The sequence below is a fragment of the Pseudomonas juntendi genome (genome assembly GCF_021560075.1).
GTDB classification, from domain to species: domain Bacteria; phylum Pseudomonadota; class Gammaproteobacteria; order Pseudomonadales; family Pseudomonadaceae; genus Aquipseudomonas; species Aquipseudomonas juntendi.
Map to the genome: position 1 here is coordinate 1,362,882 of NZ_CP091088.1, position 57,671 is coordinate 1,420,552.

Annotated in this window: 48 protein-coding genes and 2 pseudogenes (2 of these 50 cut by a window edge); 23 read left to right on the forward strand and 27 right to left on the reverse strand. The window is 57.8% G+C overall.

The features are described from left to right. Window positions 1-316: the final stretch of a glycosyltransferase family 4 protein gene (locus L1P09_RS06195; RefSeq protein ID WP_009685983.1), read on the forward strand. Its footprint begins 1,298 nt before the window's first position; only the last 316 of its 1,614 coding nucleotides appear in the window; the start codon falls outside the window, past its left edge; it ends in the stop codon at window positions 314-316. Window positions 317-388: 72 nt separating this feature from the next. Here L1P09_RS06195 and L1P09_RS06200 read toward each other — a convergent pair whose 3' ends face one another. The 6 genes from L1P09_RS06200 to rfbB form a co-directional block, all read right to left on the reverse strand. Beyond that, entirely contained in the window at window positions 389-1,333 is a 945-nt protein-coding gene (locus L1P09_RS06200; protein WP_070085802.1) for an NAD-dependent epimerase/dehydratase family protein, read from the reverse strand. A 63-nt stretch (window positions 1,334-1,396) separates the two neighbouring features. Beyond that, on the reverse strand, window positions 1,397-2,509 hold the full coding sequence (locus L1P09_RS06205; protein ID WP_070085801.1) for an acyltransferase family protein: 1,113 nt from the start codon (window positions 2,507-2,509) through the stop codon (window positions 1,397-1,399). Between the two features lie 93 nt (window positions 2,510-2,602). Further along, entirely contained in the window at window positions 2,603-3,151 is a 549-nt protein-coding gene (gene rfbC / locus L1P09_RS06210) for a dTDP-4-dehydrorhamnose 3,5-epimerase (RefSeq protein ID WP_009685980.1), read from the reverse strand. After that, window positions 3,151-4,032 carry a glucose-1-phosphate thymidylyltransferase RfbA gene (gene rfbA, locus L1P09_RS06215; protein WP_009685979.1) on the reverse strand — a complete coding sequence of 294 codons (882 nt, stop codon included), beginning with the start codon at window positions 4,030-4,032 and terminating at the stop codon, window positions 3,151-3,153. Before rfbA ends, rfbC begins: the two co-directional genes overlap by 1 nt. Window positions 4,033-4,043: 11 nt before the next feature. Continuing rightward, window positions 4,044-4,946, reverse strand: a complete 903-nt coding sequence (gene rfbD, locus L1P09_RS06220; RefSeq protein ID WP_235768598.1) for a dTDP-4-dehydrorhamnose reductase — start codon at window positions 4,944-4,946, stop codon at window positions 4,044-4,046. Next, window positions 4,943-6,043 (reverse strand): dTDP-glucose 4,6-dehydratase, encoded by a 1,101-nt coding sequence (gene rfbB / locus L1P09_RS06225; protein WP_070085799.1) that lies wholly within the window; start codon window positions 6,041-6,043, stop codon window positions 4,943-4,945. Before rfbB ends, rfbD begins: the two co-directional genes overlap by 4 nt. Before the next feature lie 370 nt (window positions 6,044-6,413). On the opposite strand from rfbB, the gene L1P09_RS06230 reads away from it, so the two are divergent. Further along, the gene (locus tag L1P09_RS06230) at window positions 6,414-7,718 is read left to right on the forward strand and encodes an alginate O-acetyltransferase AlgX-related protein (protein WP_083281531.1); all 1,305 of its coding nucleotides are present in this window, start codon (window positions 6,414-6,416) and stop codon (window positions 7,716-7,718) included. Between the two features lie 98 nt (window positions 7,719-7,816). Here the strand turns inward: L1P09_RS06230 and L1P09_RS06235 are convergent, their stop codons facing one another. From L1P09_RS06235 to L1P09_RS06270, 8 genes and pseudogenes are all read right to left on the reverse strand, one after another. Further along, window positions 7,817-9,094, reverse strand: a complete 1,278-nt coding sequence (locus L1P09_RS06235) for a glycosyltransferase family protein (protein WP_139137852.1) — start codon at window positions 9,092-9,094, stop codon at window positions 7,817-7,819. 495 nt (window positions 9,095-9,589) lie between these two features. Beyond that, window positions 9,590-11,908, reverse strand: coding sequence for a rhamnan synthesis F family protein (locus L1P09_RS06240; protein WP_070085797.1), 2,319 nt, complete (start codon window positions 11,906-11,908; stop codon window positions 9,590-9,592). A 17-nt stretch (window positions 11,909-11,925) separates the two neighbouring features. Then, window positions 11,926-12,975 (reverse strand): HAD family hydrolase, encoded by a 1,050-nt coding sequence (locus L1P09_RS06245; RefSeq protein WP_070095236.1) that lies wholly within the window; start codon window positions 12,973-12,975, stop codon window positions 11,926-11,928. 86 nt (window positions 12,976-13,061) lie between these two features. Further along, entirely contained in the window at window positions 13,062-14,228 is a 1,167-nt protein-coding gene (locus tag L1P09_RS06250; RefSeq protein WP_070085795.1) for a nucleotide sugar dehydrogenase, read from the reverse strand. A 20-nt stretch (window positions 14,229-14,248) separates the two neighbouring features. After that, a pseudogene (locus L1P09_RS06255) lies at window positions 14,249-16,655 on the reverse strand (glycosyltransferase family 2 protein). Then, on the reverse strand, window positions 16,652-19,123 hold the full coding sequence (locus L1P09_RS06260; protein ID WP_070085792.1) for a glycosyltransferase family 2 protein: 2,472 nt from the start codon (window positions 19,121-19,123) through the stop codon (window positions 16,652-16,654). The pseudogene L1P09_RS06255 and the gene L1P09_RS06260 overlap by 4 nt, the downstream one beginning before the upstream one ends. 144 nt (window positions 19,124-19,267) lie before the next feature. Then, window positions 19,268-20,707: a DUF4214 domain-containing protein gene (locus L1P09_RS06265; RefSeq protein ID WP_070085791.1), complete on the reverse strand. Its 1,440-nt coding sequence runs from the start codon at window positions 20,705-20,707 to the stop codon at window positions 19,268-19,270. Window positions 20,708-20,724: 17 nt separating this feature from the next. Then, window positions 20,725-21,606, reverse strand: coding sequence for a hypothetical protein (locus L1P09_RS06270; protein WP_070085790.1), 882 nt, complete (start codon window positions 21,604-21,606; stop codon window positions 20,725-20,727). Between the two features lie 532 nt (window positions 21,607-22,138). Here L1P09_RS06270 and L1P09_RS06275 point away from each other — a divergent pair. The 10 genes from L1P09_RS06275 to L1P09_RS06320 all read left to right on the forward strand — a co-directional run bounded on the left by L1P09_RS06275 (window position 22,139) and on the right by L1P09_RS06320 (window position 35,431). Beyond that, window positions 22,139-23,956: a type I secretion system permease/ATPase gene (locus L1P09_RS06275; protein WP_235768600.1), complete on the forward strand. Its 1,818-nt coding sequence runs from the start codon at window positions 22,139-22,141 to the stop codon at window positions 23,954-23,956. A 12-nt stretch (window positions 23,957-23,968) separates the two neighbouring features. Beyond that, a complete protein-coding gene (locus L1P09_RS06280) occupies window positions 23,969-25,294 on the forward strand; it encodes an HlyD family type I secretion periplasmic adaptor subunit (protein WP_070085788.1) in 1,326 nt (441 codons plus the stop codon). 26 nt (window positions 25,295-25,320) lie between these two features. Next, window positions 25,321-26,706: a TolC family outer membrane protein gene (locus tag L1P09_RS06285; RefSeq protein ID WP_446839585.1), complete on the forward strand. Its 1,386-nt coding sequence runs from the start codon at window positions 25,321-25,323 to the stop codon at window positions 26,704-26,706. 325 nt (window positions 26,707-27,031) lie between these two features. Further along, on the forward strand, window positions 27,032-28,063 hold the full coding sequence (gene gmd, locus L1P09_RS06290; RefSeq protein WP_009685964.1) for a GDP-mannose 4,6-dehydratase: 1,032 nt from the start codon (window positions 27,032-27,034) through the stop codon (window positions 28,061-28,063). Next, window positions 28,063-28,959, forward strand: a complete 897-nt coding sequence (locus tag L1P09_RS06295) for a GDP-mannose 4,6-dehydratase (RefSeq protein WP_125920289.1) — start codon at window positions 28,063-28,065, stop codon at window positions 28,957-28,959. The genes gmd and L1P09_RS06295 overlap by 1 nt, the downstream gene beginning before the upstream one ends. Next, window positions 28,956-30,098, forward strand: a complete 1,143-nt coding sequence (locus tag L1P09_RS06300) for a glycosyltransferase family 4 protein (RefSeq protein WP_125855022.1) — start codon at window positions 28,956-28,958, stop codon at window positions 30,096-30,098. The genes L1P09_RS06295 and L1P09_RS06300 overlap by 4 nt, the downstream gene beginning before the upstream one ends. Beyond that, window positions 30,095-31,204, forward strand: a complete 1,110-nt coding sequence (locus L1P09_RS06305; protein ID WP_280070106.1) for a glycosyltransferase family 4 protein — start codon at window positions 30,095-30,097, stop codon at window positions 31,202-31,204. Before L1P09_RS06300 ends, L1P09_RS06305 begins: the two co-directional genes overlap by 4 nt. Window positions 31,205-31,346: 142 nt before the next feature. Further along, window positions 31,347-32,318, forward strand: a complete 972-nt coding sequence (locus L1P09_RS06310; RefSeq protein ID WP_235768604.1) for a UDP-glucose 4-epimerase family protein — start codon at window positions 31,347-31,349, stop codon at window positions 32,316-32,318. Further along, a complete protein-coding gene (locus L1P09_RS06315; protein ID WP_235768606.1) occupies window positions 32,315-33,319 on the forward strand; it encodes an MraY family glycosyltransferase in 1,005 nt (334 codons plus the stop codon). The genes L1P09_RS06310 and L1P09_RS06315 overlap by 4 nt, the downstream gene beginning before the upstream one ends. A gap of 105 nt (window positions 33,320-33,424) precedes the next feature. Beyond that, the gene (locus tag L1P09_RS06320; protein ID WP_009685956.1) at window positions 33,425-35,431 is read left to right on the forward strand and encodes a polysaccharide biosynthesis protein; all 2,007 of its coding nucleotides are present in this window, start codon (window positions 33,425-33,427) and stop codon (window positions 35,429-35,431) included. Window positions 35,432-35,706: 275 nt separating this feature from the next. On the opposite strand, the gene kdsA is transcribed toward L1P09_RS06320, so the two are convergent. Further along, window positions 35,707-36,549, reverse strand: a complete 843-nt coding sequence (gene kdsA, locus L1P09_RS06325) for a 3-deoxy-8-phosphooctulonate synthase (protein WP_009685954.1) — start codon at window positions 36,547-36,549, stop codon at window positions 35,707-35,709. Between the two features lie 303 nt (window positions 36,550-36,852). Continuing rightward, a complete protein-coding gene (locus L1P09_RS06330; RefSeq protein WP_009685953.1) occupies window positions 36,853-37,128 on the reverse strand; it encodes a DUF3077 domain-containing protein in 276 nt (91 codons plus the stop codon). A 737-nt stretch (window positions 37,129-37,865) separates the two neighbouring features. Here L1P09_RS06330 and L1P09_RS06335 point away from each other — a divergent pair. After that, window positions 37,866-38,201 (forward strand): ComEA family DNA-binding protein, encoded by a 336-nt coding sequence (locus L1P09_RS06335; RefSeq protein ID WP_029885250.1) that lies wholly within the window; start codon window positions 37,866-37,868, stop codon window positions 38,199-38,201. A gap of 252 nt (window positions 38,202-38,453) precedes the next feature. Here L1P09_RS06335 and L1P09_RS06340 read toward each other — a convergent pair whose 3' ends face one another. Further along, window positions 38,454-38,621, reverse strand: coding sequence for a DUF2897 family protein (locus L1P09_RS06340; protein WP_009685950.1), 168 nt, complete (start codon window positions 38,619-38,621; stop codon window positions 38,454-38,456). 182 nt (window positions 38,622-38,803) lie between these two features. Here L1P09_RS06340 and pyrF point away from each other — a divergent pair, with 182 nt between their 5' ends. Together pyrF and L1P09_RS06350 are read left to right on the forward strand one after the other, a co-directional pair. After that, window positions 38,804-39,505: an orotidine-5'-phosphate decarboxylase gene (gene pyrF, locus L1P09_RS06345; protein ID WP_009685949.1), complete on the forward strand. Its 702-nt coding sequence runs from the start codon at window positions 38,804-38,806 to the stop codon at window positions 39,503-39,505. Between the two features lie 116 nt (window positions 39,506-39,621). Next, a complete protein-coding gene (locus L1P09_RS06350) occupies window positions 39,622-40,818 on the forward strand; it encodes an O-antigen ligase family protein (protein WP_235768607.1) in 1,197 nt (398 codons plus the stop codon). Here L1P09_RS06350 and L1P09_RS06355 read toward each other — a convergent pair. Both L1P09_RS06355 and L1P09_RS06360 read right to left on the reverse strand, forming a co-directional pair. Further along, the gene (locus tag L1P09_RS06355; RefSeq protein ID WP_029887676.1) at window positions 40,815-41,705 is read right to left on the reverse strand and encodes a glycosyltransferase family 2 protein; all 891 of its coding nucleotides are present in this window, start codon (window positions 41,703-41,705) and stop codon (window positions 40,815-40,817) included. The genes L1P09_RS06350 and L1P09_RS06355 overlap by 4 nt on opposite strands. Before the next feature lie 314 nt (window positions 41,706-42,019). Beyond that, the gene (locus L1P09_RS06360) at window positions 42,020-43,021 is read right to left on the reverse strand and encodes an NADP-dependent oxidoreductase (RefSeq protein WP_009685946.1); all 1,002 of its coding nucleotides are present in this window, start codon (window positions 43,019-43,021) and stop codon (window positions 42,020-42,022) included. Between the two features lie 177 nt (window positions 43,022-43,198). Here L1P09_RS06360 and L1P09_RS06365 point away from each other — a divergent pair, with 177 nt between their 5' ends. The 3 genes and pseudogenes from L1P09_RS06365 to L1P09_RS26305 all read left to right on the forward strand — a co-directional run bounded on the left by L1P09_RS06365 (window position 43,199) and on the right by L1P09_RS26305 (window position 46,041). Beyond that, window positions 43,199-43,960: an SDR family oxidoreductase gene (locus tag L1P09_RS06365; RefSeq protein WP_009685945.1), complete on the forward strand. Its 762-nt coding sequence runs from the start codon at window positions 43,199-43,201 to the stop codon at window positions 43,958-43,960. A gap of 692 nt (window positions 43,961-44,652) precedes the next feature. Beyond that, a pseudogene (locus L1P09_RS26300) lies at window positions 44,653-45,132 on the forward strand (methyl-accepting chemotaxis protein); the annotation flags it as partial. Window positions 45,133-45,336: 204 nt separating this feature from the next. Beyond that, complete coding sequence (locus L1P09_RS26305) at window positions 45,337-46,041, forward strand: methyl-accepting chemotaxis protein (protein WP_390898618.1); 705 nt, start codon at window positions 45,337-45,339, stop codon at window positions 46,039-46,041. Between the two features lie 394 nt (window positions 46,042-46,435). Here the strand turns inward: L1P09_RS26305 and L1P09_RS06375 are convergent, their stop codons facing one another. After that, window positions 46,436-47,626 (reverse strand): benzoate/H(+) symporter BenE family transporter, encoded by a 1,191-nt coding sequence (locus tag L1P09_RS06375; protein ID WP_054906305.1) that lies wholly within the window; start codon window positions 47,624-47,626, stop codon window positions 46,436-46,438. Window positions 47,627-47,770: 144 nt separating this feature from the next. On the opposite strand from L1P09_RS06375, the gene L1P09_RS06380 reads away from it, so the two are divergent. Next, a complete protein-coding gene (locus tag L1P09_RS06380) occupies window positions 47,771-48,373 on the forward strand; it encodes a glutathione S-transferase family protein (protein WP_235768609.1) in 603 nt (200 codons plus the stop codon). 454 nt (window positions 48,374-48,827) lie between these two features. Here the strand turns inward: L1P09_RS06380 and L1P09_RS06385 are convergent, their stop codons facing one another. From L1P09_RS06385 to L1P09_RS06405, 5 genes are all read right to left on the reverse strand, one after another. Next, window positions 48,828-49,199, reverse strand: a complete 372-nt coding sequence (locus L1P09_RS06385) for a glutaredoxin family protein (protein WP_125920443.1) — start codon at window positions 49,197-49,199, stop codon at window positions 48,828-48,830. A 59-nt stretch (window positions 49,200-49,258) separates the two neighbouring features. Beyond that, window positions 49,259-49,804: a GTP cyclohydrolase I FolE gene (gene folE / locus L1P09_RS06390; protein ID WP_054911867.1), complete on the reverse strand. Its 546-nt coding sequence runs from the start codon at window positions 49,802-49,804 to the stop codon at window positions 49,259-49,261. A gap of 69 nt (window positions 49,805-49,873) precedes the next feature. Further along, complete coding sequence (locus L1P09_RS06395; protein WP_009683235.1) at window positions 49,874-50,434, reverse strand: Smr/MutS family protein; 561 nt, start codon at window positions 50,432-50,434, stop codon at window positions 49,874-49,876. Window positions 50,435-50,500: 66 nt separating this feature from the next. Then, a complete protein-coding gene (locus L1P09_RS06400) occupies window positions 50,501-50,821 on the reverse strand; it encodes a hypothetical protein (protein WP_009683236.1) in 321 nt (106 codons plus the stop codon). Window positions 50,822-50,906: 85 nt separating this feature from the next. Then, window positions 50,907-51,497, reverse strand: a complete 591-nt coding sequence (locus tag L1P09_RS06405) for a cysteine hydrolase family protein (RefSeq protein WP_009683237.1) — start codon at window positions 51,495-51,497, stop codon at window positions 50,907-50,909. A gap of 179 nt (window positions 51,498-51,676) precedes the next feature. Between L1P09_RS06405 and prmB the strand changes: the two genes are divergently transcribed. Next, window positions 51,677-52,585, forward strand: coding sequence for a 50S ribosomal protein L3 N(5)-glutamine methyltransferase (gene prmB, locus L1P09_RS06410; RefSeq protein WP_235768611.1), 909 nt, complete (start codon window positions 51,677-51,679; stop codon window positions 52,583-52,585). A gap of 107 nt (window positions 52,586-52,692) precedes the next feature. Here prmB and L1P09_RS06415 read toward each other — a convergent pair whose 3' ends face one another. Together L1P09_RS06415 and L1P09_RS06420 are read right to left on the reverse strand one after the other, a co-directional pair. Next, window positions 52,693-53,475: a hypothetical protein gene (locus L1P09_RS06415; protein WP_009683239.1), complete on the reverse strand. Its 783-nt coding sequence runs from the start codon at window positions 53,473-53,475 to the stop codon at window positions 52,693-52,695. Window positions 53,476-53,539: 64 nt separating this feature from the next. Further along, window positions 53,540-54,502: an alpha/beta hydrolase gene (locus tag L1P09_RS06420; RefSeq protein ID WP_235768613.1), complete on the reverse strand. Its 963-nt coding sequence runs from the start codon at window positions 54,500-54,502 to the stop codon at window positions 53,540-53,542. A 210-nt stretch (window positions 54,503-54,712) separates the two neighbouring features. Here L1P09_RS06420 and aroC point away from each other — a divergent pair, with 210 nt between their 5' ends. From aroC to L1P09_RS06435, 3 genes are all read left to right on the forward strand, one after another. Further along, complete coding sequence (gene aroC / locus L1P09_RS06425; RefSeq protein WP_054890589.1) at window positions 54,713-55,804, forward strand: chorismate synthase; 1,092 nt, start codon at window positions 54,713-54,715, stop codon at window positions 55,802-55,804. A gap of 465 nt (window positions 55,805-56,269) precedes the next feature. Beyond that, entirely contained in the window at window positions 56,270-57,424 is a 1,155-nt protein-coding gene (locus L1P09_RS06430) for an MFS transporter (RefSeq protein ID WP_198748749.1), read from the forward strand. After that, window positions 57,424-57,671, forward strand: the start of a protein-coding gene (locus L1P09_RS06435) for an oxidase (protein ID WP_235768615.1). 289 nt of this gene lie beyond the right edge of the window; the window shows 248 of its 537 coding nt (coding positions 1-248); it begins with the start codon at window positions 57,424-57,426; the stop codon falls past the right edge of the window. The genes L1P09_RS06430 and L1P09_RS06435 overlap by 1 nt, the downstream gene beginning before the upstream one ends.

The window sequence follows — 57,671 nt, forward strand, 5'->3', positions numbered from 1 at the left end:
GTTGTGCCCGGTGCCGGCCAACCGGCCCCAGCCAGCGAGCCAGCCATGCTGCGTTCCGGCAAACTGGATCGCGCCGGAACAGGCAGATGTGCTCTGGGTGGCAGGGCCCACCGCTCATGATCCGGATGCAGCCATGCAGCTAATCGAAGCCTACCGGGCACAGGGCAAGCAGGTGGTGGTGGATGAACGGCACCTGCTCGTGGCCCGCAATACCGAATCAGCCCTGCTGGCGCGGGGTGGAGCAGAGGTTGCATTGGGTCTGGAATACCTGCTGGCTTATGTCAAAGAGCCTGAAGCCGACATTGTTATCCAGTGACTGTGCAAGGCTGACCCGCGTTGCGCGGAACATGGCGACGGGCCTGTTCCGCGCAATTCAACGCACCCTGGTTCAAGGCGTCAGCAGTTGGGCAAGGCCCTCGCTGATGGGGGTTGGTTCAGGCAATTCAAACATGCTCAACAGCCGCTGGTTGTTGGCCCTGGAATGGCGGATATCGCCGGGCCGCGCAGCCTGGTAGTTGACCGCTGGCGTCTTGCCGAGTACCTGCGACAGAGCCGCCAATACCTGATTGAGTGAAGTTGCCTGGTTCAAGCCTACGTTGACTGCACCCGTTACGGCGCCGGGACGTTCCAGACCCTGCATCAGCAGCTTTATGAGGTCGCTGACAAAAACGAAATCACGGGTTTGCTCGCCATCACCAAACACCGAAACAGGCAGGCTTTTTTGCGACCTTTCGGCAAAAATACTGATCACGCCGGAGTAGGGCGAGGATGGATCCTGACGCGGGCCGTAAATATTGAAGAAGCGGAAAACCACCGGCTCCACGCCGTGTTGGCGCTGGTAGAAATCCAGATAATATTCGCTCGCCAGCTTGTCAGATGCATACGGGGTCAATGGCGCTTTGGGCGTATCTTCGGCAATGGACGCCCCTTCGCCGTTGTTGCCATAAACCGCTGCGCTGGACGCGAACAGTACACGCTTCACACCTGCCAAACGCATAGCCTCGCACACATTCAAGGTGCCGATGAAATTGCTCTGGTGGGTGCGCACAGGGTCATCCACCGATGCCTGCACCGAAGCCACCGCTGCCAGATGTACCACCGCTTGGCAGCCGCTTACTGCCTGCGCTACCAAGCCGGCATCGGCCACATCGCCCTCTATGAGTTGCAATCGCGGGTTGGCCAGTTGCAAGTTGCTGCGCTTGCCTGTGGACAGGTTATCAAGCACGCGCACTGTGCGGCCGCTGGCAAGCAAAGCATCGGCGAGATGTGAGCCAATGAAGCCCGCACCGCCAGTGATAAGGATGGGGGCGTCGGGCGAAAAGTTTTTTGGCATACGATTATCCAGGCTGCAAATAAGAAAGATGCTGTGACAGTGAGTTCAGGTGCGCGCGGCCAATCATGCCTGCATCTGCTTGCCGGGCCTACTTACGCCAGCCAGCCAGCGTGCGCGCAAGTAACGCTGAACCGGGCGCTCGAACCATCGGTGGCAGGCAAGGCTCAGGGGTACCAATACCGCGAAGAACAACAGCATGACCCAAGGTTGGTAAAAGATTTCGCGAACAAAGCCCAAGCTATCGAGCACCAGGGCAAACACTAGCTGCAGCGGAAAATGCAGCAAGTATGAGGCGTAACTGATGTCTCCGACCCATGCGGTCGAGCGCAGCAGGGCTGGCCGGTGCATGCCGGCTGCCGCCAGCATTGCCAAGGTGGCGGGGAAGCACAGGCACATGACGAAATAAACATTAACGCTAGGCGCTAGGTGTAGTTGGTAAACCCAGGCCGCTACGGCGATGCCGGTGGTGATAGCCAGCGCCATCCCACTGCCAGCCAGGCGGCGCAGGTGCACCAGCAGTGCATAGGCGAGGCCGCCGATGTAAAAGCACAGCAACCCGCTGCCGATCTTGTAGCTGCCCGGGTATAGCAGCAGACCAACGCAAGCGACCGCGGCCGCTAACAGCCAGCGCCAACGGCCAGCCAGACAGATCACAAAGAACGAAGCGTAGAGCAACACTTCGACCGATACCGACCAGATAGGCGCGTTGTACGACCAGCCCTTTTCGAACCCCCAAGCTGGGGCCAGCAGCAGGTTGAGCAGGGCATGGTAGCTGTCGTTGTACTGATACACGAAGGCGTTCGAGTTATAGGTCGTGTAAATCCACTGAAGGCCAGCTACCAGTGCGAAGGACAGCAAGTGAAGAGGGTACAGCCGACTGAAGCGATCAACCGCAAACCTGCCGAGGGGAATTTGGCGCGCGGCAATCGCATTTGAGAACAACCAGAAGAAGACGAACCCCGAGATCGAGAAAAACAGCTGAACGGCAAGCCCACCGTATTGGTAGAGTGGTGTCAGCGCCGTAAATAAGGGCTGGCGCGCCGGGTCAAAGCCGGCAGGGCTGTCACCTACATAGAAAAAATGCTGCCAGTGCCAGAAAACCACGCTGAGGGCAGCGATACCGCGCAGCGTATCCAAGGTGTACAGCCGGTCGGCTGGGGCAGCAGGAGCAGTCATTGACACTTCACTGGCGGGCAAAAGGGAAATGCTGTCACCCGCCGATGTGAAGTGTCAATGCACGTTAAGCAATACAAGAAATTGCCTAACGCTTCAGTCGAATACCTCAGCCAGGCTCAGCGCCACACCCTGCTGATCTTTGCCAGACAATTGCGGCTGGCCATCAAATCGCCAATCGATGGCGATTTGCGGATCGTCCCAAGCAATGCACCGTTCGCTCTTTGCAGAGTAGAAGTCGGTGGTTTTGTAGACAAACTCCGCCGTCTCGCTCAGGGTAACGAAACCGTGTGCGAAACCTGCCGGGATCCATAGCTGTTGCTTATTTTCCGCCGACAGCACAGCCCCAACCCATTTGCCGAAGGTTGGCGATGAACGCCGAATGTCCACGGCCACGTCAAACACTTCACCCTGGATTACGCGCACCAGCTTGCCCTGGGCGTGCGGTGCCAGCTGATAGTGCAGGCCACGCAGCACGCCTTTAACCGAGCGCGAATGGTTGTCTTGTACAAAGTCGGGCTGCAGCCCGGTGACTTCGGTGAAAACACGGGCGTTGTAGCTTTCGTAGAAAAAGCCGCGGTCGTCGCCGAATACCTTGGGGGTAAACAGGACTACTTCTGGGATATCGAGCGCAATGGCTTGCATCAGAATACCTTCTCTTTCAGCAAGTTTTGCAGATACTTGCCGTAACCGTTTTTCAGCATGGGTTGAGCCAGCCGCTCGAGTTGCTCGGCGTCGATCCAGCCAGCGCGGTAGCAAATTTCTTCAGGGCAGGCCACTTTCAAGCCCTGACGGCGCTCCATCGTGGCGATGTATTGGCTTGCTTCGAGCAGGCTGTCGTGCGTACCGGTGTCGAGCCATGCGTAGCCGCGGCCCATGATTTCAACCTGCAACTGCTGCTGTTGCAGGTAGAGATTGTTGAGGTCGGTGATTTCCAGCTCGCCGCGCGCGGAGGGCTTCAGGTCGCGGGCCAGGTCGACGACTTGGTTGTCATAGAAATACAGGCCAGTGACGGCATAGCTCGACTTTGGAACAGCCGGTTTTTCTTCCAGAGACAACACACGGCCGCTGTCGTCGAACTCAGCCACGCCGTAGCGCTCTGGGTCGTGCACGTGATAGGCGAATACCGACGCACCGGAATCCCGCTTGTCGGCATTCAGCAGCAGCGCCTGGAAGTCATGGCCGTAGAATATATTGTCACCCAGTACCAGCGCAGATGGGTCATTACCAATAAAGTCAGCGCCTATGGTAAACGCCTGCGCCAACCCGTCCGGGCTCGGTTGTACCGCGTAAGACAGGTTCAGGCCCCATTGGCTGCCATTGCCCAGCAACTGTTCGAAGCGTGGGGTGTCTTGCGGGGTAGAAATGACCAGGATGTCCCGGATCCCGGCTAGCAGCAGCGTGCTGAGCGGGTAATAGATCATCGGTTTGTCATAGACCGGCAGCAGCTGCTTCGAAACCGAAAGTGTGGCCGGATGCAAGCGTGTACCCGAACCGCCAGCCAGAATAATTCCTTTACGAGCCATGAGAGTCCCTATTACTGGATTTCGTCCAGCATACGTTGCACGCCTTGCTCCCAAAGCGGCATTTTGAAATTGAACGTTTTTTCCAGCTTAGCCAGCGCCAGGCGCGAGTTGCGCGGACGCGGCGCAGGTACTGGATAAGCTTCGGTGCTGATCGGGGCAACCTTATCAGCCGTCACTTTGAGCGCCATGCCGTTGCGCTGTGCGTGCGCCAAGACGAACTGAGCAAAACCATGCCAGCTGGTTTCACCGGCTGCCGCCAAGTGGTAAACCCCTGCCAGGTGACGGTTGTCTTGCCCGTTGAAGATTTGCCGTAGGATGTGAGCGGTAACGTCGGCAATTAGTTCAGCGCCCGTCGGAGCACCAAACTGGTCTGCCACCACGCTCAAACCTTCACGTTCAGCAGCCAGGCGCAGCATGGTCTTGGCAAAATTATGCCCGCGCGCAGCATACACCCAGCTTGTGCGCAGCACCAAGGCCTTGGCGCCGCTGGCAAGGATGCCACGCTCGCCATCAAGTTTGGTACGGCCATAGACCGAGAGAGGGCCGGTAGCTGCGGTTTCCTCCCAGGGCTGGTCACCGCTGCCGTCAAATACATAATCGGTGGAATAGTGAACCAACCAGGCACCCAGCGCTGCTGCTTCGCGTGCCAACACCGCGGGGGCTTGCGCATTGATCATGGCGGCTAATGCCTGGTCGCTTTCTGCTTTATCTACTGCTGTATAGGCAGCAGCGTTGACGATTATGTCGGGCGCCAGTTGACGAACAGTGGCGGCCAAACCATCCGCTTGGGACAAATCGCCACACAAGCCTTCAGCCCCTTGGCGGTCCAGCGCGATGACCTCGCCTAGCGGCGCCAGAGCGCGCTGCAGCTCCCAGCCTACTTGACCGTTTTTCCCTAGCAGCAGGATTTTCACGCTTTATTCGCCCCGTATTGCTGTGCCACCCAGTCACGGTAGCTGCCGTCCATGACGCCTTTGACCCATTCCTGATTGGCCAGGTACCAAGCGACTGTCTTGCGAATGCCGGTTTCGAAGGTTTCCGCAGGTTTCCAGCCGAGCTCACGCTCGATCTTGCGGGCATCGATTGCATAACGGCGGTCATGGCCTGGGCGGTCGGTGACATAGGTGATGAGTTCGGCATACTGCTCGACAGCCTTGCCGGTTTTCTGGTTGATCACTTGGCGCGAGGCCGCTGGTGCAAGCTCGTCGAGCAAGCTGCAAAGGGTATGGACGATGTCGATATTGGCTTTTTCGTTCCAGCCGCCAATGTTGTATGTCTCGCCAAACGCACCGGCTTCCAGTACACGACGGATGCCCGAGCAGTGGTCCTCGACATATAGCCAGTCGCGAATTTGCTGGCCGTCGCCATAGACCGGCAGCGCCTTGCCTGCCAGGGCATTGACGATCATCAGCGGTATCAGTTTTTCCGGGAAATGGAACGGTCCATAGTTGTTGGAACAGTTGGTAGTGAGTACCGGCATGCCGTAGGTATGGAAATATGAACGTACCAGGTGGTCGCTGGCTGCCTTGCTGGCCGAGTACGGACTGTTTGGCGCGTAAGGGGTGGCCTCGGTAAAGGCCGGGTCGTTTGGCCCGAGTGTGCCGTACACTTCGTCCGTAGAAACGTGAAGGAAGCGGAATGCCTCCTTCTCCGCGCCTTCCAGGCTGTTCCAGTGGGCCCTGGCGGCTTCCAGCAAGCGGAAGGTGCCCATCACGTTGGTCTCGACAAACGCTTCAGGGCCAGTGATCGAGCGATCAACGTGCGATTCGGCGGCGAAATGAACCACGGCGCGTGGGCGATGCTCGGCGAAAAGCTGGGCCAGCAGTGCTGCATCGCAGATATTGCCTTGGACGAATTGGTGCTGTTCGTTACCTGCCAGCGATTGCAGGTTCGCCAGGTTGCCTGCGTAGGTCAGGGCGTCCAGGTTGAGCACGGGCTCCTGGTTGTGCGCACACCATTGCAGAACGAAATTTGAGCCGATGAAGCCGGCTCCGCCTGTTACTAGAATCATAATTGAGCCTTACGTTAAATTTCGTAGCTTTATGACACTGATGGCGAATTGCGTTGATTTGGCCTCCAACATGGTCGAAATCAACTCTGTCACCAGTTCTCCTAATAATACATCACTGCTTGGGGTGATAGCTATAGAGTAAAGCCAGTCATGGAGCGACGCGTGGTCTATTTTCGTGAACCTGTTGATCTAGAGTGCTGCCTGGATTAGGGTTGTTGATACTTTGTAGGTAGGGGGGGCGTCAGGCGGAACAGTCTGAATTTAGTAAGGCTGGATTTGGCTTGATGGGTTTTTCTTTTTCGGGGTGCTTTATTTTTAAAAAAGAGCATGAGATAATGAATGAAAGTTGAATTCTCAATGTGATTAGATTATGCATAAACAATTTAAAGTTATTGTTCGCAGTCTGGATGCTGCTAAAAAAATAAGATGCTCTTTGGATTTGCCAAAGCCGGGAATGATTACGGAGTCATCAAAATCATATTTGGCCATGGCTGGCTGGATTTACATTCCGGGCGAGAAGGATGTAAGTGTGGTTGTTAGTCACATGCCCGAATTAAGTATGCCACTTAATAGAGAGCGATCAGATGTAAAGGCAGTGATTCCTGCTGCTCCAGTTTTGACTGGATTTAAATATCCCGTTGACTTTTCAACAGATTTCAAAGTGGGCGTGACAGTTGCTGGTAAAACCGAATGGCTCTTTCAAGTTAGAGTTGAAGAAGCTAAGGTGCTTGTTGGGTCCAATGGGCACTTATTTTTGGATAATGATTTAAACAAAAGTGTTCAGCAGTTCACTGGGAAACTTTTAATACCGGATTCGGAGCTTCAGAAGTGGGATAAGTACTTCTCTAGGCTTAATGCTTGGTCCGTTGATAATGCTAGACAATATACCTTTGTGGTTGCTCCAGCGAAAGAATATATTTACTCAGATAGCTACCCACACAAAAAAGGGATTGTCACTCCATTAGAGCAGTTTTACAGCCGGTTTTTGAATGTTGCTAAAATAACTGATCTAACTGAAAGCCTCTGTAGAGATCGTGAGTTTGCATACTACAAAACCGATAGTCATTGGAACGATTATGGCGCATCACTGGCTGCATCTTCATTTTGCCGTAGCGCAGGATTCAAAAGTGTAGATCCAGGTGTTGAATATTCGATACTTCCGATTGACGGGGATTTGGGCTCAAAATTAATGCCTGTGCAATTGGAGAATTCTTTAGTAATCCGGGATAGAGAAAAATTAATCAAATTCAGAGTTTATGAAAATAGGATAAAAGTCAGAGGTGGGATTGTAATATATGAGAATCCTAGTGCTCCAAATCAGATAACGCTCATGATATTCGGGGATTCTTTCTCCGTTTCTTTTGGTGACTTTCTATCGCACTCATTTTCAAAAATTGTTCGGATCTTTTCCGGTGCCGATGTAGATTGGGCTGCTGTAGAGTTTGAAAAGCCGGACTATATTTTAGTGGAAATGACATCTCGGTTTTTGATCCGATCACCTTCCCTTGATTTTAGTATATACGATGAGATTCTGAGAAAATATAGCGCGTTGGGAGAGGCTGAGTTGGAAGAGCAACGATCATTCGTAGATTCGGAACATTCGAAGAGTTTTGAGTATTATGTTCACGCCTCTCGAAAAGCCCTTGAAAAGGCGAAAAAAATACTCAAAAAATGATTTCGTTCAAGGCCCGCGTTTGAGTTTCTGCGGGCCTTATAGGCCGACGGTTTCGGTTAGGAGCGGAGTAATGAGTGGCTATTGAAACTCAGCGTTTCTCAAGATGTAGCCTCCAAAGATCCACCTGAAACTACTACATTATCAAGAAACGTTACTTTTACTTTGTCGCCTGGATTGATCATGCCGCTTAAATTAACAAAAAAACCACCTTGCCCTTTTGATATACCTCCACTTTTTAGATCAGGCCGGCCGATGACTGAGTGTGCAATTAGGCGTTCAATTCCATTGATGTAGACTTTTAGAGAGGTGCTATTGCCAAAATAGTCTACAGCCCAACCTGTGATCTTATTAGAAAACAATCCGTCAATATGGCCGCGATATTGATGTTTTAGGCTAGGCGTAGAAGTGGTCGAATCGCCTACCAATCTAATCAAAGACTTATCCTTGTCTGGGAATGCAATCGATGATGTCGGACTCAAAAAAGTAGCTAGTAAATCCCTCTCTTTTTCAGAGAAAAAGCTTAACGCGCCGAGTTTGTCTAACTTTAAGTGGCCGGCGGATAAAGCATCAGTTGTTATTGCATCTTGAGAGTGAAGTTTTCGGATTTCCTCAAGATATAGCTTGATGTTCAGATCTGTATGTGCAGAGGTTTTTGCATTGAGAACATCATCTATCGTGTCATCTTTGCCAATAAATCCTCGCGCAACCAGCTTTCTGAGGTTTGCGTTTATTCGTTGGGTGGGTGAGAAGTTATTTAAGTGCAATACAAAAACGGCGCGATGCTGGAGCCCATCATAAACATGCTCAAGCGCCTGTATATTATGGTTGATATAGCCATCGAGCTTTGTATTAGAGCTGAAGATGGGCTTTCCCCAGGTTAATCCCGTTTCAAGTTTTTCGCCGGAATCACCAATAGAGAAGATGTTTTTAGAACCCGGAGCGTTGCTAAGCCATATGCCAGGGATACTAACATCCAATTGACTCAGGTACTCAATAATTGACGTCGAGTAACCTTCTTCGCTCATTAAGTATAGGCGTTCATCACTGTCTAAAAACGTAAAATGTCTACTGGAGTGCTGCAGCGCCTGGTATAAAGGGGTGAACTTTTCAGGGCTATGAATGTCGTTGTGGAAAGTATCAAAGCTGAACACATTTTCAGGAATCGGCAATTTCTTGTATTTGTCAAGAAGTTCAGCGTTAGTGGAGTTATTATCAAATACGTAAATATTTTGAGCGCCCACGATTTTAGCATGATGATCAAAAAAGTCTGGAAACATCTCCCAGTCATCTTTAATTTTCAGAACTATCTTAAGTGGTGAATAGTTTGATCGAATTAATGAACAAATCTCTTGTTGTTCAGTTTTCCACTGCATCACTTTAGATCTCTCCCTAGCGCTTGTGGGGCTCACAATTGTTCAAGCGCATGCCTGATTCAAGTAGGCTGCCCTGCGCTATGTCGTTTAAATATGATAGGTTAAAAGAAAGAAGTTACGCATTATCATACTTTGTGTAACACCTGCAGTTGCGTATGTCTGTAAGGCTATTGGCACGTGTGTTCCTAGATAAGGCTACCGACTTAAGATCTATTACTGATGATTTTAAATATCTACCAATATCTCTAGGGTTATAGCTGATTGAAAGAAAAAAATCAAGTTGAATGCTTGCGTGATATCAGCGATCAAGTAACCAAGAGGTTAGATACTGGGGTTCAACAAAAGAATGTGCAGCACCCATGACTATCATCAGCTCTAGGTCGTGAATGTAAATCGTTGAATTTTTGCTCAAGAATGCGGATTGTTCATAATATGTCACCTCTGCGACCCAGTACTGCATTGCGGTTCACAGGCGAGAGGTGACTGGCGCGCGCTCGCCTAGATGAACGGTAGCCTACCGACACAATTTATCAATTTGCCCCATTTAAGAACGTGCGCTTCATCAACAGACGCATTCGATTCGTTAAAGGCTGGAAATCCCAAAGCTTTCCATTTGTCGAGAGGGTGAAGAATATGAATGGAGCTGATGCCTCTATCTCCTGGAATTTGGCAATCTGCGACTACGTTATCGCCAATATGTACATGATTTTTCGCCCCTTCGCGGGCGAGATCCTCTTTGACCAAGTCCCACATGGTGCCATTATCTTTCCGCTTCTGCTCTGCACTGGACACTAGCAATCGATAAGGCGCACTTACCCCAACCTTTCTCAATAATAAGCCAATCTGCTCCCGGGTGTAGTAAGTGTCGGAAATAACCCACAATATATGTCCATGACTTCCAAGGGTATTGAATAGATCAACCATTTCGTCTTTGGCTGTAATCATGTTTAAATCAAGTTCAAATTCACGATTCATCAGTCTCTCGGCCTCATTGGTCGAAATATGTAGACGTGAAGCTAGGCTGGCATAGATGTCACTTATTGATACATCACCTTTGAAATTCATTTTCTTACGAACTTGTAGCTCGGCATCATTGCGCACTGCTATGAACTCATTTGCGCATTTAACAATACCTAGCTGGACCAACTCTTTGCCAAGTAAATACTTCGCATAATCAGGGGTTGTGTATGTGCGTCTAACTAGAGTGTCGAATACATCAAAACTTATGTGACTAAATGTTTTCAGGTCGTTTGTCAGACTATCTAAAGTGCGAGAGTAGCTTGATGTTATGTAACTTTGATCAGTTGTAAGTTTTCCGCTTGTTGGATGGTAGAAAAACTGCTGATAACCATTTTTTTCACAAACCGGTCCAATTACCCGCTCCAGAGCGTGTAGCATTGAGCCGTCATTGGGGAGCGGTTCATTTGGAAAGTCATCATAAGTATAGGTTTTGTTCAAAATGTCAACGAGTGCTTTGGGTCTTGCCCAGAACATCCCGCCTGCAGGGTAACTTAAGAAGTCATCGAAATGTCCGAAGCCTAGAGCGGTTTGCAAATTCCGCATGTGGGGCTTATTCATGGTTACATGGTTCACCCACGAAGGCATCATCCAAAACGTAGTCGGATAATAGACCCCGAACTGCGGGTTGTCAGAAAATGCATTCAGAACCCTTTTAACTACAGAGCAGTCGTTGAGCAAATATTCGGACAAATAGTCAGCCCATTGTGTTTGCTCGCGGCCAGAATACAATGATTTTTTAGAGTGCAAGTGGCAGAGTAAATCATACGTAAGCAACTCTTGAGCGAATTCGACGAGAAGCGGACCAAAATTTCTGCCGCGATTAGGTACAGATTTTATAGTGACCTTCCTAACTGCTTGAATGTTTGAGAAAGTCTGATAGGCCCGATCTCTAAAGCTCTCGTTGGCGATAGTTATTAAAAGATCCACCTCTGTTGGGAAAGTGTATAAAGCTTCCGCGAAACGCTCGATATAGTCATCGTAATAAATATGCAGGCAGATGGCGATCTTTTGCTTTGAGGCTTTTGGGGTTAACTCGCTCGCTGGTTTAATTTCAAATTTTGGTGTCCATTTTGGCATAACGCTGGAGTATGCCCGGCCTTCTGTTTGGCCTGAAATAATATAATGGAATAGTGGGCTTATTTGTGCGTGGAATACATCTATATTACAGCGATGATAAATTTCATTGTCGAAATTTTCAGACGGGTTTACAGGAGAAAATCTTGATTTATGAAGGTAGTCTTTGAAGGCGTCTAGCTCTGACGCAAATGCTGGGTTATAGGTTTTCTTGTACCATTCAAAATCAAACAATTGTAAAGATTTGGCTTTGGCAAGTATGGATAAAATGTCGCGGTTAGACAGATTGTCTTTGGTAGTGGACGCTTTTTCGCCATTTTTCGCACGTGCTGTCTGCCCATACTTCATCGTAAAATGCTTCAATGGGTTAATGTCGTTCTCTTCGATCTCCGGATGAAGAAGGCGATATTCAGACAATGAGAAGTCAGCACGCGTAAATCTATGCTCACGGTAGCCATACATGATGAAATGTAGGAAAGGGTGGATGATTAGGTCTTTAAGGTCTGAATTGTGCTTTAAGTAGAAAACTGTGTCAAAGCATGGGTGGGGATTGAAACCGCTAGTCCACCCTTCAGTGAGATAGTGCTCAATAAAGTTTTTCGGATATATCCCTTTCGCGGCTGTCTGTGACTTGTAATACTTGTTGTCGAATGCCCCGCTGGATTCAACTAAGGAAATCATCTCTTTTCGGTTTTGTTTCAATAGTATGCTGTTAGTATTCATGGTCGGCACAGTTACTTTCAGTGGAGGCCAAATAATTGGGTTGGACTTATAACGCCATTGCCGGAGAAGTCGTCATCAATACTGAATAAATGAAAGGCTTCCTTTGGGATAGCGCTAGGAGGGGTGGCATACGCGCAGAAAAGGCATTCAATTTCATCAATGCTGTAACTGATATTGAGTTTTAATCCTTCGCGGACCGCATCGATTGCTCCTGAAAATATAGTCTGGAGATCTTGATACTGTCGTTGCGGTGTTGCTAGTCGGCCGTGGAAAAACTGCAACTCACCATTCTCTTGAAGCCTAATATCTACCAGTTGGCCTTCTGGAGCGGTCATTATGCTTTCGAGCAATAGTGATCGTTCTAGCATCAGGTAGCCGTCGGACCACTTGGCGTTCTCTTTAAATACCCCATTCATTGTAGCTGTATGTTTTCCAATGCTATGGCTTCCAGACTCTGTAGTAATAAAGTACAGGCCATCTGTGCTTTGGCCGAACATTCGAGTCAGAATTTTTTGAATTGTTCCAGCGTAACCAAGATCAAGCATTAGAGATTTCGGGCTGCTTGAAGTAAGGCCTTCACGGTCGAAATATGTGAGTAACGCATCACGTGTGGGGGCTACGTATGCATGCATGCGTTTATTATGAGGTTTTAACCATTCGGTAAGTTTATCAAGATCTGCGGGTAGAACTACCTTAAATTCTAATAGTTCTTGGGGGAGCAGTGAAAACGCCTCGTGAAGTTGCAAGCCAAATCTCTTCATTAGCAAATCGAGGACGGTGCCGTCAAATTTACTCGCGAATGAAAGTTCGTAAATGTCTGGGTTGCCGAGTTGGCTGCGAAAGAGAACGGTCCTCGAAACCTTAAGGTAAATAGGATTTGCTTTAAAGGAGAGTAAACCGTTTTCTTGAAGGTGCTTAAGCGCAGCGAAGAGAATCCACCCCTCTCTTGCAAGACAGATTGGTCGGTGGGTTTCTGAGTGCTCGGCAATTTTCCTAATGTAATGGTTTAGTATTGGGCCTAAAAAGCCGTATCCGAATTCATATAGTGCTTTGTAGGAGTTACTCATGGTGTTGGCAAGTCTCGGAGGTTAAGCAGTATTTCAAAATGGTAAGAGAGGTAATTGAACACTAGGACTGATTGGTCTTTGCTGCGTTAGTCTTCTCCGAACAGGTCTCGCGTATAAACTTTATCAATGACATCGGATAACTCCGGAGATACGCGATTGGCTACAATTAAATCGCATTTTTTCTTGAAAGTTTCAAGATCTTTAATAACGCTTGAGTTGAAGAACGTACTCTCTTCAAGGGCGGGTTCGTACACGATTACGCTGATGCCCTTGGCTTTTACCCGCTTCATAATTCCTTGAATGGAGGAGGAGCGGAAATTGTCAGAGCCGGACTTCATAATTAATCTGTAAATCCCTACAGTATTAGGAGCTCGCTGCGTAATAGCCTCGGCGATAAAGTCCTTTCGAGTTGTGTTGGATTCAACTATTGCTCGAATCAAGTTGTTGGGTACGCTCGAGTAATTCGCAAGCAGTTGCTTAGTGTCTTTCGGCAGACAATAGCCACCGTATCCAAATGACGGGTTGTGGTAATGATTTCCAATTCTTGGATCTAAGCCCACGCCTTCAATAATTTGTCGGGAGTCGAGTTGATGGTGTATCGCATAACTATCCAGCTCATTGAAATAGGCTATTCGCATTGCCAAATAAGTATTTGAGAAAAGCTTTATAGCTTCTGCTTCTGTGGAGTCGGTTAACAAAATGGGTGCATCATCCACTTGCGCGCCAGCAAGCATCAAGTTCGCGAAAAAACTTCCGAATGGCGAGCGGTCCCCTACGATAATTCTCGACGGGAAGAGGTTATCTTGAAGGGCCTTGCCTTCTCGTAAGAACTCCGGGGAGAAAAAAATGTCCTGGAAAGAAAACTTTTCCCGCATAGCCTTGGTGAAGCCAACCGGTACAGTTGACTTGATTATAACTTTCGCACTAGGGCGCAGGGTTATCGTATCGCTTATTACAGACTCAACAGATTCAGTGTTAAAGTGATTCGTTTTGGGGTCATAATTTGTGGGCGTGGCAATTATAACTATATCAACACCTTCGTAGGCAAGATGCTTATCAGTTGTAGCGTTTAGGTCTAGATTCTTTTCTCGCAAGAAACCCTCGATTTCTTGATCAGAAATCGGAGATTTTCTATCGTTGATAAGGTCGACTTTTTCTTGAATCACGTCTAGTGCTGTTACGCTATTGTGTTGCGCTAACAAAATTGCATTAGATAATCCGACGTAACCCGTCCCTACAACTAAAATTTTCATATTCTATCCTTGTATGTTTGTTAAGGTGCGGTGGGGTTGTAAGTTGAGCTTGTGGTCCTTGGATTTGTATGTCGTGGAGGAATAGATAGTCCTCCATAAGGCCCGCTGAGATAGTCCAGACTTATCGCCGGATGGTAATAAGAGTCGCCATGCTCAGTCGCGCTCCATTTTTGAGTGAACTCCTCCTGCTCTCGGATGGCTCTAGCGCGCTTTTCTGAGATTTCGTCTTTGCCGCGGCTCGCAGACTCTGCATGGATAAGTTTTGCAGAGGCACACCAAATGATTTTCAAATGTTGTAACCTGATTTTTAAGCAGAGGTCTACGTCGTTAAACGCTACTGGAAACGCAAATTCATCAAGCCCGCCAACTTCAAAAAATGTTTTTTTGCGCAGGAGCAAACACGCTGCAGTAACTGCGCTTTGCTGGCGAGTAATCTGATTACTAGCAAGGTATCCGGCATCATGTTCATGTAAATTGTTGCCTGCATGCGCCGCTAGCCCGTTAACCCCTACGACGACGCCTCCATGTTGAACCATTCTATTAGGCCAGAGTAATTTAGCCCCCACGGCGCCGACACCTGGGCGGACCAAATGTGCGACCATTTCTTTCAACCACAAAGGATCAATAATCTCAATGTCGTTGTTTACAAGCCCTATAAGTTCACCTGTAGCGCAACGAGCGGCTCGATTATTGATTGTTGAGTAGTTGAATGGATATGGATGATCAAGAACGGTTACGCCGCGGCTTTTCAGCTCTGATAAATACTTTAATGTCTGAGGGTCGCTGGACTGGTTATCAACAACTATAATTTCGAGATCAGGATATTCTGTGTCATTTAAAAGTCCTTCGACACATTTGTGTAGGAGCTTGTATTGATCTCGTGTGGGCACAATAAGGCTCACGCTCGGTAGTGTTTCAGGTAATGGCCAATGAGCTCTGAGCAGGGCAGGATATTCTGTAACACGGCTTACCGAAGAGCCTGGCGACAACGCTTCACATAACCATTCCACAGCGCGGAGGCGTTGATTTGAAGGTTTAGCTTGCTCCGGGCTAATTGGTGCTTGGCTGCTCCGGTGATAGAGAACACGTGGCATGTGTGATACAACTGCTTGACTTTGTTGGGTAGCTAGTGCGATAGCAGAAAACAAGTCATACCAATTTACTGAACTGTCTTTGCTACGAGCCGCCAACAGCGCCAATCCATGCTCGAGTATATCTGCACCTAAAATCGAGCCACTGGAAAAGATGTCTGCACCAATGAATACGTCCAAATCCCAAATTGGCTTGAGCCACGGCTGGCTGCGCTCCCCCTGCGGGCCGTCGCGATCGCAGTCGGCGAATGCCCATGCGCTCCCATCGTCGAGCAAGGCACTCAGGTGCGCCAGCGCCAGAGGCGCCAAGCGATCGCCCGCCACCATTGGCAGGATGCGATCGCAGCCGCCTTCAAGCAGTTGAGTGAGCGCTGGCAATAGGTTGCGTGGGGGGGGCGATAGCAACTGCATGCGTGCCAGCGTCCCAGGCACCTAGGCTGTTCAGGCTCAATTGTTCCAGTGCCGTATCGCCGTCGCTCAGCAGCAGCACTCCCAACTTGCCTTGTAGCGGCGGTAAGGGCAGGGAGTCTAGGCGCTGGAACACCTCGAACCATTGTGGGTAGTGATGCCAGCCTGCACTTTTTGGCAGGCGCATGGTTTGGTCCTTGGCAACCTCAGTCAGCAGGGCGACCGTTGCGGCGTCGTGCGCCGGATCCAATTTATGGAGCAGCCCTTCAAGGCCCTCCGGCCAGCAGCACAAGCGAATGGGGCTACCTGCCAGTGGCTGGCCAAGATCATTGATGATTTCCAGCACATGCACCTTGCCATCGGCCAACTCCCAAGGCAGATCGATAGCAAAGCCGTGGTCACTGGTGGCGCGGTACGCCAAGGCCTGGTTGTGCTCTTTACATACCGCCCGGCCAACCACTTGATCGCCTTCCCGTACCGTAACCTCCACATGTCGATCAGGTGCCTTTGGATCCCAGCACCAACCACCGACACGCAAGCCGCCTGTATGCCAAACCTGGGACGCAATCGAGGCACTGTCGTCACTGGGTGCTGCGGGGAGCGACAGTTGACCTTCCAATTCGAATGACTGGTTGGCGATGCGTGCGGTGATCAAGCATGCCTCGTCAAGCCAGCGCTGGCGCAATTGCACGGCAAACCCATGGTACTGGTCGCCCATTGGCGCGTTAGGCTCATATTGGTCGGCACGTGCCAGAGCAACGCTGGCTCCATCGATGAACACCTCGATGACAGGCCGGTTTTCCGGTTGTGTGTTGTCCATCGCCCAGCCGTGCAGTACGTCCCCCTGAAGGCCAAGTATGGCCCCGCTGAAGGCGGGTAGGGCGACCGGCTGAGCCGTTTGCTGTTGATCCACAAGGTGTTCGGTCATTGGAGCAGGCTCAGGGTGAAAGGCAAGGCGGTCAGGGCTGCGGCCCCTGTGTCGCTTGCCAACAAATTGGAGGGTGCGAACAGCGGTATACCCAGCTGGGCTGCCAAGCGAGGGGCCGCCCAGTCGCTGCCAGGATTTTCAGCCAGGCTGAGCACAGCATCACATCCGGCGGCTTGGGCTCGCTCGGCCAAGGTGAAGCCATTCAAGTCGGGCAGCACATGAACGGAACCGGTGGCTTGCAGTTGTTTCAGCAGGGGGCCATCGCTTGGCGCAACCAAACGGATGGACAATTCCGCGCGTTTAATATGCCTTGCAACGTCCAGCCAATGCTGTGCAATGCTGGCATCGCGCAGGCTGTCACCAATGACGAGTGATTGAGGCATATGCACAGCCAACCCGCTGGTGACCGCAGTCGCCTCTGTTACTAAGTTGGAATCTGGCAGCGCATCGCTGTAAACAGGTTGTAGCGCTGGCCATGGCAACTGAACGCTGGCCGCTTCGCGAGCAAAACGCCGCCAGTCATAATCACCCCGCGAATCGAGCAGGCGGTCGTCGTTGCACAGAATGCGGTACGGAATGTCCAGCATTGCCGGTAGATCACATAAGCCAATCGGGCAGCGGGCAAGGTTCTGGAACAACATTGCCTGCAATGGCAGGCTGCGCAGGCATTCGACCAAGTGAGTGAAATCGCCCGGCAGTTCGTACTCCAGATTCAGAGGCAAGGGGCACAATGGGGCGGTCAGCACTACCCAAGTTCGATGACTGCTGTGGTGATAAGCCAAGCTGAAAACAGCATCGTCATTTGAGCCATCGTGGATGTAGAGCGTCTTGTCCTCACCCATCTGCCAACTGAGATTTCGCTCGCTCGCCGGTTTACGTAGCAAGTGCTCAAGGCGCGCTTGCTGTAAAGCCTGGCGTGCAGGTTTGATAGGGTCGCGCAGGCAGAATGCTTGATAGCTGCTGGATGCGTCGGGGTAGCGTTGGCGCAAGGTTGCGTTGTTCAACGCCACTCGCATTACCTTCTCGGCACCGAACGAAATACCACCCCGGTGTGCCACAAACACGTTAGGCGCCCCCATATGCCGCCAGCCGTGGCTGCGGGCGCGCAGGCACCAGTCGGTTTCTTCACCGTAGCCCCGTGCCAGATGTACTTCGTCCAGGTAGCCTACCTGGTCGAGTGCGGCCCGCTTGATATAGAGGCAAAAGCCGCAGCCCGTCTCGATTTCAACGGGTGGGCTGGCCACCTGCCGGGCGAGTTCATCCAGTTCGGCCTGGGCCTTGGCGCTGGGCATTTCGTGGCAGATCTGGCTACGGGGGAAGCTCATCAGCTCGCCGTTATTGGTGAACGGCGTTACCGACGCAATGCGTTCGTCGCTATAAGCAACTGCCCGCAACCGATCCAGCCAGGCGCCGTGCACGCGGGTATCAGCGTTGAGCCACACTACGTCCTTGTTCGGGCTGAGGGCCATGGCGCGGTTCATGGTACGGATAAAACCGAGATTGACCGCGTTGTTGATCAACGTGATCTTGCCCTTGGCAGCAAGCACCTTGAGTGCCTTGGCCAGGGCAGGGACCGGCGTCTTGTCTTCGATAACCACCAAGCGGTGCGGGGTGCGGTTCAATTTGCGGGCGTCCAGCGCGCTGTTGATGCACTCCAGTGTTTCCTCAAGGCCGTTATAGACCGGAATCAGCACATCCACTGGGTTGTTTTCGCCGCCACCTACGCTAGCAGGCGGAACGAAGACCGGCATGGCGTAAACCGGGCTGCCTAGCAGGGGCATGCCGTTGGTAAATTGTATGTGCACTGCAGGGGTGGGGTTCGGTACGCTCACCCGCAAACCACCATGGGTCGCTGGGAGCCCCGCTGCACCAAGCAGCGGGTGGGCGGCGCTGGCAGTCGCGTTAATGCGAGCGCCATTGGCTTCAATCTGCAGCGCTGCGGGCGCTTGCAGATTCTGCAAGTCGATCGCCCAGCCCTGAATTTCCTTCTGTTCAGGCAGATAACGCACAACACCGATAGTGCCCGGAGCGTCGCTTTGCGCCGCCAGCAGCTTGACTACCAACCCAAGCTCTTTACCTGTCTGGATATCGGGCAAGTGGGCCATGATTGTGCGTCGCAACTCTGCAGGCGTTTCTGACCGGCTACGAGCCTCCCAAAGGGTCAGCCGCAGCGCCAGATCGTTGGGCTGAAGTTTCCAGGCATTTGTAAGGTAGCGCGTGGCCATCTCGAAGTGGCCTTGCGCCAGTAGGCTGCGCCCCACCAACGCGTGAACGTCGGCCCGCTCGGGCAATGCTCTGGCGGCATTGGCAAAATATAAAAAAGCCAGCTCGGGCGTCTGCGGCAAGGCCGCGATGCCTTTCCATACGAGTGCTTCGGCCCGATACTCGGGAACCTGCAACGCACGTTCGAGTGCAGTTGCCGCCGCGTCATGCTCGTTGGCCTGACGGTGGCGGTGGAAGATGCCCATGAGCGTCTCTCGCCCATGGTCGAGTTGTCTGGACATAAGCTTGGCTTGGCTACAGATAATAAAAAGAGGGGCGACCCGAAAGTCGCCCCTTTGGCATATGCCCGGCCCTGAGGCCGGACATATGCAGCGCTACAGCAGGGCTAGTTACACTTGGCCGTGCAGTACAACGACGTTGTCGATGTTAGCAACAGCTTCGTTCGAACCAACGATGCCGATGGCGACGTCTGCGTGGGAAGCACCTTGCTCGATCTGAGCGGTCCAGTAGTCCTTCTCACCAGCTTCCGAAGCGCGACCCAAGGCCGACTCGTACAGCGACTCGACGAAGTCGTTGTTGGCTTTGGCGCTAGCTTCGTTGGAAGTGATGATGTCCGAAACCACGTCGGAGCGGCTTGCGCCGTTGAACAGCGAGGATACCCAGAAGTCCAGGTCCTGCTGCTCAGCATCGCGGCCGAGAACGTTGGAGTACAGCTCGCGGATGAAGTCACCGTTCGACTGGTCGAGAGTCTGAGCTTCGCTCGAGACGGCGATGGCAGCGGCTACATCAGCCAGCGAGCCGCCGTTGGCCAGCAGGTCGGTCCAGGTGCTCGCACCCGAATCGTCAGCAGCACGGCCCAGCAGAGCTTGGTACAGCTCGTTCACGTCAGCAGCGTTTTTCGCGCCGGCGTATTCGGACGAGTTCAGGAACTCGTTGGCGATGTCGGACAGCGAGGTGCCGTTGTTGACTTGAGCAACGAACGACTTAGCACCGGTCAGGTCAGCATCGCGGTCCAGGATGCCTTGGAACAGGCGCAGGGCAGAAGCTTCTGCTTCGCTGTGAGCCAGGGCTACGGTTTCAACTTCTTCGCCATTCACGAAGCTCAGGAACTCAGCGTTGCTGATGGCAGCAGTCTGGTTACCGGTCAGGTTCACGGTGAAGTTGTTGCCGACAGCGAAGGCGTAGTCATCGCGCGAACCATCCAACTGAACAACGTCGTAGCCTTCGCCAGCGTTGACGATGTCAGCGTGGTTGCTGCCGCTCAGGATGATGGTGTCATCGCCGGTACCGGTGGTGACGTTGTTGTTGCCAGCGCCAGCGATAACGGTGTTATTGCCGTTGCCAGTAACGATGGTGTCGTTGCCGTTGCCAGCGTCGATCAGGGTGTTCTGGTCGCCTTTAACGGTGATTACGTCGTCACCGTTGCCGGTGGCTACTACCAGTTCGATAGCCGAGGTATCGACTGCAGCCAGGGCAGCGAAGGCTTGAACGTCGGCAGCAGGAGCGGCAGCTTGGCCTTCCAGGTTCACGACCAGGTTGGCATCGCTCTGCAGGTGGTAAACGCTGGCGCCAGCAGCTTCAGCAGCAGCCAGGTCCAGTACCACGGTGTCGCCTTTAACGCCTTCAACAGTGCCTTGAACGATGCTTGCAGCACCGGAAGCTGGCAGCTGAACGGTAGTGCCGGTGATACCAGCAACCGAAACGGTCTCTGCGTTGTCCAGGTTCAGCAGGCTGTTGATAGCCTCGATGGTGGAGTCGGACAGGTTGGCGCTTTCGGCGGTCAGAGTAGCTTGTACGTCGCTGCTCGATACGGGATTATCGTATTGCATGGTGTATTCCTGTTACTTCAGGCCGGCTGGCCTGCTGCAATAGTAGTCTGCTCAGTTGCAGAGTTTTCCCACGGAGACTTAAGGCGGGCAGCGTTCATCTTCGTAACGGGGGTCAGGGCGATATGCAGCGCCACCAGCGGCTCGTTGCCGGTGGGGCCATGCATCATCTGATTGGCGACCAGGCGTTGTGGTTCGGCATTGCCGAACACCACAACACCAGTCAATTCGTAGTTTTTGCGCAGAGGGCCGACCAGGCTGAAACCAACGCACAGCAGTGGCAAGCCCTGCGCCTTGGCACCGACGAACGTCCCCGTCGACACATTGCGACAAGGGCCTGAGCCAGCCACCATGCAGGTGTAGAGCAAGTCGACGCCTACCGGTTTTTCAGCCCATTCGACGGCAAACGATTCAATGAAGTCTTCGGTACCGGGTGCACCTACCCAACCCTCGTTGGAGGTTACCTCACCCGCCTTTTTCAGGTGGGCGATAAGCTTAACAGGCAAGGGCTTGGCGCTTGCAGCAATGGCCTGGGCTGGCTCCGCGGTTGCGACAACGGCGTAGGTGCGCATGATGGCCGGCGAGGTGTCTATGCGGTCGATGCGAAGGTCGATTGGATCGATAACTTCGTCGAACATGTGGTATTCGGTGATAAGAACGGTGGTCACGCCACCTTTCACTCGAGCCACGATGGTATCGCCCAGTTTGGTCAGCATGTTTTTGCTGACGCCCTCGGCGGGGAAGAAGTCGATGGAGCCTTTGCCCAATGGCGCTTGCTGTAGCGCGATGCACACGGGCTTGTCTGCAGGGGGCTGCGAGGCGTAGCGGAAGATGTACATGCCCGGCTCGAGCAGTGTAACCCGGGAACTGATTTTCAGGCCGTCAAGGGTCTGCGAAGGCATAGACATGGCGTTGTTAAGCTCCTTTTAAGCAAAAACACTGGTAGCTAACTTGCTCAAACCCGTGCGTGCACCAAACGGCCGGTGAAGGCTCCCTGCGAGTGGCGAAGATGCCGTCAGAGGGAAGGGTTGTCAACCAAGAAATCTAAAAAAAATTTCATATTCGTCCGGAACTTAGCGCTGACTTTCGCGCTCTCGAGGGTCTGGTTTTAGTACCCGACAAAAATAATAGGATTACCCAGGGCAGAGAAAAATGTTAGAAAAATCAGCAGCCTACCCAAAGCGCTACGCAGGTTTCGCCTCGCCCTGATTTTTTTGACAAAGACTTGGCAGGAAGGTTTGACCTGCTAGCCGTTTGTCGCCTTGTGTTGCGTCTGGCGAAAGGTGGAGGTTCAGGGCCGGATTGCTCAACAAACTTTCATGAATAATCGCGGCTGGTCGGGGAACGAGCTCGTTTCCGGATAATCTGAGAGCCAGACGTACCTATGCGGGTGTTACACTGCCTGCCGCTTCCGCCTTTCTCAGTATGGATACCATGAGTTCACAATCCGAAAATAATCTGCAAGCTGCCCTGAAAGCTTGTAAAAGCAGCTTCCTTTCGGTCGGTTTCTTCAGCTTCTTCGTCAACGCGCTGATGCTGGTGCCTACCTTCTTCATGATCCAGGTATCGGGTCGAGTCGTGCCCTCCAGCAGCACTTCAACATTGCTCATGTTGACGCTGATCCTGACAGTGCTGCTACTCACAATGGGGGCACTGGAGTGGGTGCGTTCTCGCATCATGGTTCGTATCAGTAACCGTCTGGATGTGTTGCTCAGTCGGGATGTATACCGTGCAAGCTTCAAGCGCGCGCTGACCAGTGGGGGTGCGGATGCAACTGCGCAACCCTTGAATGACCTCACAGCCTTGCGCCAATTTTTTACTGGGCCAGGCCTGTTTGCTTTCTTCGATGCCCCCTGGTTTCCGATCTACACCATAGTAATGTTCTTCTTTCACCCGTGGTTCGGCTGGATGACGCTGCTATGTGGTGCCGTTCTGTCGGTGCTGGCTGTCGTCAACCACCGTCTTACAGGGCAGGCGTTGGCTGCTGCCAACAAAGAGAACGTGGCCTCCAACGTGATAACGACCAAGACGCTGCGTAACGCCGAAGTGATCGAGTCTATGGGTATGCTCGAGACGCTGATGAACCGGTGGGCTAAACGCCAACGCAACATCATGATGCTGCAGTCCGAAGCCAGTGATAAAGGGGGCGTCGTAAGCTCTACCTCTAAAACATTCCGAACGTGGTCTCAGTCGATCATGCTGGCTATTGGTGCGTATCTTGTCGTTACTCACGAAATCAACCCCGGGTTGTTAATGGCGGGCTCGCTGCTGCTGGGGCGTGCGCTAGCGCCGATCGACCAGATGATCAACAGCTGGAAAGGCTTTGTCGCAGCCAAAGTGCAATATGACCGCCTGAATAAAGTGATGGATGACCTGAACAAAGAGCCTGAGCGCATGCCATTGCCTGCGCCAGAGGGCCACATCCAGGTCGAGAACCTGATCGTAGCGCCTCCTGGTGCCAAAGCCCCTGTATTGCGAAGCATCAGTTTTGTAGCGCCGGCAGGTTCAATCGTGGGTATCGTTGGCCCGAGTGCTGCGGGCAAATCCACGCTTGTGCGTGCTTTAATGGGGATCTGGCCGCCACAGCATGGCGTGGTGCGCCTTGATGGCGCCGATATCGCCAGCTGGGATAAGCAGGCGCTTGGCCCGTACGTGGGTTACCTGCCGCAAGACATCGAACTGTTCGAGGGCAGCATTAGCGAAAACATCGCGCGCTTCGACAAGGTTGACCCTGAGAAAGTAGTGCAAGCCGCGCAAATGGCCGGTGTGCATGAAATGATCCTGATGTTGCCAGACGGCTACGACACGGTCATTGGTAGTGAGGGCGTGAACTTGTCAGGCGGTCAGCGCCAACGGATCGGTCTGGCGCGGGCCATTTACGGCAACCCGCGCCTGATCGTACTCGACGAGCCGAACTCCAACCTGGACGATGTGGGCGAGCGTGCATTGGGCGTGGCACTGCAAAAGCTCAAGGAAACTGGTGCCACGGTATTTATCGTTTCTCACCGCCCCAATATCCTTACCCGCCTGGACCGTATTCTGGTAATGGCTGGAGGCACCATTTCGCTGTATGGCGAGCGCGATCGCGTTATCGCTGAACTGGCCGCCCAGCAAGCCAAGCTTCAGCAGCGTGGTGCGCCAGCGGCGGCTGCCCAGGCGCCTGCCACTGCGCCAACTGCTCCACCCGCGCCAGATGCTGCCCCTGCTGCGCCTGCGGCGGTTGTGCCCGCCACTACCAGTACTGGCGCTTGAAAGGACTTCTAGATGAGCAGTAAAGCAATTACAAATTTCGACCACAATTTCGATGACATGCCCACCTCAGACCGCGGCATCCGCCGCATCGGGTTGACCATCGTCTTTGTCACCTTCGGCATTTTCGGTACCTGGGCGGCTTTCGCCCCTTTGAGCAACGCAGTGCACGGCACTGGCGTGGTCACCGTGCAGAACTACCGCAAGACCGTGCAGCACCTGGAAGGCGGTATCGTCAAAGAGCTGCATGCCCGGGATGGTGACCTGGTGAACAAAGGTGACCCGCTGATAGTGCTGGACGAGTCACAGCTCAGCGCTGAATACGAGTCCACCCGTAACCAGCTTATCGTTGCACGCTATAAAGAGGCACGCCTGCGCGCCGAGCGCGACGGCCTGGCGTCGATCCCGGCGGTGACGATGGAGGGCACCGACTCTGGTCGTGCCCAGGAAGCGTTGGCCGGTGAGCAGCAAGTGTTCAAGGCGCGCCATGATTCCTTGCAGGGCGAAATTTCTGTCAACCGCGAGCGCATCCAGCAAATGCAGCAGCAGATTGCTGGCTTGAACGACATGATTCGCACCAAGACAGGTCTGGAGAAGTCGTATTCCGGTGAAATCAAGCAACTGAAAGAGTTGTTGGCAGAGGGGTTCGTCGACAACCAGCGGTTGCTGGAGCAGGAGCGTAAGCTTGACATGCTCAAGACCGAAGTGGCTGACCACCAGTCCAGCATCACCAAGACCAAGTTGCAGATTGGCGAGACCGAACTGCAAATCGTGCAATTGAAGAAGAAGTTCGATGCCGATGTTGCCAAGGAGCTTTCCGACGTACAGGCTCAGGTGTTCGACCTGCAGGAAAAGGAAGCAGCGCTTCGCGACCGCCTTTCCCGCGTAGTTATCCGTGCCCCTGAAAGCGGCATGGTGCTGGATATGAAGGTGCACACCATTGGCGGTGTCGTCAGTGCCGCAACGCCGCTATTGGACATTGTGCCGGCGCAGTCCGAGCTTGTAGTAGAAGCCAAAGTCGCCCCGCGGGATATCGACCGGCTGGAATTGGGCAAAACTGCGGACGTCCGCTTCTCGGCTTTCAACCAGGCCACTACGCCGATCATCGAGGGTAAGCTGACGCGCATTTCGGCGGACAGCCTGGTTGATGAGCGCTCGGGCGATCAGTACTATCTGGTGCGCGTTAAAGTCACCGAAGACGGCATGAAGAAACTGGCCGGTCGCAAGCTGCAACCTGGCATGCCGGCCGAAGTCTTGATCAATGCAGGCGACCGCACCATGCTGCAATACCTGCTGAAACCGGCGCGCAACATGTTCGCTGAATCGCTGATTGAGGAATGATCGTGCTGCGTTTGCTACCGGGAGTAATGATGTGCATGGTCGCCTGGCAGGCGGTGGCCGTAGAGGGGAGGGGTGGCGAAGGCGTTGCTCCGAAGGGCGTGTCGGCTTCTACTTATGCGTTGGACCTGGCCGGGTTGTACCGGGAGGCGCGCCTTGAAGACCCGCGGGTGTTGGCGGCTTACGCACGGGCGCGCTCTGCGAGTGAGCAGCAGCGTGCCGCGCTGGGTGGGTTGTTGCCCCAGGTGTCGGCCAATGCCAACTCCAGCCGCATTCTGCGAAAGAACGAACTCGATCGGGCCATCTACAACACCGAAACCTATTCGCTCAGCTTGACCCAGTATCTGTACAACAAGCCGGCGTGGGAGCGTTATCAGAAGTCCAAGAGCCTCAAGGCACAGAAGGGGTATGAGGCGGAGGATACCCTGGCGGAGGCCACGGTCGACCTGGCCAAGCGCTACTTCGTAGCGCTGGCGGCAGACGACGAGTTGGCCCTGGTCCAGGCGGAGCGCCGGGCCACCCAGAAAAACCTGGACCGCGTCAGTAGCATGTTCGACCGGCAAATGGCCAAGATCACCGACAAGCTGGATATGCAGGCGCGAGTAGACTTTTTGCTTGCGCAGGAAGTGGAAGCGCGCAACCAGGTGCAGGTCAGCCGCGAGGCGTTGGCCGAGATTGTCGGGCGCCCGATTACCGAGCCGCTTAGCCGGGTTCGTAATGACGTAGCGTTGCAGGCGCCTACCCGCCCCTTGCAAAACTGGGTCACTCAGGCTATCGAAACCAATCCGATGCTCAAATCTTTCCAAAGTGGAGCAGAGGCAGCCACAGCGGCGGTGCGCGAAGGCAAGGGTGAGCACTATCCGCAGTTGGGCCTGAGTTTGACTGCGCAGCAGAACGACCAAGGTTATGACAACACCCAAACGCCGCGCAGTGACAGCTATGTAGCGTCGCTGGGGTTGAAAATTCCGATCTACAGCGGGGGTTCCACCTCTGCTCGTGTGCGTGGGCTGTACGATGATCAGCTGGCAGCTGAGGAGCAGCTGGAGGGCGTGCGCCGCCAGGTGGTCAAGGAAACTACCACTGCCTACCTGACCGCGCAGGCCGCTGTCGAGAAGATCCGCGCCAACCGCAATGCATTGTCATCGGCGCAGCAGTCCAGCCTGGCGGCGCAGAAGGCATTTTCTTTCGGCGTGGTCAACGCCGTGGATGTGCTGACCGCGGTGCAGAACGAATTCAAGGCCCGGCGCGACTTGCTGAAAACCCAGTACGACTTCATCACCAACCTGTTTCTGCTGAACCGCTGGGCAGGGGAGTTGACCGAGGAAAGCGTCAACAATGTCAACGTTTGGCTTAGCCCGGTGCCTGAAACCAGCCTGCCGGGTGGTGATGTGGCGCGGGTCAATGCGCGCGGCTGATTGAGCGCTGGGCGGCAGGCGGTGGTCGGCACGGGCCCCGCCTTCCGTTTCAGACCTTTCCTACACGCTAGAGGCTGGCAAGCCTTTGCCCGGGTACTTATCCTTCACCTCATCTACTAGGTCGTTCACCCGTTGCACCCTGCCCAAGGCACCGGCCGGCAAGCCGATACAGCACAACCGGCCACGCGGTTATTTTGCAAGTCGAGTCCTCCGTCCGACCTATGTATACTTCCGCATTGAATCTTTACACGCACGGCAGGAACGGCCCGCGTGGTTCCATTATTTATCCATGCCCGCACGGCACTATCGGAGTTGGTTAAGTCGCATGAAAGCAATCGTTACTGGGATCACTGGTCAAGACGGCGCCTACCTGGCGGAACTGCTGCTGGAAAAGGGTTACACCGTTTACGGCACCTACCGTCGCACCAGCTCGGTCAACTTCTGGCGCATCGAGGAGTTGGGTATCCATACCAACCCTAACCTGCACCTGGTCGAATACGACCTCACCGACCTGTCGGCCAGCATCCGTTTGCTGCAAACCACCGAGGCCACCGAGGTATACAACCTCGCCGCGCAAAGCTTTGTGGGTGTGTCGTTCGAGCAACCGCTGACCACCGCCGAAATCACCGGCCTGGGTGCGGTCAACCTGCTCGAAGCCATTCGTATCGTTAACCCCAAGGCGCGCTTCTACCAGGCTTCCACCTCGGAAATGTTCGGCAAGGTGCAGGAAATTCCGCAGGTCGAAACCACCCCCTTCTACCCGCGCAGCCCTTACGGTGTGGCCAAGCTCTACGCTCACTGGATGACCATCAACTACCGTGAGTCGTACAACATCTTCGCCACCAGCGGCATCCTGTTCAACCACGAGTCGCCACTGCGTGGCCGTGAGTTCGTGACCCGCAAGATCACCGACTCGGTAGCCAAGATCAAGCTGGGCCTGCTGGACAAGCTGGAGCTTGGTAACCTCGACGCCAAACGTGACTGGGGCTTCGCCAAGGAATACGTTGAGGGCATGTGGCGCATGCTGCAGGCTGCCGAACCGGATACCTTCGTGCTCGCCACCAACCGTACCGAAACCGTACGCGACTTCGTTACCATGGCCTTCAAGGCAGTCGGTATTGAAATCAAGTGGAGCGGCAAAGACGAAGCAGAGCAGGGCAGCTGCGCTGCAACCGGTAAGGTACTGGTTGTCATCAACCCGAAATTCTACCGCCCAGCCGAAGTCGAACTGCTTATCGGCAACCCGGAAAAGGCCAAGAACGTGCTGGGCTGGGAGCCCAAGACCAGCCTCGAAGAGCTGTGCCGCATGATGGTCGAAGCCGACCTGCGTCGTAACGAACAAGGGTTCTCGTTCTGATGCAAATGGCCAGCAAACGCGCACTCATCACAGGTATACACGGGTTCACCGGCCGCTACATGGCGGCAGAACTACGAGCTGCTGGCTATGAAGTTTTCGGCACTGGCAGCCAGCCCCTGCAGGCCCCTGACTACCGTCAGGCCGACCTTGCCGATGGGCCTGGGTTACGCGCGTTGCTGGCCGAACTGCAGCCGGATGTCATCGTCCATCTGGCTGCCATTGCTTTTGTAGGGCATGGTGCTGCCGACGCGTTCTATCAGGTCAACCTGATAGGTACGCGCAACCTGCTCGAAGCTATTGCGGCCTGCGGCAAAACACCTGAGTGTGTGTTGCTTGCCAGCAGTGCCAATGTTTACGGCAACGTTTCCGAAGGGCTGCTGAACGAGCAGACGCTGCCGGCGCCCGCCAATGATTACGCGGTCAGCAAACTGGCCATGGAATACATGGCCAGGCTGTGGTGTGATCGGCTGCCTATCGTTATCGCGCGGCCCTTCAATTACACCGGTGTTGGGCAGGCAGACAACTTCCTGCTACCCAAGATCGTCTCGCACTTTCGCCGCAAGGCCGAAGTGATCGAGCTTGGCAACCTGGATGTCTGGCGCGACTTCAGTGACGTGCGCGCGGTTGTCCAGGCCTATCGTGGCTTGATCGAAGCACGGCCGGTCGGGCAGGCGATCAATGTCAGCTCTGGTACAACCCATTCGTTGCGCGAAGTGCTCGGCAAGTGCTCGGCTATCACGGGGCACCAACTCGAGGTACAGGTGAATCCGGCGTTTGTCCGCGCTAACGAGGTCAAAACCCTGTGTGGTGACAACGCAAAGCTGCGGGCCTTGCTACCTGGCTGGGAAACTCCGTCGCTGGATGAAACGCTGGGTTGGATGCTTGCAAATCAATGAAGCTCATTCTTTCAGTCGAGCCAATTCGCTTCCCGCTGACTGGCATTGGGCGCTACACATTCGAGCTGGCCTCCCGGCTGCAGCAAAATCAAGAGATTGAAGACCTACGGTTTTTTGCCGGTCGCAGTTTTTTGCCGGCCTTGCCTAAGCCTGCCGATCAGTCAGATGCGGTTCACGGGCTAAAGCGCTTAGTGCAAAAGAACGCTCTGGCAGTCGAGGCTTACCGGCGGCTGATGCCCTATCTGCGTAAGCGAGCATTGTCTGGCCATGAGGGGTCTATCTACCACAGTCCCAATTATTATCTGCCACCTTTCGGCGGGCGGAGTGTGGCCACGTTCCATGACCTTTCCCCATTCACCTGGGCACACTGTCATGCACCGCAAATTGCCCGCTACCTGCAGAAAGAGCTGGAACTTACGCTCAAGCGTGCTGATGCATTGATCACGGACTCACATTACACCCGGCAAGAACTGGCTGATTATTTTGCCTGGCCTATCGAGCGTATCCATACGGTACCGTTGGCAAGCTCACCAGGGTTTCACCCGCGCAGCACAGAAGCCCTGCGCGAGGCCTTGGCCCGCCATGGCCTGGAACCGGGCGGCTATAGCCTGTTCGTCGGCACCATCGAGCCGCGCAAGAACATCGTCTCGCTACTGGATGCCTACAGTCGTCTGCCGCTGGCCCTGCGCCAGCGCTGGCCGTTGATTCTTACCGGTTACCATGGTTGGCGCAGCGAAGCCATTCATGACCGTATCGCTCAGGCACAGCAGCAGGGGTGGGCCCGCTACCTCGGGTTCGTGGCCAGCGCAGACCTGCCTTTGCTGTTCGCCGGCGCGCGCCTGTTCACCTTCCCGTCGCATTACGAAGGGTTTGGCTTGCCGGTGCTCGAAGCCATGAGCTCCGGTGTGCCCGTGGTGTGCTCCAACAGCTCGTCGCTGCCTGAGGTGGCAGGCCCGGCTGCGCTGATGTGCGCACCTGATGATGTTGAAGGGTTGACTGCATTGTTGCAGCAAGGGCTTGAGGACGAAGCCTGGCGGGCAACGGCGGTGCAGCAGGGCCTGTTGCATGCCGGCGGCTTCTCGTGGGAGCGCTGTGCCCAGGCAACGGTCGAGGTTTACAAGTCGGTCAGGGAAAGATGATAAAGGTTCTGCATTTTTTCAAAACGTACTACCCGGACTCCATGGGCGGTATCGAGCAGGTAATCTTCCAGATTGCCGAAGGGACTCAAGCCCACGGCGTTGAACCTGAAGTGCTCTACCTCAGCCCACGGGGCTCAGGGCGTGACGAACGCGTGGCCAACCACCGCACCCATCGGGCCAAGCTCGATTTGCACGTCGCCTCCACGGGCTTCTCGCTGTCGGCAATGAAGGATTTTGCCGAACTCGCCAGGCAGGCAGACATCGTGCATTACCACTTCCCCTGGCCGTACATGGATGTTGTGCACTTCCTGGCCCGGCTGAACAAACCGACCGTGGTCAGCTACCACTCCGATATCGTCAAGCAAAAGTGGCTGCTCAAGCTCTACCAGCCCTTGATGCGGCGGTTTTTTTCCAGCGTTGATCGTATAGTTGCATCTTCGCCGAATTACGCCGCGCATAGCCCAGTGCTGACCCAGTTCAAAGACAAGGTCACCATTATTCCCTATGGTCTGGACCGGTCCACTTACCCCGCCGCCAGTGCCGAGAAGCGGGCCTATTGGCGGCAACGCCTGGGCGAGCGTTTTTTCCTGTTCGTTGGCGCCTTGCGCTATTACAAGGGCCTGGATTATTTGCTGGAAGCCGCGCGTATCAACGGCTTGCCGGTAGTGATCATGGGGGGCGGCTTCCTTGAGCATCAGCTGAAGCAGCAGGCAGCGGAGGCGGGATTGCACAACGTCCAGTTCCTGGGCGGGCTGCCGGATGACGACAAGGCGGCGTTGCTTGAACTGTGCTACGCCTTCGCTTTCCCGTCCCACCTGCGTTCGGAGTCGTTCGGCATCTCGCTGCTGGAGGCGGCCATGTATGGCAAACCGCTTATCTCCTGCGAAATGGGATCGGGCACAACGTTCATCAACCTGGCCGACGAGACGGGGCTGGTAGTGCCTCCACGCGATGCCGCAGCGCTGGCGCAAGCCATGCAACGGTTGTGGGACGATCCGGCCATGGCCCAAACCATGGGAGGGCGGGCGTTGCAGCGCTATGAGCAGGTATTCACCGCATCGGCCATGGCGTCTGGCTATGCCGAGCTCTATCGTAGCCTGCTTTAGCTGTTCACCCGCGCAGCCAAGCAGCAAGTCCGGTAGGCCATTGCGGCACCGAAGCGCGTTGCACGGTGGTGGATCGGGCAGTGGTTGCGCTCTGGCAATTTCCGTTCAAACCTGCGCCCCCGTTGACTCGAGACAGAGCTATATGGAAAAACGCAAGATACTCGTTACAGGCGCAAGCGGCTTCATCGGCAGCGCGCTATGCCGTCAGCTGGCCAGTAACGTGGGCTTCGATACCCGAGCCGCACTGCGTGGCAATGGCCAGGCGCCCGTTGCGGGTGCGCAAGCGGTGCGCATCGCTGACCTCGCCGCCAGCACCGACTGGGCTGCAGCACTGGCCGGTGTCGATACTGTGGTGCATGCCGCTGCCCGGGTGCATGTCATGAAGGAAACTGCCAGCGACAGCCTGGCCGAGTTCCGTCGGGTCAATGTCGAGGGCACGCTCAATCTGGCCCGCCAGGCCGCTGCCGCAGGTGTAAGGCGCTTTATCTTCATCAGCTCGGTCAAGGTCAATGGTGAGCTCAGCCAGCCAGGCAAGCCGCTGCATGCTGATGATGTGCCGGCACCGCAGGATGCCTATGGGCTGTCCAAGCTCGAAGCAGAGCAGGGGTTGCGCCAGCTGGCAGCGACTACCGCGATGCAGGTGGTTGTGATTCGCCCTACGCTGGTCTACGGGCCGGGGGTCAAGGCCAATTTCCATAGCATGATGCGTTGGGTGCAGCGTGGTGTGCCACTGCCATTCGCAAAGGTCGACAACCGTCGCAGCCTGGTGTCGGTGGCCAACCTGGTCGACCTGATCATTACCTGCATTGACCATCCAAACGCCGCCAACCAGACCTTCATGGCCAGCGATGGGGAGGACGCTTCCCTCAGCCAACTGCTGCATGCGCTAGGTCGCGTGCTGGGGCAGCCGGCGCGCCTGCTACCTGTGCCGGTGGGGGTGTTGCATGGCGCAGCGCAGTTGGTGGGGCGGCGGGACCTCGCCCAGCGCCTGCTCGGCTCACTGCAGGTGGATATTGCCAAGAACCGGCAGTTGCTCGGCTGGTACCCTCCCTACACGTTGGAACAAGGACTGAAAATGACCGCTCAATCTTTGCTGGAAGCGCGCCGCCCATGATCTGGCTCGTTTTGGCGGCAGGCGTGGCAGCATGGTGGATGACGGCAGCGCTGCGGCGTTATGCGCTGTCCCGTAGCCTGATGGACATTCCCAATGCACGTAGCTCACACACACTGCCTACCCCACGCGGCGGCGGCTTGAGCTTTGTGGTGGCTTTTCTGCTGGCAGCACTTTGTATGGCTATTGCAGGGCCTATCGCACCCTCCGTGGTGGTCGGGGTGCTGGGCGCCGGGGGGCTGGTGGCGGTGATCGGTTTCATGGACGACCACGGGCATATCGCTGCGCGCTGGCGCCTGTTGGGCCATTTTGCGGCTGCGGCCTGGGGCCTCGCTTGGCTGGGGGGCATGCCGCCCATCAGTGTGTTTGGCTTTACGCTGGCCCCCTTGTGGCTGAGCAGCCTATTCGGCGCGCTGTACCTGGTATGGCTGCTGAACCTCTATAACTTCATGGATGGTATCGACGGCCTCGCCAGTGTCGAGGCCATCTGCGTTTGCGTGGGGGCCAGCCTGTTGTACTGGGTAACCGATCATGCTCATCACGCCTGGCTACCCCTGTTGCTGGCTGCGACGGTGGCCGGCTTCCTGTGCTGGAATTTCCCCCCCGCCCGCATCTTCATGGGTGATGCGGGCAGTGGTTTCCTCGGTATGGTGCTGGGCCTGCTGGCGTTACTGGCAGGTTGGGTAAACCCGCTATTATTCTGGGGGTGGTTAATACTTTTGGGTGTGTTCGTGGTGGATGCCACATTTACCTTGGTTCGGCGTTTGCTGCGCGGCGACAAGGTTTACCAAGCGCATCGCAGCCATGCTTACCAGTACGCGATCCGCCACCACGGCAGCCACCGCACAGTCACCTTGGCCGTGGCGGCCATCAACCTGGGTTGGCTGTTACCCGTGGCTATGGTGGTCGTGGTATTTCAGCTCGATGGTGCACTGGGAACCTTGGTGGCCTACGTACCTCTGATAGTGTTGGCGTTAATCTATAAAGCAGGGGAAAAAGAATAGGATGAGCAAGCTCCCAAGGCATCCAGCAGGTGAACCTACCCTGCGCCTGGCCCCTGAAACGCCGCCGGCCGTCATTCGCAGCCTGTTTGCGCTGAGGCATGCCAGATGAGCGCAGCGAAGAACAGCAGGGTGCGTGAATACCTCGTCAATCTGTCCAGGCGGCAAAAACGCCTGGTGCAAGTGTGCGCCGACGTGGTGTTGATCTGGCTAGCACTGTGGTTGTCGTTCATCGTGCGCCTGGGCATCGACGAGATGTACAACCCTATAGTCGAGCATCGCTGGTTGTTCATGGCTGCACCGGTGGTGGCCATTCCGCTGTTCATTCGCTTTGGCATGTACCGGGCGGTAATGCGTTATTTCGGTAATGACGCCTTGGTCGCGATCATCAAGGCGGTCACCCTGTCATCGCTGATATTGGCCGTGGTTGTGTATTGGTACAGCAACCACCAGGTCCTCGTCCCTCGCTCCATCGTGTTCAACTATTGGTGGTTGAGCATGGTGATCATTGGCGGGTTGCGCCTGGTCATGCGCCAGTATTTCATGGGTGACTGGTTTACCGGCGCCCATCAGATACCGTTCGCCAGCCGCGATGACGGCTTGGTCAAAGTGGCCATCTACGGCGCTGGCACGGCCGGCAACCAGTTGCTTGCAGCACTGCGCATGGGCCGTGTGATGCGTCCGGTGGCGTTCATCGATGACGATGGCGATCTGGCCAATCGGGTTATTTCCGGCTTGCAGGTCTACAAACCGAAGCATCTGCAGCAGATGATCAAGGAAACCGGAGCGCAAGAGATCCTGTTGGCCCTGCCTTCCGTGTCGCGCGCCCGGCGCAAAGAGATACTGGCCCTGCTTGAGCCCTACCCGCTGCATGTGCGCAGTGTGCCGGCCTTTGCCGACCTGGCCAGTGGCCGGGTCAAGGTAGATGACATTCAGGATGTCGACATTGCCGACCTGCTTGGGCGGGATCCAGTGCCAGCCCAGGAAGATCTGCTCGAACGCTGTATTCACAAGCAAACGGTCCTGGTTACCGGGGCAGGGGGCTCCATAGGCTCAGAACTTTGCCGCCAGATCATCGGGCTCGGGCCTACTACCTTGCTGCTGTTCGATCATAGTGAGTACAACCTGTACGCGATTCTTACCGAACTGGAGCAGCGCATTGCACGCGAATCGCTTTCGGTGAGGCTATTGCCCATTCTGGGCTCAGTGCGTAATCAGCAACATCTGGCGGATGTGATGGCGACCTGGCGTGTAGCCACTGTCTATCATGCGGCCGCTTACAAGCATGTGCCGATGGTTGAGCACAACATGGCCGAGGGCATTCTGAATAATGTCTATGGCACGCTCTGTACGGCGCAGGCGGCTTTGCAGTCAGGTGTCGCGAACTTTGTGCTCATCTCCACCGACAAGGCAGTACGGCCTACCAATGTAATGGGCGGCACCAAGCGGCTGTCGGAGTTGATTTTACAGGCCCTCAGCCGCGAGACGGCTCCCGTGTTGTACGGTGACAGCAGCAAGGTTGCGCGGGTCAATAAAACCCGCTTCACCATGGTGCGGTTTGGCAACGTACTGGGCTCCTCTGGCTCGGTGATACCGTTGTTTCACAAGCAGATCAAAAGCGGTGGCCCGATTACGGTTACGCACCCAAAAATTACCCGCTATTTCATGACTATCCCCGAAGCAGCCCAATTGGTCGTGCAGGCCGGGGCTATGGGCCAAGGCGGGGACGTCTTCGTTCTCGACATGGGCGAGCCGGTGAAAATCGTGGAGCTGGCCGAAAAAATGATTCACCTGTCGGGCCTTAGCGTGCGTAGTCCAGCGAACCCCAGCGGCGATATCGCAATTGAGTTCACAGGGTTGCGCCCGGGGGAGAAACTGTTTGAAGAGCTGTTGATCGGTGACGACGTTTCTCCTACGGTTCACCCCATGATCATGGTTGCGAATGAAGACTACATAAGCTGGGATCTTTTGCGTGACCGTTTGGGTGTATTGCTCAATGCCGTGGCCGTGGATGACTTTGCTCGTATCCGTCAATTACTGAGGGAATTGGTCAACGGCTACGCGCCATCAGGTGAGATTGTCGACTGGATCTACCAGCAACAACAAAAAAGCTAATTTCTGCTTTTCGGCCTGCGCCGTGTTTTGCTGAAGGGTAACCAGGTCATTCACTCCACCGTTATCGAATCCATGAAGTTGAACTCTCATACCATCCCGGGAGATTGCCGCGTGTCGGTCGCTGAAGCCTACATGCTGGAAAACAAGATCCGTGCCTTGATGGTGGTGGACCCCGGCGGCGCGATTGTCGGTGTTGTTGACATTTTCGACGGCAACCCTGGGTCTTGATACACGGCCGCTTCCGACGCAGAAGCGGCCCAGTTCATCATCGCAGCTTAAGCAATGGTCAACGGCGGGAACGACTTGACCAGGTCATCAAGCGCCTTGATTTGCGCGAGGAAGGGTTCCAGCTTGTCCAGTGGCAGGGCGCTGGGGCCGTCACACTTGGCTTGATCAGGGTTAGGGTGGGCTTCCAGGAACAGGCCGGCCAGGCCCACGCCCATTCCCGCACGCGCCAGCTCTACCACCTGCTCACGCCTGCCCCCGGAAGCCGCGCCGGATGGGTCACGGTTTTGCAGGGCATGGGTGACGTCAAAGATGATCGGCAGGTCTTCGCAGGTGCGTTTCATGACGCCGAAGCCAAGCATGTCCACGACCAGGTTGTCGTAGCCCATGCACGTGCCCCTGTCACACAAGATCAGCTGGTCATTACCCGCTTCCTTGAACTTGTGCACGATGTTCTGCATTTGCGACGGGCTAAGGAATTGCGGCTTTTTGATATTCACTGGCTTGCCGGTTTTGGCAAGGGCGACCACCAGGTCTGTCTGGCGGGCGAGGAAGGCCGGCAGCTGCAGTACATCGACCACTTCCGCGACCGGGGCCGCCTGGTAGATTTCGTGAACGTCGGTGATGATCGGTACGCCGAACTCGGCCTTCACCTTTTCGAAGATCCGCAGCCCTTCCTCCATGCCGGGGCCACGGTAGGAGTGGATCGATGAGCGGTTCGCTTTATCAAAGCTGGCTTTGAACACATACGGGATGCCCAGCTTCTGCGTTACGCGCACGTATTCGGCACAGGCGGTCAGCGCCAGGTCTTCAGACTCGAGAACATTGATGCCGCCGAACAGCACAAAAGGAGCCGAGTTGGAGCATTCGATGGTGGAGTTGATCTTGATCATTTTTTACTCGATAGGCCCAAAGGGCAGCCATTGGGACATGGCAAGTGAATTGTAGTCAGCATGCCCTTGCTAACTGCGGACGGGGGGATTCTACAATCTTTCAGCCGCTCTTTGAGCATGAGCGGATAGGGGAGCTTTTGGCCGGCTGGTATGCATTCAATTTCGGTCGGGGTATCGCCGCATTTGCCTGCTGTCCAACCGCCGGGTGCGGAAAACCGCACCTCCGGTGGTGTGGACGGGGGACGGGCTTGTCCCGTTACCTCGACCCGATCACTGGTTTTGGATTGCCTGGTGCCAGTGCTTTTAGTGGCGTTTGTTCTTGGCAATTTCGATGTCGTTCATCAGGGCCTTGGCCAGGGCCAGTAGGTAATCCGCTGCGCCCAGCATCTTGTGGTCATCTTCCATGTCGCCTTCGCGTACCAGGTGCTTGCAGTAGCCTAGCAGCACGGAGACATGCTCATACGCATCGTCTACCGGAACGCCGGGCTGCACGCGCAGCAGGTCCAGGGTGGGGTTGCCGGCTTCGAGGAAGGTTTCGATGCCTGCGGTTAGGATGGGGGCTTGGTCGTGGTTTTTCATGTTGGGGTTCCAGTGCATTGGCAGAAACCACCACCTCGATCTTTCTCACGGACAAAGGTGGCAGCCATTACGCGGGGTGAGAAACCGATGCACTGAAAACCGGCCAAGCCGAAGCTTGCCCGCGAATGGCCGCCATGAACAGGAGAGCAGCAGTGCTTAGCAGGTTCTCACACCCGGTCACCAAATCGGCGACCCGGTGAAGTTATCCCTGGGGCATTTCCCCGGCTATTCAGCTGCTTCTGACCGGAGCGTAGGATAGTTCGCTTGTTGTCCAAAGCTGAAGAGGCGGGGAAGCGTTTCAGGAAAGTCTGACATAATTGATTTCGACAGATTGACTGGTCCCATCGGGATCGAAGGCCAGGGCAAGGTCAATGTCTTGTAACGCGGCGTCCCATTCCACCTCCACCGACAACAGTGGCAAGGTCAGGCTTCCGGTTCTTGGGGCATTGTGCGGCGTGCCTTGTGGGAAAACAGCCGGCTAAGGGTGGGCAGGCGCTTGCGGAGATTTAGGCATTTGCCCACAGGTCAGTCGGCAAGGCCATGCCTGAATGGGGACGAGACCTAAGGGGGACTTTGAGCGCAGTCTGAGGGTCGGCGAGGTTGATAGGCTTGTTGACGGATCTGGTAACCATTCGCTGGTGGGCGTGGGTGTTTTGCTTCCGAGTTAGTCGCTAGGGTTGTTGGCACAGCCGAAGGAAACCGGCTGCTGTAAAAGACCAACCCAAGGAGTGTTCACCATGCGTAACAACGTTCTGTCGTACCTGCTGCTGCCGCTGTTCGCCAGCCTGTCCTTTTCCCTCAGTGCCGCCCCGGCCAATACGGCAGCGGTTGCCGAACCGGTGCCCATAGTCAGCCAGCAGCAGGTGCAGCAGCCGCAACGGCTGGACCTGAACAAGGCCGATGCCCTGACCCTGCAGAAGGAGCTGAATGGCATTGGCAAGGCCAAGGCCGAGGCTATTGTGGCCTACCGCGAAGCGAATGGGCCGTTTGCCTCGGTGGATGAGTTGCTGGAGATCAAGGGGATAGGCAATGCCCTGCTGGAGCGCAACCGGGACAAAGTGATGGTGGAGTAACTGCAGGAGGGGCAGGGGTCATGCCAGTCAGTTAAGTAATTTGGGGCCGCTTTGCGACCCTTCGCGGGCACGCCCGCTCCCACAGGGGATCGCACATTTCTTGAGTTCGGCGCCAAACCTGTGGGAGCGGGCGTGCCCGCGAAGGGCTGCAAAGCAGCCCCAGTAACGCTTAACTAACAGGCACTACCCCCCAGCCCTGTTTATAAGTGGCCGTAAAAACAACCCTCGCGCCCCAGGCAACGGCGGACCGTCTCAGCGATCCCGCGCATCCTTGGCATCTGCCTCGGCGTTGCGCTCATGCACCTTGCGCAGTTGCTCATCGGTAAGCGGCAGTTTCTTGGCCGTGTCGCGCAACATCATCAACCCGCCGACGATGGAGCCAAGGGCTATGATGAGGATCAGCCAGGCATACCAGGGCATTGTCGTTCTCCTTTGATCGGGCCATGGGCAACGCGTGTGTAAAGTTTGAGCAATTACCCGTTCCGTTGGTTCAATTATAGGTGCCCGCCCGTGCCGGGCCAATTCCGTGACCTGCGGGCCCCAAAGCCCGCGCCACTTCGTTTACAATGCGCGCCGTTTTCGACTTGCCAAGAGACCCTGCCATGTCCGCCTGCCAGACGCCCCTGATCGTCGCCCTGGATTTCCCGACCCGTGATGCCGCCCTGAAGCTGGCTGACCAGCTTGACCCTGCGCTGTGCCGGGTAAAGGTGGGCAAAGAGCTGTTCACCAGCAGCGCTTCGGGTATTGTCGAAACCCTGTGCGCCAAGGGCTTCGAAGTGTTCCTCGACCTCAAGTTCCACGACATCCCCAACACCACGGCCATGGCGGTAAAGGCAGCGGCCGAAATGGGGGTGTGGATGGTCAACGTGCATTGCTCCGGTGGCCTGCGCATGATGGCGGCCTGCCGCGAAGAACTGGCCAAGCGCAGCGGCCCGCAGCCGTTGCTGATTGGCGTGACCGTGCTGACCAGCATGGAACGTGAAGACCTGGCCGACATCGGCCTGGATGTAGACCCGCAAGAGCAGGTATTGCGACTGGCGGCATTGGCGCAGAAAGCGGGCATGGACGGGCTGGTTTGCTCGGCGCTGGAGGCACCGGCCTTGAAGGCGGCGCACCCCGCGCTGCAGTTGGTGACCCCGGGTATTCGCCCCGCGGGTAGCGCGCAGGATGACCAGCGCCGCATCCTCACCCCGCGCCAAGCGCTGGATGCCGGCTCGGATTACCTGGTGATCGGCCGGCCCATCAGCCAAGCGGCAAACCCTGGCCAGGCGCTGTCAGCCGTTGTTGCCGAAATTCGCAACTGAGTGCCGAGCCATCGTTGGGCTGAAGCCTTGCGCGTTAGGCGCTCTGTTCACATGCCTGTGTTACGGTCACATCGAGTAAGCAGCCCGTGAGTTCCCCACTCTTGTCGAGAACGTCAATGTCAGCCGATGTATTAGTCGAATCCCCGGCCCAGCGCTGGGGAAGGAAGGTCAACAGCTATGTTCTCCCTTTGGGTTGGCTGGTCATGCTCACGGGCATGTTCTGGGTGGGGGAACGTTCTCTCTATCACAAGCTGTTCTATATCCTGCTGGCATTGCCAACCTTGGTGGCCCTGCTATTGCAGCCGGCAATGCTGAAAAAGCTGGCCGGCAATCCGTTATTCATCGCATTCCTGGTGTTTTGTGCGTACACCATGCTGAGCATTGCATGGTCCGACTCGGCCAACTCCGCAGGGAGCTTGCTGAAAAGGCCGTTGTACATCGCCATGGTGCTGCTATCGGCAGGCATGATCAGCCTGCATGCCCCAGCCCATCTTCAGCAGTGCGTGCGCATCGCTGCAACTCTGGTAGGGATAGCGGCGGCCCTGTACCTCGGCTATTTCCTGCTTTACCAACGGCCAGCGGGTGCCAGCCGGCTGGAAGGTTACGGGGCCCTGTACAACCCTCTACTAACCGCTCATGTGCTGGGCGCTTTCACAGCCGTATGGCTGGCGTACTGGTTCCAGGCAAAACGCGTGCTCGACCCGATGTCGCTGGTGTGGCTGGCGATCCTGGGCGCCACGGTAGTAGCCACAGGTTCACGGACACCTTTGATGGGCCTGGGCGCGGCATTGGCGTGGCTGATTATCGTCGGCGACCGTAAACGCGGTCTGTTGGCGCTGGCTGCAGTGTTGGTCGCGCTGCTGGGCATGGTGCTGGTGTACCCGGAGGCCATCACGCAGCGGGGCTTGTCCTATCGCCCGGCCATTTGGCTGGAGGCGCTGCGCCAGATTGGCGAGCATCCGTGGCTGGGGCATGGTTACGACACGCCCATGACCGTGATTATTCCGGGCCTCGCGCAAACGCTTGCCGACCCCCATAACATCGAGTTGGGCGTGCTGTACGCGGGCGGGGTGGTGGGCCTGGTGCTGTGGATGACGATCTACAGCCTGGCCATGTACTTCTGCTGGAATTATCGCAAGCACCCTGGCGTAACGCTGGCTGCCACCTGGCTGATCTTCGGCTTTGTTTCGGGCCTGACTGAAGGCAGTGCATTCATGTCACGCCCGAAAGAGCATTGGTTTCTGATCTGGATTCCGTTGGCGCTGGTCTACGGGCAGTCACTGATCCATTGGCAGCGCGGCCGCGTTACTTAAGACCAGAGCAACCGCCACAGCCCGCGCAGGGTCTTGCGGTTCCAGTACCTGAGCGGGATTTGCGCAAGCATTTCCCGGCTCAGCGCTTTGTCCCGGTTGGCGTACTTCAATAGCATGGAGTTGCGGAATTTCATGCAAACCTGCTCGTACTGCGGGTGGTCGCTGAACACTGCAAAGGTTCGCAGTACGTTATCAACCATGAAGCGGCCGTTCTTGAAGGTATTGGTAGGGTGGTCACGGTACTGCGCCAGTACTTCACCCAACACGTCGATGTAATAACCGGCCCGAGCAATCGACAACTCGATGTAAACGTCTTCCAGGCGGATATCCGGGTTGAAGCCACCTACCTTTTCCAGGGCCTCACGGCGCAGCATCAAAGTGGCTGCCATGGGCCCTGGCTTGCGGTCGAGGAACAAATCGTCGAAGTCCAGGCGGCGGAAGGGCAGGTTGCGGTTGCGCTGCTCACGGGCACCCATCACCTTGCCGTCCTGGTCGATGGTTTCGATGTTGGCTGAGCAAATTCCCACCTCGGGCTTGCCCTGCATATACGCCACCTGGGTGGCGATACGGTGCGCAAGCATGATGTCGTCAGAGCCAAAAGGCACTATCAGGTCGCCCTTGGCTTGCGCGATCGCATCGTTGAGGGTGCGTGCCAGGCCCTGGTTGGCCTGCAGGCGTAGGTAGAAACCGTGCTGCTGCTGCAAACGCGTGAGCAATGCGGGGCTGTCGTCCTTGGAACCGTCATCGATCACCAGAAGCTCGATATTCCTGTAGGTCTGGTTGATGACGCTCATGATGCTGGCTTCGATGTAGCGCGCATGGTTGTAAGACGCGATGATCACTGTCACCAACGGATTGTCAGTAACGGCGTGATTCTCAGAACACATTTCAAACCCCTAGCGTTGATCCGTTTTGTCTGACGCTTAGGTGCAGACTGCCTGTTTGCCCAGGCCTGAAGTGATGGTAATCCAATGTCTTGCTCAGGCTTTACCCATTCTAAATGAAGGGGCAACGAAGGGATACGGCAGGTATCGGACAGGCAAGGTCAACCTGTGAATCCGGTACGCCGAAGGGTGCTGCAATTCGCGGCGCCAGCAGGGCCACGGGCGCCTGCTGAGCGTGCGGGAATGAGGGGGGCTGTGCTGCGCAGCCCGGCGTGAAGCCAGGCCGCAACTTCCGGGGGCTGCGCATTCGGGTAGGGTTAAACCTTCAGCACCAACTTGCCGAAATTCTCACCGTTGAACAGCTTCAGCAAGGTCTCTGGGAAGGTCTCCAGCCCCTCCACCACATCTTCCTTGCTTTTCACCTGCCCGTTGGCCAGCCACCCGGCAATTTCCTGTGCGGCCTTGCCGTACTCCTTGGTGTGGTCCATCACCACAAAACCTTCCATGCGCGCGCGGTTCACCAGCAATGCCAGGTAGTTAGCCGGGCCCTTCACCGCTTCCTTGTTGTTGTACTGGCTGATGGCGCCGCAAATCACGATGCGTGCCTTGAAGTTGATGCGCGTCAGCACCGCGTCCAGAATCTCGCCGCCCACGTTGTCGAAGTACACGTCCACGCCTTTCGGGCATTCGCGCTTCAAACCGGCCAGCACGTCTTCGGCCTTGTAGTCGATCACCCCGTCAAAGCCCAGTTCGTCCTTCAGGTACTGGCACTTCTCGGCGCCGCCAGCAATGCCCACCACGCGGCAACCCTTCACTTTGGCAATCTGCCCGACAATGCTGCCCACCGCACCGGCCGCGCCGGAAATCACCACGGTGTCGCCAGCCTTGGGCTGGCCCACTTCCAGCAGGGCGAAGTAGGCGGTCATGCCGGTCATGCCCAGCGCCGACAGGTAGCGTGGCAGCGGCGCCAGGTTGGGGTCGATTTTGTGCAGGCCCTGGGGCTCGCCGGTGAAGTAGTCCTGCACGCCCAGCGCGCCGCTTACATGGTCGCCGGCCTTGAAGTCCGGGTGGTTGGAGGCCACTACCTCGCCCACGCCCAGCGCGCGCATCACCTGGCCCAGGGCCACCGGCGGAATGTAGGACTTGCCTTCGTTCATCCAGCCGCGCATGGCGGGGTCCAGCGACAGGTACAGGTTGCGCACCAGCACCTGGCCTTCGCCGGGTTGCTCGGCAGGTACGGTCTCGTAGCTGAAGTCGTCTCGGCGCACGGCACCCACCGGGCGTTTGGCGAGCAGGAAGCGGCGGTTGGTTTGGCTCATGACGGGGTCCTTGTAGGCAATGGAGGGAAACAGGGCTTCAATCTACTCTGTTGATGAATACAGGTCCTTAATATCACTGACAAGCATGGCAGCCCAAATGCTCATGTGATGATGCTGCCTCGCCAGACAACGCCTGACTATGCTCTGAACCCCACCATACCGTCACAGGAGCGCGCGATGAGCATGACCTTTTCTGGCCAGGTAGCCCTGGTTACCGGCGCGGCGGCCGGCATTGGCCGGGCAACCGCCCTGGCGTTCGCCCAGCAGGGTTTGAAGGTGGTAGTGGCCGACCGCGACACGGTCGGCGGTGAAGCCACCGTAGCGCTTGTCCAGGCAGCGGGGGGCCAGGCGCTGTTCATTGCCTGCGACGTAACCCGTGACGCATCTGTGCGTCAGTTGCACGACGAGCTGATGGCTGCCTATGGCCGGCTCGACTACGCCTTCAACAACGCCGGTATCGAGATCGAGCAGCATCGCCTGGCCGACGGCAGCGAGGCCGAGTTCGACGCCATCATGGGCGTGAACGTGAAGGGGGTGTGGTTGTGCATGAAGTACCAGCTGCCGTTGCTGCTGGCCCAGGGCGGCGGGGTGATCGTGAATACCGCTTCGGTGGCAGGGCTGGGCGCGGCGCCGAAGATGAGCATCTACAGTGCCAGCAAGCATGCGGTCATCGGCCTGACCAAGTCGGCGGCCATCGAGTACGCCAAGAAGGGCATCCGCGTGAACGCGGTGTGCCCGGCGGTGATCGACACCGACATGTTCCGCCGCGCCTATGAAGCTGACCCGCGCAAGGCTGAATTCGCCGCGGCCATGCACCCGGTCGGGCGCATTGGCAAGGTGGAGGAAATTGCCAGTGCGGTGCTGTACTTGTGCAGCGACGGCGCGGCGTTCACCACTGGCCACTGCCTGACCGTGGACGGTGGGGCGACAGCGATCTGATGAAACCGACTTCAGCGCAGCTAAAAGCGACAAGACATAGCTATTTGACACTATTCTGACGTCAGGCCCTTGTTCAGCAGCAGGCAACGTTGCCAACCTTGGCCTTCGGGTTAACCTCGCAAGCACAAGGGGAATGGGCAATGGGCGCGAGCAAGCATGGTGTGCTGGCCAACCTGGGCATGGCCCGTAAACTGGGGCTGGGCTTTGCCCTGGTGCTGCTGCTGACGCTGGCGGTCGCGGCCATTGGTGTTGCGGCGTTATACAGCGTGGGTCAGCGCTTCGACAGCTTGCGCCAGCTGGCCCAGTTCAATACCGACCTGCTGCGCTTGCGCCAGCACGAACAGGCATTTGCCCTGCGTTCCGACCTGAAACAGGCCGAGGCGCTGCGCAGCGGCCTCAAGGGCCTGGCCGAGCGCGCCAGTACCCTGCCGGCGCTGACGGCGGCAGAGTCCGACCTGGCGGCCTACGGCCAGGCATTCGAGGCCTTCGTGCAGGCGGTGCAGGCCAAGGAGCTGGCGCTGGACATGGCCAGCTGGTCGGTGTCCAGCGTGGCCAATAACCTGGATGTGCTGCAGGCCGGCCTGGCCGACGATGGCGTGTACACCCTCAAGCAGTCCCAAGGCCAGCAGGGCGGCGAGTTTCTCGAGCAAGCCGGGCAGGTGGCACAGGTGTCGCGGCTGATGCTGCAGGCCATGGACGAAGCGCGGGTGCGCCTGGAGCAAAGCCGCAAGGGCGAAGAGGGTGTCAGTAAAGAGCGCATTGCCCAAACCGTCGAGGCGGCCAGCCTGGTCGGCCAGCTGCAGGGCGCCATCGCCGATGCCGGTTACCAGAGCGTGCTGGGCGAAGTGGCGGGGCACATCGGCAGCTTCTCGGAAAAGCTCAACGAATACACCGACGAGTTGGCCCGTGAACAAGGGTTGAAGGACCAGTTGCAGGCCAGTGCCGAGCAGGTCACCGGGCGCGTCGACCAGGCCTACCTGGCGCAGGAGCAGGCCCTGCAGGGCGAGCTGCAGCGCAATGCCCTGGCCATTGGCCTGGCCACGGTGCTGGCGCTGTTGGCCGGCGTGCTGGCGGCCTGGTTGATTACCCGCGCGGTGGTTGGCCCGCTCAAGCATGTGATCGCCCGCGCCCAGCGCATTGCTGCGGGCGAGCTGGCGTTCGATGCCCAAGCGCCGCGGCGTGACGAAGTGGGGCAGTTGATGCAGGCCATGCAGCAGATGGCCGCGGGGCTGGCCGGTATTGTCAGTGGCTTGCAGCAGGGCATCGAGCAACTGGCAGGCAGTGCCCAGGCGCTGTCGGCGGTGACCGAACAGACCAACCGTGAGGTGGGCAGCCAGAAAGAGGAAACCGAACAGGTCGCCACCGCCATGCAACAGATGACCGCCACCGTGCACGATGTGGCGCGCAACGCCGAAGAAGCGGCCCAGGCGGCCGAGTCGGCAGACGCCAAGGTCGGCTCGGGCCAGCAGGTGGTGCGCCAGAGCATGCAGCGCATCGAACAGCTGGCCGCCGCGGCGGAAACCGCCAGTGCCGGCATCGACAGCCTCAGTGCCGAAATCCATACCATTGGCGATGTGCTGGAAGTGATCAAGAGCGTGGCCGAGCAAACCAACCTGCTGGCGCTGAACGCCGCCATCGAAGCTGCCCGGGCCGGTGAGCAGGGGCGCGGTTTTGCCGTGGTGGCCGATGAGGTGCGGGCGCTGGCCAAGCGTACCCGCCAGTCCACCGAGCAGATCGAGACCCTGGTGGCCAGCTTGCGCGGCAATGCGCAGCAGTCGGTGGCGCAGATCCGCGGCAGTGCCGAACTGGTGCGTATGGCGGTGGCTGACGCGTTGCACACCGAAAGTGCGCTGGGCAGCATTGCCGCGGCAGTGTCGTTGATTCAGCAGATGAACCAGCAGATCGCCGCGGCAGCCGAGCAGCAGAGTTCGGTGGCCGAAGAGATCAGCCGCAGCGTCACACAGATCCGCGGCAGTGCCGACCAGGCGGCCTTGGCCATGCAGGGCAATGCCCGGTCAAGTGTGGAGCTGGCGCAGTTGGGCACCGACCTGAAGGGGATGGTGGGGCATTTCAGGTTGTAGCCCAGGGGGGGGCTGGCGATGGCATCAGGGTTGCCAGGTGCTCGCCGTAGCATCTTCAGCGCCTGTGAGATCGAGCGCCGCCCGCGCGGCGCATCGCGAGCTGCGCTCGCTCCTACGTTTGTTTCGGGCCAGTAACGCCTGTGACAGGCGCGCGCGGCCGCCTCGTTTGTACGGCGCGATATTGAGGCATGCGCCAAGGCGTTCGCGCGCGAATCCCACAGGAATAATTGGCCCGAAACAAACGTAGGAGCGAGCGCAGCTCGCGATGCGCCGCGCGGGCGGCGCTCGCTCTAACAGGCGCTGCATACCTTGTGGCAAACACCTGTCAGCCCTGATGCGATCCCCGTGGGAGCTGGCTTGCCAGCGATAGGGCCGGTACAGGCCTCAATAACCTTCAGGCCTTGCGCGGGTTAAGAATCACCAGGGCCAAAACCCCCGCCACAATCCCCCAGAACGCCGACCCGATCGAGAACAGGGTCAGCCCCGACGCCGTCACCATGAAGGTAATCACTGCCGCCTCACGCTCGCGCGCTTCGCTCATGGCAACCGTCAGCCCGTTCATGATCGAGCCAAACAGCGCCAGCGCCGCAATCGACAGCACCAGCTCTTTCGGCAACGCGGCAAACAGCGCTGCCAGGGTCGCCCCGAACACCCCGGCGATGCCGTAGAAAATCCCGCACCACACCGCTGCGGTGTAGCGTTTGCTGGGGTCTTCATGGGCATGCGGCCCAGTGCAGATGGCCGCGCTGATCGCCGCCAGGTTGACCCCGTGCGAGCCAAACGGCGCCAGCAGCAGCGAGGCAAAACCGGTAGCCGAGATCAGGGGCGAGGCCGGTACCTGGTAGCCGTCAGCGCGCAGCACGGCCACGCCAGGCATGTTCTGCGAAGTCATGGCCACCACGAACAGCGGAATGCCGATGCTGATGGTGGCGGCCAGCGAGAAGCTCGGCGTGGTCCACACCGGCTTGGCCACTTCCAGGTGGAAGCCGCTGAAGTCCAGCAGGCCCAGCGCGCCCGACAGTGCGGTACCCACCAGCAAGGCCGCCAGCACGCAGTAGCGCGGCGACAGCCGCTTGACCAGCAGGTAGCTGAAGAACATGCCCAACACCAGCAGGGTACGGTGCTGCGCCGCCACGAAAATTTCGCTGCCGATCTTGAACAGGATGCCCGCCAGCAACGCCGAAGCCAGCGACGCCGGAATGCGTTTGACCAGGCGCTCGAAGCTGCCGGTCATCCCGCACACCAGCACCAGCACCGCACAAGTGATGTAGGCGCCAATGGCCTCGCCGTAGCTGACCCCGCCCAGGCTGGTGATCAGCAGCGCTGCGCCGGGGGTGGACCAGGCAATGGTGATGGGGGTGCGGTAGCGCAATGACAGGCCGATGCTGCACACCGCCATGCCAATCGACAGCGCCCAGATCCACGACGAGATCTGCGCAGTGGTCAGCCCGGCCGCCTGGCCGGCCTGGAACATCAGCACCAGCGAGCTGGTATAACCGGTGAGCATGGCGATGAAGCCGGCGACCACCGCCGACGGGGCGCTGTCTGCCAGGGGCCGCAGGCGTGCGGAAGTGGCATTGGTCATGAACAAAGTCCTTGTAAAGGTGTAAGCAGTTTTTTCAGACTACAGCCAGCAAGGTGGATCCTTGCCATACAGCGGCCATTGCTTTTAGCCGTACAGTCGCCAACTATTGGGCGCAATTGCAAAACTGCTTTGCAGGGAGGGGCGATGTACAAGGTTTATGGCGACTACCAGTCGGGTAACTGCTACAAGGTCAAGTTGATGTTGAGCCTGCTGGGCCGGCCGTACGAATGGCACCCGGTGGACATTCTCAGGGGCGAGACCGAAACGCCGGCGTTTCTGGCGATGAACCCCAATGGCAAGGTGCCGGTGCTGGAGCTGGAAGACGGCACTTACCTGTGGGAGTCCAACGCCATTCTCAATTTCCTGGCCGATGGCAGTACATTCCTGCCCAGCGAGCCGCGCCTGCGCACCCAGGTGTTGCAGTGGCAGTTCTTCGAGCAGTACAGCCACGAGCCGTACATTGCCGTGGCGCGTTTCATCCAGTTTTACCTGGGGCTGCCAGATGAGCGTATGGAGGAATACAAAAAGCTGCACAAGGGCGGCTACAAGGCCTTGAAGGTGATGGAACGCCAGCTGCAGATGACCCCGTACCTGGTCGGTGAGCAGTATTCGATTGCCGATGTGGCGTTGTATGCCTACACCCATGTGGCCCATCAGGGCGGGTTCGACCTGGCCGATTACCCTGCCGTTCGCGCCTGGCTGGCGCGGGTTGCCAGCCACCCAGGGCATGTGCCGATGGTGGGTTGACCGCTAACCTGTACCGGCCCCATCGCTGGCAAGCCAGCTCCCACAATCAATATGTTAGGTATTGTTGTGTGGGAGATTCTATGGTTCCTGGCAAGGGTAGCCGGAGCATCTTCAGCGCCTGTGAGATCGAGCGCCGCCCGCGCGGCGCAATCGCGAGCTGCGCTCGCTCCTACGTTTGTTTCGGGCCAGTAACGCCTGTGACAGGCGCGCGCGGCCGCCTTGTTTGTACGGCGCGATATTGAGGCATGCACCAAGGCGTTCGCGCGCAAATCCCACAGGAATAATTGGCCCGAAACAAACGTAGGAGCGAGCGCAGCTCGCGATTGCGCCGCGCGGGCGGCGCTCGCTCTAACAGGCGCTGCATACCTTGTGGCAAACACCTGTCTGCCCTAAGGCGACCCCTGTGGGAGCTGGCTTGCCAGCGATAGGGCCAGTGCAGGAAAGCTGAAACCTGTCAGACCGAGGCAAACCGCTCATCCAGGTAGGCAATGATGGCCTTGGACTCATACATCCAGGTCACCTTGCCCGCTTCTTCAATGCGCAGGCACGGCACTTTCACCCGGCCGCCACCTTCTTGCAGGGCCTGGCGGTGCGCCGAGTCGTTCTTGGCATCACGCAGCGCCACCGGTACGTTCAGGCGGTGCAGGGTGCGGCGGGTCTTGACGCAGAACGGGCAGGCATGGAACTGGTACAGCGCCAGGCCCTTGGCCGCCTGGTCGACGCGGGCCTGGGCGGCGGCGTCGCGCTTGCGCTTGGCCGGGCGGCTGACCCAGTCTGCAAACACGATGACTTGGCCGAGGCCAACCCGCAGGGCTTTGACGATCATGGGCAACTCCTGAAATGCAAAAGCCGACCTGCAAGGGTCGGCTCGGGGTCTGCAGCCAATTACTTGATCAGGCTGAGGAACTCGCTGCGGGTGGCGGCGTTATCGCGGAATTCGCCCAGCATCACCGAGGTGATCATGGTCGAGTTCTGTTTTTCCACACCGCGCATCATCATGCACATGTGCTTGGCTTCTATCACCACGGCCACGCCGGCGGCACCGGTAACCTGCTGGATAGCCTCAGCCACCTGGCGGCTGAGGTTTTCCTGAATTTGCAGGCGGCGGGCGAACATGTCGACGATGCGCGCGACCTTCGACAGGCCCAGCACCTTGCCTTTAGGCAGGTAGGCCACGTGCGCCTTGCCGATGAACGGCAGCATGTGGTGTTCGCACATCGAATACAGTTCGATGTCCCGGACCAGTACCATTTCGCTGTTGTCAGAGCTGAACAACGCGTTGTTGGTCACTTCTTCCAGTGTTTGCTCATAACCGCGGCAAAGGTACTTCATCGCCTTTGCAGCCCGCTTGGGCGTGTCGAGCAGGCCCTCGCGGGAGACGTCCTCGCCAAGCTGGCTGAGGATCTCGGTGTAGTTCTGTTCCAGGGACATGGATCTACCTTGGGAAAAAATCGCAAAAACGAAGGTTACGGCGGCGCGCGCGGCGCTGCAAGCACGGCGTTACTCGTCGCGGCCTTCGAGCATGGTTCGCTTGAGCATCACATACACGGCACCGGTGCCGCCGTGGCGGGCACTGCACGAGGCAAAGCCGAGCACCTGCGGGTGCTGGCGCAGCCAGGTGTTGACATGGCTTTTGATCATCGGCCGCTTGCCGTCCAGGCGCGCAGCCTTGCCATGGGTCACGCGCACGCAGCGCACTTCCAGCTTGGTGGCTTCGGCGATGAAGGCCCACAAGGTTTCGCGGGCCTTCTCTACGGTCATGCCATGCAGGTCGAGGCTGCCCTCGAACGGGATCTGCCCCAGTTTCAGCTTGCGCAGCTGAGTTTCCTGCACGCCGTCGCGGCGCCACATCAGTTCGTCTTCGGCGCCCACGTCGATCACGAACTGGTCAGACATACCGTCGATGACCAGCGCCTTGTCACTGCGAACGGTCGCCGCCTGGCGCAGGCCGGCCAGCTGCTGGCGGTCGGCCTTGGGCTTGCCGACTTCGGCGCGGTCGTGGCGGATCGGCTTTACGCCGCGCACTTCGGCCTTGAACAGGGAAAAATCGTCGTCTTGCATGGTGCCTCCACGTGGGCGGCGTAGTTTACGCGACTGTGGGGGCTTTATGCAGCCAATACAAAACCCTCAATCATGCTTCTTCATCAGGTGCGGCGACAGGTTTAGCTCACGCCCGCGCCGCAGGCGAATGCGGCTGCGCCGCCACAAGCGCACGCCCAGCCACAGCAGCAGCAAACCAGCCACGGTAACGATGCTGGACAACGCCTTGTTGGCGTTGAGTTCCTGCAGGGCAGGGTAGTTGCCGAGCAAGCCGGCGATGCCGGCCATGGCCAGCAGTACGCCCAGGGTCGCCAGCAGGGCGGACAGCCCGGCCGCCAGGCGGGCGCCCCAGTTACGCGGTTGGCGCGGGCGCAGGCGCTTGGCGTCGAAACTGCCTTTGAGCTTCATTCCGCTCTCCTCTGTGGATATCCGGAATTCGACCTGCCGCCGCCCCTTGGGTTCCGCCCGGCTGCCGGGCGGTCGTGCCAGGGCCTCAGATCAGGCTGGCGGTTGGGGCCACGCAAGCGAAGTTGTCGGCCATCACGGCCATTTCGCACTGGTGAATCTGCGCGGCCGGTATAACCCCGTCCTTGAACGCCAGGTCGCGGGTCGCCGAAGCGTCTTCTACCAGTGTGCACCGGTAACCATAGTCTTTGGCGCGGCGCACGGTGGTGCTGACGCTGGAATGGCTCATGAAACCGCACACGATCAGGTCCAGGTGCCCCAGTTCCTGCAGCGTTTCGTGCAGCTTGGTGTTCTTGAAGGCATTGGGCATGCGTTTTTCGATGACGATTTCGCCCTCCAGCGGCTCCAGCCCTGGAATGAACTGGCCAGCGGGCCCCTGTGGGTCGAAACGGCCACCCACCGTGCCCAGGTGGCGAACATGGATGATCGGACGGCCGCTTTTGCGCGCGGCGTCGAGCAACCTGGCGATGTTGGCCACGGCCTCGTCCATGCCCGACAACTGCAGGGGCCCACTGAGGTACTCCTTTTGCGCATCGATGATGATCAGGCTGGCGTGGCTCAGCTTGGCCGGCGGGTAATCGCGGCCAGTGAGGCGGAACATCGTGGTTGGAACGGACATCAAGGGCTCCTTGGTAGGGCTTTTGTGCACCTATTCTCCCCTGCATTGGCGCCAATGGGAATGGTTGACAACGCAAGTGGCATGGTTACTGGCCTGTGGCTAGCCCGGCAACGCTGCGATGGAACAAATCTGTGCCCCAGGCTGTTAGACTTTTGTCCGTTCTGAATTAGGAGTACCCCGTGATCACATCCCGCCTGCGCACCCTGCGCGACTACATCCGCTGGGCAGTCAGCCGCTTCCATGAGCATGACCTGTTCTTCGGCCATGGTGCCGACAATGCCTGGGACGAAGCCCGTCTGCTGGTGCTGGGTGCGGTGCACCTGCCATGGGAGGTGGCCGACAGCTACCTGGACTGCATGCTCGAAGACGACGAGCGGGTGCGCCTGCAGCACCTGCTCAAGCGCCGTATCGAAGAGCGCGTGCCAACTGCCTACCTGTTGGGCGAGGCCTGGTTCTGCGGCATGTCGTTCATTGTCGACGAGCGCGTGCTGGTGCCGCGCTCACCCATTGGCGAGCTGATCGAAAAGCGCTTCGAGCCGTGGTTGGCCAACGAGCCGGCACGCATTCTGGACCTGTGCACCGGTTCGGGCTGCATCGGCATCGTTGCCGCCGACGTGTTCCCCGAGGCCGAAGTGGTGCTGGCCGACCTGTCGTTCCAGGCCCTTGAAGTGGCCAACCAGAACATCGAGCGCCATGGCCTGGACGCCCGTGTGTACACCGTGCAGGGCGACGGTTTTGCCGGCTTGCCGGGGCAGCGCTTCGACCTGATCCTGTCCAACCCGCCGTATGTCGACGCCGAAGACTTCGACGACATGCCGGCCGAGTACCACCACGAGCCGGAGCTGGGCCTGGCCTGTGGCAATGATGGGCTGGACCTGGTGCGGCGCATGCTGGCCGAAGCGGCCGACCACCTCACCGAAAAAGGCTTGCTGATTGTCGAAGTGGGTAACAGCCAGGTGCATGTGGAGGCGCTGTACCCCGAGGTGGACTTTGCCTGGCTGGCGTTCGAGCGCGGCGGGCATGGGGTGTTCATGCTGACCGCTGAGCAGTGCCGCCAGCACCAGGAGCTGTTCAAGGGCCGCGTCTGATTCCGAACGGGGCTGCTTTGCAGCCCATTCGCGGGCACGCCCGCTCCCACAGGTATATCACCGGTCCTTGTGGGGGCGGGCAAGCCCGGGAAACAGGCAACGCGGTCTTAACGGGTTGCGATCCAGATCAGCAGCCCCGCCTGAAACACCGCAAACGCCACCAGGCACGTAATGGTAAAGCGCAGCCCGCCATCTTCACGCTGGTACTTGGCCACCCGCTCATCACGCTCGCGCAGCTGTGCGTCTTTTTCCTGCAACTGCTGGTCTGCCTGCTGCAGCAAGCTGGCGGCGTCAAGAATAGCCACCCGTTGCAGCCGTTCATTGCTCCAGGCTGCTTTCAACTGCCCCACAGGCATTTCCACGGTGCGGCCTTTCAGGTGCTGGGCGTCTTCGTATTCCACCTCAATGCCCACCCCACGCAGGCAGTGGTCACGGCGCAGGCGCGAGTCTTCGTTCAGCGCGTCCTTGTTCGGCAAGGGCATGCCCTCGACCTGGTAATGCGACCATTTGCGCTGCAACCACTGCGCGGCCTGGGCCAGCAGGAAGCGGCCGATGCCGCGGTTGACCGGCTCCAGCTGCAAGCCCTGGGCGTTGCCGATACGCACCCGGCGTTCGGCATGGTCCACGCGGATGTCCAGGCGGTTCTGTTCCTTGTGTACCTTCTGCCCAGGCAACTGGATCTCCATGCGCAGCAGGCTGTGGGCCTTGTCATGGCGCTCGGCATAGCCGAACTGCACAAAGCGCAGCGGCCGGGCGCCGGTGCTGCGGTCGGTGGGCAGCGCGGCCAGGCGCAATAGCTGGAAGTGTTCGACCGGCAGGTCGGCCCAGGGCTGGGCGGGGTTGTCCTGGGGCTCTTCGGCCGGCTCTGCGGCGGCGGGGGCAATGGTCATCGGGGCTGGTCCTCGGCTATGCCTGCTGTATCGGCAGGCAGGCCGCAGACCTGAGGCCGTTGCCTCAGGCCGAAGGCAAATGCTGGATGAAGGTCACGATTCGCTCACCCAGTTCGCGGGCCAGGGGTAACTCAGGGTTGAGGTAGCTGTCGCGTTGCTGGCTCATGTCTTTGGGGCTGATACGCAGCATGTGGTTCATGCCGTCGATAAACACCAACTGCGCATCCGGCTTGGCTGCCTTGAGCCGTTCGGCGTCGGCCACGTCCACCTGCACATCGTTGCGCCCCTGCACGATCAGCGCCGGCATCGGCAGGCGGGCGAAGGCGGCGGCGGGGTTTTGCCGGAACAGGGTAATCAGGTAGGGCTGCACACTAGGGCGGAACACCTGGCGCAGCGGTGCCGGCACGTCCAGGCTGGTTTGCCCGGCCTGCAGGCGGTCGAGCAGGGCGCTGCCACCGGCCAGTTGCGCCGGCGGCAGGCGCTGGGCCAGCTGCTCGCGCAACACGTCGGCCATTGGCCGGCCGCTGCCGGCCAGGGTAATCACGGCGCTGGCCCCGGCCTGTTCGGCGGCCAGGCTGGCAATCAGCGCACCTTCACTGTGGCCGATCAGGATCAGCGGGCCAAAGCGCGGGTCGGCCTTGAGCTTGTGGCTCCAGGCGACCACGTCGGCCACATAGCGCTCCACGCTCAGGTCCCGCTCATCGGGTGCGGCAGGCTGGCTGGCAGCCACGCCACGCTTGTCGTAGCGCACGCTGGCAATGTGTTCGTTGGCCAGCAGCAGGGCCAGGCGCTTGAGGTTGTCGACCCTGCCCGAGGCCGGGTTGTTGCCGTCACGGTCGGTAGGGCCAGAGCCGGCAATGATCAGCACCACCGGCGGCGGTGTGGCTTGCTGCGGCAGCAGCAAACTGCCGTGCAGCACGCCCTGGCCGGTGTCGAGGTCGATGGGGCGTTGCAGCACGGTGGGTGCGGCGGCCTGGGCCAGGCCGGTGCACAGCAAGAGGAACAAGGCGACAAGGCGCGACATCATGCGGTACTACATGGGGAGATGTGGGTTTGACCCAATGTTTTGGGGAAGGTTCTGGGGGGCTTGGCAGGTTTGGCCTCTTCGCGGGCATGCCCGCTCCCACAGGGTGATATCTGTGGGAGCGGGCGTGCCCGCGAAAGGGCCAGCACAGGCGATCAAACCATCTGTATACTGCCGCTTTCGTCCATTTCAGGCAGATCTCGCGGAGCGTCCATGTCCGGCAATACCTACGGCAAGCTGTTCACTGTCACCACCGCTGGCGAAAGCCACGGCCCGGCGTTGGTCGCCATTGTCGACGGGTGCCCACCGGGCCTGGAAATTTCCCTCGCCGACCTGCAGCACGACCTGGACCGGCGCAAGCCCGGCACCAGCCGGCACACCACTCAGCGCCAGGAAGCCGACGAGGTGGAGATTCTGTCCGGCGTATTCGAAGGGCGCACCACCGGTTGCTCGATTGGGCTGTTGATCCGCAACACCGACCAGAAGTCGAAGGACTACTCCGCTATCAAGGACCTGTTCCGCCCGGCCCACGCCGACTACACCTACCACCACAAGTACGGCCTGCGCGATTACCGCGGCGGCGGCCGCAGCTCGGCCCGCGAAACCGCCATGCGCGTGGCCGCCGGTGCCATCGCCAAGAAGTTCCTGGCCAGCCAGGGCATCACCGTGCGCGGCTACATGAGCCAGCTGGGGCCGATCGAAATCCCGTTCAAAACCTGGGAATCGGTGGAGCAGAATGCCTTCTTCAGCCCCGACCCAGACAAGGTGCCGGAGCTGGAGGCGTACATGGACCAACTGCGCCGTGACCAGGATTCGGTGGGCGCCAAGATCACCGTGGTTGCCGAAGGCGTGATGCCTGGCCTGGGCGAGCCGATTTTCGACCGCCTCGACGCCGAACTGGCCCACGCGCTGATGAGCATCAACGCGGTCAAGGGCGTTGAAATCGGCGCCGGTTTCGCCAGCGTGGCCCAGCGGGGCACCGAGCACCGTGACGAGCTGACCCCTGAAGGCTTCCTCAGCAACAATGCCGGCGGCATTCTGGGTGGCATTTCCTCGGGGCAGCCCATCGTGGCCCACCTGGCGCTGAAGCCGACGTCCAGCATCACCACCCCGGGGCGTTCCATCGACGTGGATGGCAACCCGGTCGAGGTGATCACCAAAGGCCGCCACGACCCGTGCGTGGGTATTCGTGCCACGCCGATCGCCGAAGCGATGATGGCCATTGCCCTGATGGACCACCTGCTGCGCCACCGTGCGCAAAATGCCGATGTGGAGGTGGCTACCCCGGTGCTGGGCCAGCGCTGATCTGCCTGCACCGGCCCCATCGCTGGCAAGCCAGCTCCCACAGGGTCACCACAAACCAGAACATTGTGGGCCGCCTGTGGGAGATTCTATGGTTTTTGGCAAGGGTAGCCGCAGTATCTTCAGCGCCTGTGAGATCGAGCGCCGCCCGCGCGGCGCATCGCGAGCTGCGCTCGCTCCTGCGTTTGTTTCGGGCCAGTAACCCCTGTGCCGGGTGCGCGCGACCGCCTTGTTTGTACGGCGCGATATTGAGGTATGCGCCAAGGTGTTCGCGCACAAATCCCACAGGCATAATTGGCCCGCAACAAACGTAGGAGCGAGCGCAGCTCGCGATGCGCCGCGCGGGCGGCGCTCGCTCTCACAGGCGCTGCATATCTTCTGACAAATACCTGTCAGCCCTGATGCGATCCCTGTGGGAGCTGGCTTGCCAGCGATAGGGCCGCTACAGGCCCCCAACAAGGCCACCTCATGCAACCCATCCCTTACTGGCGCCTGTCCAGCTTCTACCTGTTCTATTTCGCCCTGCTCGGTTCCACCGCGCCGTTCCTGGCCCTTTACTTCGACCACCTGGGCTTTAGCCCGGCGCGCATCGGCGAGCTGGTGGCCATCCCTATGCTGATGCGCTGCATTGCCCCCAACCTGTGGGGCTGGCTGGGCGACCGCAGCGGTCAGCGCCTGCTGATCGTGCGCCTGGGTGCGCTGTGCACGCTGGCCAGCTTCTCCCTGGTGTTCTTCGGCAAAAGCTACGCCTGGCTGGCGCTGGTAATGGCCCTGCATGCGTTCTTCTGGCACGCGGTACTGCCGCAGTTCGAGGTCATCACCCTGGCCCACCTGCATGGGCAAACGGCACGCTACAGCCAGGTGCGCCTGTGGGGCTCGATCGGCTTCATCCTCACCGTGGTGGGGTTGGGCCGTGTATTCGAGTGGCTGAGCCTGGACATCTACCCGCTGGCGCTGGTCATCATCATGGGCGGTATCGTCGCCGCCAGCCTGTGGGTGCCCAATGCCCAGCCGGTGGAGCAGGGCGAGCGCAGCGCTGCCGGCGGCTTCCTGCGCCAACTGCGTGCGCCCGGGGTGATCGCCTTCTATGCCTGCGTGGCGCTGATGCAGCTCAGCCACGGCCCGTACTACACCTTCCTTACCCTGCACCTGGAACACCTGGGCTACAGCCGTGGCGCCATCGGTTTGCTGTGGGCACTGGGGGTGGTGGCCGAGGTGTTGATGTTCATGGGCATGAGCCGCCTGTTCGCCCGTTTCAGCGTGCAACGTGTGTTGCTGGCCAGTTTCCTGCTGGCCGGCGTGCGCTGGCTGCTGTTGGGCAACTTGGCGGCCGAGCCGGCGGTGCTGGTTTTCGCCCAACTGCTGCATGCGGCCACGTTCGGCTGTTTCCACGCCGCCAGCATCGCGTTCGTGCAGGCCAGCTTCGGCGCTCGCCAGCAGGGCCAGGGCCAGGCTTTCTACGCCGCGCTGTCGGGTACCGGCGGCGCGTTGGGGGCTTTGTATTCGGGTTACAGCTGGAAACTGCTGGGGCCCAGCTTCACCTTTGGTATGGCCAGTGCCGCAGCCTTGGCTGCAGCCGTTATCATTGGCCTTTGTTCGCAACCGACCAGGACCCGCCCCTGATGAGCATTCTCAGCGTTTTCCACACCGCCAGCCCGGCATTGCCGCACAAAGTGTTGACCCACCACGATGACATCGCCGCAACCCTGGCTGAACACGGCGTGCGTTTCGAGCATGCCGAACCTGGTGTGCGGGTGCGCCCAGGCACTGCGCAGGACGAGGTTTTGGCGGCGTGCCGCGCGTACCTGGACCAGCTGATGACCGCGCAGGGCAGCAAGGCATTCGTACTGCTCAACCGTGACGGCCAGGA

Excerpts from the sequence above, each read along its gene's own strand:
- L1P09_RS06430 (WP_198748749.1), top strand. The coding sequence starts at position 56,270 with ATGCAACCCATCCCTTACTGGCGCCTGTCCAGCTTCTACCTGTTCTAT.
- L1P09_RS06265 (WP_070085791.1), bottom strand. The coding sequence starts at position 20,707 with ATGCAATACGATAATCCCGTATCGAGCAGCGACGTACAAGCTACTCTG.
- L1P09_RS06400 (WP_009683236.1), bottom strand. The coding sequence starts at position 50,821 with ATGAAGCTCAAAGGCAGTTTCGACGCCAAGCGCCTGCGCCCGCGCCAA.
- L1P09_RS06260 (WP_070085792.1), bottom strand. The coding sequence starts at position 19,123 with ATGGGCATCTTCCACCGCCACCGTCAGGCCAACGAGCATGACGCGGCG.
- L1P09_RS06205 (WP_070085801.1), bottom strand. The coding sequence starts at position 2,509 with ATGACTGCTCCTGCTGCCCCAGCCGACCGGCTGTACACCTTGGATACG.
- L1P09_RS26305 (WP_390898618.1), top strand. The coding sequence starts at position 45,337 with ATGACCGCCACCGTGCACGATGTGGCGCGCAACGCCGAAGAAGCGGCC.
- L1P09_RS06380 (WP_235768609.1), top strand. The coding sequence starts at position 47,771 with ATGTACAAGGTTTATGGCGACTACCAGTCGGGTAACTGCTACAAGGTC.
- L1P09_RS06295 (WP_125920289.1), top strand. The coding sequence starts at position 28,063 with ATGCAAATGGCCAGCAAACGCGCACTCATCACAGGTATACACGGGTTC.
- L1P09_RS06340 (WP_009685950.1), bottom strand. The coding sequence starts at position 38,621 with ATGCCCTGGTATGCCTGGCTGATCCTCATCATAGCCCTTGGCTCCATC.
- L1P09_RS06385 (WP_125920443.1), bottom strand. The coding sequence starts at position 49,199 with ATGATCGTCAAAGCCCTGCGGGTTGGCCTCGGCCAAGTCATCGTGTTT.
- L1P09_RS06330 (WP_009685953.1), bottom strand. The coding sequence starts at position 37,128 with ATGAAAAACCACGACCAAGCCCCCATCCTAACCGCAGGCATCGAAACC.
- L1P09_RS06335 (WP_029885250.1), top strand. The coding sequence starts at position 37,866 with ATGCGTAACAACGTTCTGTCGTACCTGCTGCTGCCGCTGTTCGCCAGC.
- L1P09_RS06270 (WP_070085790.1), bottom strand. The coding sequence starts at position 21,606 with ATGCCTTCGCAGACCCTTGACGGCCTGAAAATCAGTTCCCGGGTTACA.
- L1P09_RS06200 (WP_070085802.1), bottom strand. The coding sequence starts at position 1,333 with ATGCCAAAAAACTTTTCGCCCGACGCCCCCATCCTTATCACTGGCGGT.
- L1P09_RS06360 (WP_009685946.1), bottom strand. The coding sequence starts at position 43,021 with ATGAGCCAAACCAACCGCCGCTTCCTGCTCGCCAAACGCCCGGTGGGT.
- L1P09_RS06320 (WP_009685956.1), top strand. The coding sequence starts at position 33,425 with ATGAGCGCAGCGAAGAACAGCAGGGTGCGTGAATACCTCGTCAATCTG.
- kdsA (WP_009685954.1), bottom strand. The coding sequence starts at position 36,549 with ATGATCAAGATCAACTCCACCATCGAATGCTCCAACTCGGCTCCTTTT.
- aroC (WP_054890589.1), top strand. The coding sequence starts at position 54,713 with ATGTCCGGCAATACCTACGGCAAGCTGTTCACTGTCACCACCGCTGGC.
- L1P09_RS06275 (WP_235768600.1), top strand. The coding sequence starts at position 22,139 with ATGAGTTCACAATCCGAAAATAATCTGCAAGCTGCCCTGAAAGCTTGT.
- L1P09_RS06315 (WP_235768606.1), top strand. The coding sequence starts at position 32,315 with ATGATCTGGCTCGTTTTGGCGGCAGGCGTGGCAGCATGGTGGATGACG.
- L1P09_RS06300 (WP_125855022.1), top strand. The coding sequence starts at position 28,956 with ATGAAGCTCATTCTTTCAGTCGAGCCAATTCGCTTCCCGCTGACTGGC.
- L1P09_RS06365 (WP_009685945.1), top strand. The coding sequence starts at position 43,199 with ATGAGCATGACCTTTTCTGGCCAGGTAGCCCTGGTTACCGGCGCGGCG.
- L1P09_RS06230 (WP_083281531.1), top strand. The coding sequence starts at position 6,414 with ATGCATAAACAATTTAAAGTTATTGTTCGCAGTCTGGATGCTGCTAAA.
- L1P09_RS06415 (WP_009683239.1), bottom strand. The coding sequence starts at position 53,475 with ATGACCATTGCCCCCGCCGCCGCAGAGCCGGCCGAAGAGCCCCAGGAC.
- L1P09_RS06395 (WP_009683235.1), bottom strand. The coding sequence starts at position 50,434 with ATGCAAGACGACGATTTTTCCCTGTTCAAGGCCGAAGTGCGCGGCGTA.
- L1P09_RS06240 (WP_070085797.1), bottom strand. The coding sequence starts at position 11,908 with ATGAATACTAACAGCATACTATTGAAACAAAACCGAAAAGAGATGATT.
- L1P09_RS06285 (WP_446839585.1), top strand. The coding sequence starts at position 25,321 with ATGATGTGCATGGTCGCCTGGCAGGCGGTGGCCGTAGAGGGGAGGGGT.
- L1P09_RS06245 (WP_070095236.1), bottom strand. The coding sequence starts at position 12,975 with ATGAGTAACTCCTACAAAGCACTATATGAATTCGGATACGGCTTTTTA.
- L1P09_RS06305 (WP_280070106.1), top strand. The coding sequence starts at position 30,095 with ATGATAAAGGTTCTGCATTTTTTCAAAACGTACTACCCGGACTCCATG.
- L1P09_RS06310 (WP_235768604.1), top strand. The coding sequence starts at position 31,347 with ATGGAAAAACGCAAGATACTCGTTACAGGCGCAAGCGGCTTCATCGGC.
- rfbB (WP_070085799.1), bottom strand. The coding sequence starts at position 6,043 with ATGATTCTAGTAACAGGCGGAGCCGGCTTCATCGGCTCAAATTTCGTT.
- L1P09_RS06350 (WP_235768607.1), top strand. The coding sequence starts at position 39,622 with ATGTCAGCCGATGTATTAGTCGAATCCCCGGCCCAGCGCTGGGGAAGG.
- L1P09_RS06405 (WP_009683237.1), bottom strand. The coding sequence starts at position 51,497 with ATGTCCGTTCCAACCACGATGTTCCGCCTCACTGGCCGCGATTACCCG.
- pyrF (WP_009685949.1), top strand. The coding sequence starts at position 38,804 with ATGTCCGCCTGCCAGACGCCCCTGATCGTCGCCCTGGATTTCCCGACC.
- rfbC (WP_009685980.1), bottom strand. The coding sequence starts at position 3,151 with ATGCAAGCCATTGCGCTCGATATCCCAGAAGTAGTCCTGTTTACCCCC.
- L1P09_RS06280 (WP_070085788.1), top strand. The coding sequence starts at position 23,969 with ATGAGCAGTAAAGCAATTACAAATTTCGACCACAATTTCGATGACATG.
- L1P09_RS06250 (WP_070085795.1), bottom strand. The coding sequence starts at position 14,228 with ATGAAAATTTTAGTTGTAGGGACGGGTTACGTCGGATTATCTAATGCA.
- gmd (WP_009685964.1), top strand. The coding sequence starts at position 27,032 with ATGAAAGCAATCGTTACTGGGATCACTGGTCAAGACGGCGCCTACCTG.
- folE (WP_054911867.1), bottom strand. The coding sequence starts at position 49,804 with ATGTCCCTGGAACAGAACTACACCGAGATCCTCAGCCAGCTTGGCGAG.
- rfbA (WP_009685979.1), bottom strand. The coding sequence starts at position 4,032 with ATGGCTCGTAAAGGAATTATTCTGGCTGGCGGTTCGGGTACACGCTTG.
- L1P09_RS06375 (WP_054906305.1), bottom strand. The coding sequence starts at position 47,626 with ATGACCAATGCCACTTCCGCACGCCTGCGGCCCCTGGCAGACAGCGCC.
- L1P09_RS06420 (WP_235768613.1), bottom strand. The coding sequence starts at position 54,502 with ATGATGTCGCGCCTTGTCGCCTTGTTCCTCTTGCTGTGCACCGGCCTG.
- L1P09_RS06355 (WP_029887676.1), bottom strand. The coding sequence starts at position 41,705 with ATGTGTTCTGAGAATCACGCCGTTACTGACAATCCGTTGGTGACAGTG.